Annotated in this window: 60 protein-coding genes (2 of these 60 only partly in view); 55 read left to right on the top strand and 5 right to left on the bottom strand. The window is 35.8% G+C overall.

The window, feature by feature from the left end; all coding sequences use genetic code 11:
- The 8 genes from mltG to mtnN all read left to right on the top strand — a co-directional run.
- Positions 1-926: the 3' portion of an endolytic transglycosylase MltG gene (gene mltG, locus ACQCPR_RS11430; protein ID WP_090563910.1), read on the top strand. Its footprint begins 193 nt before the window's first position; 926 of the gene's 1,119 nt are visible here — the last part of the coding sequence; its start codon lies beyond the left edge, outside the window; the stop codon is at positions 924-926.
- A gap of 115 nt (positions 927-1,041) precedes the next feature.
- The gene (locus tag ACQCPR_RS11425) at positions 1,042-1,677 is read left to right on the top strand and encodes an O-methyltransferase (RefSeq protein WP_427137076.1); all 636 of its coding nucleotides are present in this window, start codon (positions 1,042-1,044) and stop codon (positions 1,675-1,677) included.
- Between the two features lie 5 nt (positions 1,678-1,682).
- Positions 1,683-2,612, top strand: coding sequence for a peptidase U32 family protein (locus tag ACQCPR_RS11420; RefSeq protein ID WP_427137075.1), 930 nt, complete (start codon positions 1,683-1,685; stop codon positions 2,610-2,612).
- 223 nt (positions 2,613-2,835) lie between these two features.
- Positions 2,836-4,110 (top strand): peptidase U32 family protein, encoded by a 1,275-nt coding sequence (locus ACQCPR_RS11415; RefSeq protein ID WP_427137074.1) that lies wholly within the window; start codon positions 2,836-2,838, stop codon positions 4,108-4,110.
- A complete protein-coding gene (gene udk / locus ACQCPR_RS11410) occupies positions 4,110-4,748 on the top strand; it encodes a uridine kinase (RefSeq protein ID WP_090563900.1) in 639 nt (212 codons plus the stop codon). Before ACQCPR_RS11415 ends, udk begins: the two co-directional genes overlap by 1 nt.
- A 111-nt stretch (positions 4,749-4,859) precedes the next feature.
- Complete coding sequence (gene greA / locus ACQCPR_RS11405) at positions 4,860-5,333, top strand: transcription elongation factor GreA (protein ID WP_093496139.1); 474 nt, start codon at positions 4,860-4,862, stop codon at positions 5,331-5,333.
- A gap of 393 nt (positions 5,334-5,726) precedes the next feature.
- Complete coding sequence (locus ACQCPR_RS11400; protein WP_427137073.1) at positions 5,727-6,413, top strand: YrrS family protein; 687 nt, start codon at positions 5,727-5,729, stop codon at positions 6,411-6,413.
- A 94-nt stretch (positions 6,414-6,507) separates the two neighbouring features.
- Positions 6,508-7,200, top strand: coding sequence for a 5'-methylthioadenosine/S-adenosylhomocysteine nucleosidase (mtnN, locus tag ACQCPR_RS11395; RefSeq protein ID WP_093496137.1), 693 nt, complete (start codon positions 6,508-6,510; stop codon positions 7,198-7,200).
- 195 nt (positions 7,201-7,395) lie between these two features.
- Here the strand turns inward: mtnN and sigK are convergent, their stop codons facing one another.
- Positions 7,396-8,124 (bottom strand): RNA polymerase sporulation sigma factor SigK, encoded by a 729-nt coding sequence (gene sigK, locus ACQCPR_RS11390; RefSeq protein ID WP_090564485.1) that lies wholly within the window; start codon positions 8,122-8,124, stop codon positions 7,396-7,398.
- Positions 8,125-8,468: 344 nt separating this feature from the next.
- A complete protein-coding gene (pssA, locus tag ACQCPR_RS11385) occupies positions 8,469-9,008 on the bottom strand; it encodes a CDP-diacylglycerol--serine O-phosphatidyltransferase (protein WP_090563892.1) in 540 nt (179 codons plus the stop codon).
- A gap of 91 nt (positions 9,009-9,099) precedes the next feature.
- Between pssA and ACQCPR_RS11380 the strand changes: the two genes are divergently transcribed.
- The 12 genes from ACQCPR_RS11380 to ACQCPR_RS11325 all read left to right on the top strand — a co-directional run bounded on the left by ACQCPR_RS11380 (position 9,100) and on the right by ACQCPR_RS11325 (position 18,671).
- Positions 9,100-9,882 carry a phosphatidylserine decarboxylase gene (locus tag ACQCPR_RS11380; RefSeq protein ID WP_427137072.1) on the top strand — a complete coding sequence of 261 codons (783 nt, stop codon included), beginning with the start codon at positions 9,100-9,102 and terminating at the stop codon, positions 9,880-9,882.
- 38 nt (positions 9,883-9,920) lie between these two features.
- Complete coding sequence (locus ACQCPR_RS11375; RefSeq protein ID WP_427137071.1) at positions 9,921-10,442, top strand: YqeG family HAD IIIA-type phosphatase; 522 nt, start codon at positions 9,921-9,923, stop codon at positions 10,440-10,442.
- A complete protein-coding gene (yqeH, locus tag ACQCPR_RS11370) occupies positions 10,439-11,542 on the top strand; it encodes a ribosome biogenesis GTPase YqeH (RefSeq protein ID WP_269922999.1) in 1,104 nt (367 codons plus the stop codon). The genes ACQCPR_RS11375 and yqeH overlap by 4 nt, the downstream gene beginning before the upstream one ends.
- Before the next feature lie 10 nt (positions 11,543-11,552).
- The gene (gene aroE, locus ACQCPR_RS11365; protein WP_427137070.1) at positions 11,553-12,383 is read left to right on the top strand and encodes a shikimate dehydrogenase; all 831 of its coding nucleotides are present in this window, start codon (positions 11,553-11,555) and stop codon (positions 12,381-12,383) included.
- On the top strand, positions 12,370-12,675 hold the full coding sequence (gene yhbY / locus ACQCPR_RS11360) for a ribosome assembly RNA-binding protein YhbY (protein WP_090563882.1): 306 nt from the start codon (positions 12,370-12,372) through the stop codon (positions 12,673-12,675). The genes aroE and yhbY overlap by 14 nt, the downstream gene beginning before the upstream one ends.
- On the top strand, positions 12,672-13,244 hold the full coding sequence (locus tag ACQCPR_RS11355; protein WP_427137069.1) for a nicotinate-nucleotide adenylyltransferase: 573 nt from the start codon (positions 12,672-12,674) through the stop codon (positions 13,242-13,244). Before yhbY ends, ACQCPR_RS11355 begins: the two co-directional genes overlap by 4 nt.
- Positions 13,234-13,809, top strand: coding sequence for a bis(5'-nucleosyl)-tetraphosphatase (symmetrical) YqeK (gene yqeK, locus ACQCPR_RS11350; protein WP_093496132.1), 576 nt, complete (start codon positions 13,234-13,236; stop codon positions 13,807-13,809). Before ACQCPR_RS11355 ends, yqeK begins: the two co-directional genes overlap by 11 nt.
- Positions 13,806-14,159, top strand: a complete 354-nt coding sequence (gene rsfS, locus ACQCPR_RS11345; RefSeq protein WP_090563876.1) for a ribosome silencing factor — start codon at positions 13,806-13,808, stop codon at positions 14,157-14,159. Before yqeK ends, rsfS begins: the two co-directional genes overlap by 4 nt.
- The gene (locus tag ACQCPR_RS11340) at positions 14,159-14,893 is read left to right on the top strand and encodes a class I SAM-dependent DNA methyltransferase (RefSeq protein ID WP_427137068.1); all 735 of its coding nucleotides are present in this window, start codon (positions 14,159-14,161) and stop codon (positions 14,891-14,893) included. The genes rsfS and ACQCPR_RS11340 overlap by 1 nt, the downstream gene beginning before the upstream one ends.
- A 247-nt stretch (positions 14,894-15,140) precedes the next feature.
- Positions 15,141-15,755 (top strand): helix-hairpin-helix domain-containing protein, encoded by a 615-nt coding sequence (locus ACQCPR_RS11335; protein WP_427137067.1) that lies wholly within the window; start codon positions 15,141-15,143, stop codon positions 15,753-15,755.
- 70 nt (positions 15,756-15,825) lie between these two features.
- On the top strand, positions 15,826-16,407 hold the full coding sequence (locus tag ACQCPR_RS11330; protein WP_427137066.1) for a ComE operon protein 2: 582 nt from the start codon (positions 15,826-15,828) through the stop codon (positions 16,405-16,407).
- Between the two features lie 173 nt (positions 16,408-16,580).
- The gene (locus ACQCPR_RS11325) at positions 16,581-18,671 is read left to right on the top strand and encodes a DNA internalization-related competence protein ComEC/Rec2 (protein WP_427137065.1); all 2,091 of its coding nucleotides are present in this window, start codon (positions 16,581-16,583) and stop codon (positions 18,669-18,671) included.
- Positions 18,672-18,911: 240 nt separating this feature from the next.
- Here ACQCPR_RS11325 and ACQCPR_RS11320 read toward each other — a convergent pair whose 3' ends face one another.
- Positions 18,912-19,046 carry a YqzM family protein gene (locus ACQCPR_RS11320; RefSeq protein ID WP_090563866.1) on the bottom strand — a complete coding sequence of 45 codons (135 nt, stop codon included), beginning with the start codon at positions 19,044-19,046 and terminating at the stop codon, positions 18,912-18,914.
- Positions 19,047-19,201: 155 nt separating this feature from the next.
- Here ACQCPR_RS11320 and holA point away from each other — a divergent pair, with 155 nt between their 5' ends.
- Positions 19,202-20,206, top strand: a complete 1,005-nt coding sequence (holA, locus tag ACQCPR_RS11315) for a DNA polymerase III subunit delta (RefSeq protein ID WP_427137064.1) — start codon at positions 19,202-19,204, stop codon at positions 20,204-20,206.
- Positions 20,207-20,625: 419 nt separating this feature from the next.
- Here holA and rpsT read toward each other — a convergent pair whose 3' ends face one another.
- Positions 20,626-20,874 carry a 30S ribosomal protein S20 gene (gene rpsT, locus ACQCPR_RS11310; RefSeq protein WP_090563860.1) on the bottom strand — a complete coding sequence of 83 codons (249 nt, stop codon included), beginning with the start codon at positions 20,872-20,874 and terminating at the stop codon, positions 20,626-20,628.
- A gap of 148 nt (positions 20,875-21,022) precedes the next feature.
- Between rpsT and gpr the strand changes: the two genes are divergently transcribed.
- The 25 genes from gpr to recO all read left to right on the top strand — a co-directional run bounded on the left by gpr (position 21,023) and on the right by recO (position 46,840).
- Positions 21,023-22,039 carry a GPR endopeptidase gene (gene gpr / locus ACQCPR_RS11305; RefSeq protein ID WP_090563858.1) on the top strand — a complete coding sequence of 339 codons (1,017 nt, stop codon included), beginning with the start codon at positions 21,023-21,025 and terminating at the stop codon, positions 22,037-22,039.
- 54 nt (positions 22,040-22,093) lie between these two features.
- Entirely contained in the window at positions 22,094-22,912 is an 819-nt protein-coding gene (gene spoIIP / locus ACQCPR_RS11300) for a stage II sporulation protein P (RefSeq protein ID WP_427137063.1), read from the top strand.
- Positions 22,913-23,220: 308 nt separating this feature from the next.
- A complete protein-coding gene (lepA, locus tag ACQCPR_RS11295) occupies positions 23,221-25,050 on the top strand; it encodes a translation elongation factor 4 (RefSeq protein ID WP_090563854.1) in 1,830 nt (609 codons plus the stop codon).
- A 62-nt stretch (positions 25,051-25,112) separates the two neighbouring features.
- Positions 25,113-26,246 (top strand): radical SAM family heme chaperone HemW, encoded by a 1,134-nt coding sequence (hemW, locus tag ACQCPR_RS11290; protein ID WP_427137062.1) that lies wholly within the window; start codon positions 25,113-25,115, stop codon positions 26,244-26,246.
- Positions 26,247-26,341: 95 nt separating this feature from the next.
- On the top strand, positions 26,342-27,379 hold the full coding sequence (gene hrcA, locus ACQCPR_RS11285) for a heat-inducible transcriptional repressor HrcA (protein WP_090563850.1): 1,038 nt from the start codon (positions 26,342-26,344) through the stop codon (positions 27,377-27,379).
- A 15-nt stretch (positions 27,380-27,394) separates the two neighbouring features.
- Positions 27,395-27,934, top strand: a complete 540-nt coding sequence (grpE, locus tag ACQCPR_RS11280; RefSeq protein WP_418939823.1) for a nucleotide exchange factor GrpE — start codon at positions 27,395-27,397, stop codon at positions 27,932-27,934.
- A gap of 41 nt (positions 27,935-27,975) precedes the next feature.
- Positions 27,976-29,802, top strand: a complete 1,827-nt coding sequence (gene dnaK, locus ACQCPR_RS11275) for a molecular chaperone DnaK (RefSeq protein ID WP_427137061.1) — start codon at positions 27,976-27,978, stop codon at positions 29,800-29,802.
- Between the two features lie 229 nt (positions 29,803-30,031).
- On the top strand, positions 30,032-31,153 hold the full coding sequence (dnaJ, locus tag ACQCPR_RS11270; RefSeq protein ID WP_090563844.1) for a molecular chaperone DnaJ: 1,122 nt from the start codon (positions 30,032-30,034) through the stop codon (positions 31,151-31,153).
- A 14-nt stretch (positions 31,154-31,167) separates the two neighbouring features.
- A complete protein-coding gene (prmA, locus tag ACQCPR_RS11265; protein WP_090563842.1) occupies positions 31,168-32,112 on the top strand; it encodes a 50S ribosomal protein L11 methyltransferase in 945 nt (314 codons plus the stop codon).
- 11 nt (positions 32,113-32,123) lie between these two features.
- Positions 32,124-32,864 carry a 16S rRNA (uracil(1498)-N(3))-methyltransferase gene (locus ACQCPR_RS11260; protein ID WP_427137060.1) on the top strand — a complete coding sequence of 247 codons (741 nt, stop codon included), beginning with the start codon at positions 32,124-32,126 and terminating at the stop codon, positions 32,862-32,864.
- Positions 32,865-32,879: 15 nt separating this feature from the next.
- Entirely contained in the window at positions 32,880-34,220 is a 1,341-nt protein-coding gene (gene mtaB / locus ACQCPR_RS11255; protein ID WP_427137059.1) for a tRNA (N(6)-L-threonylcarbamoyladenosine(37)-C(2))-methylthiotransferase MtaB, read from the top strand.
- A gap of 697 nt (positions 34,221-34,917) precedes the next feature.
- Entirely contained in the window at positions 34,918-35,589 is a 672-nt protein-coding gene (deoC, locus tag ACQCPR_RS11250) for a deoxyribose-phosphate aldolase (protein WP_427137058.1), read from the top strand.
- Positions 35,590-35,887: 298 nt separating this feature from the next.
- On the top strand, positions 35,888-36,061 hold the full coding sequence (gene rpsU / locus ACQCPR_RS11245; RefSeq protein ID WP_016426884.1) for a 30S ribosomal protein S21: 174 nt from the start codon (positions 35,888-35,890) through the stop codon (positions 36,059-36,061).
- Positions 36,062-36,375: 314 nt separating this feature from the next.
- Positions 36,376-37,650: an NfeD family protein gene (locus tag ACQCPR_RS11240; RefSeq protein ID WP_427138940.1), complete on the top strand. Its 1,275-nt coding sequence runs from the start codon at positions 36,376-36,378 to the stop codon at positions 37,648-37,650.
- On the top strand, positions 37,647-38,645 hold the full coding sequence (gene floA, locus ACQCPR_RS11235; protein WP_090563835.1) for a flotillin-like protein FloA: 999 nt from the start codon (positions 37,647-37,649) through the stop codon (positions 38,643-38,645). The genes ACQCPR_RS11240 and floA overlap by 4 nt, the downstream gene beginning before the upstream one ends.
- A gap of 22 nt (positions 38,646-38,667) precedes the next feature.
- Entirely contained in the window at positions 38,668-39,096 is a 429-nt protein-coding gene (locus ACQCPR_RS11230) for a hypothetical protein (protein WP_427137057.1), read from the top strand.
- A 51-nt stretch (positions 39,097-39,147) separates the two neighbouring features.
- Positions 39,148-39,390 carry a hypothetical protein gene (locus tag ACQCPR_RS11225; protein WP_090563831.1) on the top strand — a complete coding sequence of 81 codons (243 nt, stop codon included), beginning with the start codon at positions 39,148-39,150 and terminating at the stop codon, positions 39,388-39,390.
- On the top strand, positions 39,387-40,493 hold the full coding sequence (locus ACQCPR_RS11220) for a sporulation protein YqfD (RefSeq protein ID WP_427137056.1): 1,107 nt from the start codon (positions 39,387-39,389) through the stop codon (positions 40,491-40,493). Before ACQCPR_RS11225 ends, ACQCPR_RS11220 begins: the two co-directional genes overlap by 4 nt.
- Complete coding sequence (locus tag ACQCPR_RS11215; protein ID WP_090563828.1) at positions 40,490-41,443, top strand: PhoH family protein; 954 nt, start codon at positions 40,490-40,492, stop codon at positions 41,441-41,443. The genes ACQCPR_RS11220 and ACQCPR_RS11215 overlap by 4 nt, the downstream gene beginning before the upstream one ends.
- 303 nt (positions 41,444-41,746) lie before the next feature.
- The gene (locus ACQCPR_RS11210) at positions 41,747-43,849 is read left to right on the top strand and encodes an HD family phosphohydrolase (protein ID WP_090563826.1); all 2,103 of its coding nucleotides are present in this window, start codon (positions 41,747-41,749) and stop codon (positions 43,847-43,849) included.
- A 20-nt stretch (positions 43,850-43,869) separates the two neighbouring features.
- Positions 43,870-44,355 (top strand): rRNA maturation RNase YbeY, encoded by a 486-nt coding sequence (ybeY, locus tag ACQCPR_RS11205; protein WP_090563824.1) that lies wholly within the window; start codon positions 43,870-43,872, stop codon positions 44,353-44,355.
- Positions 44,342-44,707, top strand: a complete 366-nt coding sequence (locus ACQCPR_RS11200; RefSeq protein WP_090563822.1) for a diacylglycerol kinase family protein — start codon at positions 44,342-44,344, stop codon at positions 44,705-44,707. Before ybeY ends, ACQCPR_RS11200 begins: the two co-directional genes overlap by 14 nt.
- A 23-nt stretch (positions 44,708-44,730) precedes the next feature.
- On the top strand, positions 44,731-45,129 hold the full coding sequence (locus tag ACQCPR_RS11195; RefSeq protein ID WP_416235970.1) for a cytidine deaminase: 399 nt from the start codon (positions 44,731-44,733) through the stop codon (positions 45,127-45,129).
- Positions 45,113-46,033, top strand: coding sequence for a GTPase Era (era, locus tag ACQCPR_RS11190; RefSeq protein WP_090563818.1), 921 nt, complete (start codon positions 45,113-45,115; stop codon positions 46,031-46,033). Before ACQCPR_RS11195 ends, era begins: the two co-directional genes overlap by 17 nt.
- 18 nt (positions 46,034-46,051) lie before the next feature.
- Entirely contained in the window at positions 46,052-46,840 is a 789-nt protein-coding gene (recO, locus tag ACQCPR_RS11185; protein WP_090563815.1) for a DNA repair protein RecO, read from the top strand.
- Between the two features lie 1,054 nt (positions 46,841-47,894).
- Here recO and ACQCPR_RS11180 read toward each other — a convergent pair.
- Positions 47,895-49,277, bottom strand: coding sequence for a glycine--tRNA ligase (locus tag ACQCPR_RS11180; RefSeq protein WP_427137055.1), 1,383 nt, complete (start codon positions 49,275-49,277; stop codon positions 47,895-47,897).
- A 325-nt stretch (positions 49,278-49,602) separates the two neighbouring features.
- On the opposite strand from ACQCPR_RS11180, the gene ACQCPR_RS11175 reads away from it, so the two are divergent.
- From ACQCPR_RS11175 to ACQCPR_RS11135, 9 genes are all read left to right on the top strand, one after another.
- A complete protein-coding gene (locus ACQCPR_RS11175) occupies positions 49,603-50,241 on the top strand; it encodes a helix-turn-helix transcriptional regulator (protein ID WP_427137054.1) in 639 nt (212 codons plus the stop codon).
- An 11-nt stretch (positions 50,242-50,252) separates the two neighbouring features.
- Entirely contained in the window at positions 50,253-51,062 is an 810-nt protein-coding gene (locus ACQCPR_RS11170; RefSeq protein ID WP_093496110.1) for a pyruvate, water dikinase regulatory protein, read from the top strand.
- A 215-nt stretch (positions 51,063-51,277) separates the two neighbouring features.
- Complete coding sequence (dnaG, locus tag ACQCPR_RS11165; protein WP_427137053.1) at positions 51,278-53,107, top strand: DNA primase; 1,830 nt, start codon at positions 51,278-51,280, stop codon at positions 53,105-53,107.
- A 28-nt stretch (positions 53,108-53,135) separates the two neighbouring features.
- Positions 53,136-54,260: an RNA polymerase sigma factor RpoD gene (gene rpoD / locus ACQCPR_RS11160; protein WP_090563807.1), complete on the top strand. Its 1,125-nt coding sequence runs from the start codon at positions 53,136-53,138 to the stop codon at positions 54,258-54,260.
- Between the two features lie 86 nt (positions 54,261-54,346).
- Entirely contained in the window at positions 54,347-54,904 is a 558-nt protein-coding gene (locus ACQCPR_RS11155; RefSeq protein ID WP_090563805.1) for a hypothetical protein, read from the top strand.
- A gap of 299 nt (positions 54,905-55,203) precedes the next feature.
- Complete coding sequence (locus ACQCPR_RS11150; RefSeq protein ID WP_090563803.1) at positions 55,204-56,343, top strand: acyl-CoA dehydrogenase family protein; 1,140 nt, start codon at positions 55,204-55,206, stop codon at positions 56,341-56,343.
- Between the two features lie 151 nt (positions 56,344-56,494).
- Positions 56,495-56,869: a cytochrome c550 gene (gene cccA, locus ACQCPR_RS11145; protein WP_093496106.1), complete on the top strand. Its 375-nt coding sequence runs from the start codon at positions 56,495-56,497 to the stop codon at positions 56,867-56,869.
- Between the two features lie 89 nt (positions 56,870-56,958).
- A complete protein-coding gene (locus ACQCPR_RS11140; RefSeq protein WP_090563799.1) occupies positions 56,959-57,648 on the top strand; it encodes a tRNA (adenine(22)-N(1))-methyltransferase in 690 nt (229 codons plus the stop codon).
- 3 nt (positions 57,649-57,651) lie between these two features.
- A protein-coding gene (locus ACQCPR_RS11135; RefSeq protein WP_427137052.1) for a Nif3-like dinuclear metal center hexameric protein crosses the window boundary here: on the top strand, positions 57,652-57,671 show its 5' end (the start). It continues 1,099 nt past the right edge of the window; 20 of the gene's 1,119 nt are visible here — the first part of the coding sequence; its start codon is at positions 57,652-57,654; its stop codon lies off the right edge, out of view.

The following is a 57,671-nucleotide window of genomic DNA, read 5'->3' as shown; positions in this document are numbered from 1 at the left end:
TTACAGTGGACATCCCAATTGGATCAGGATTAGATTCTATATCCAGTGAGTTGGAAAAAAGCGGAATTATTAAAAACGCTAAAATCTTCAAGTATTATGCAAAGTTCAACAATGAATCTCAATTTCAGGCTGGGGAGTATAGTTTGACAAAGGCAATGACGTTAGATGAAATTATTGAAAGCTTAAAATCTGGCAAGATTTACAGAGAACCAGTTTTCTCGTTGACTATTCCTGAAGGATTAACAATCGAGCAAATTGGACAAGTAGTTGAAAAAAACACGAAGCATTCTGCAGATGATTTCTTTAAGCTCGTAACGAGCGAGGAGTTTGTAGATAGAATGATGATTAAATATCCAAATGTTTTAGGAGCAGAGATTAAAGGGGAAAATGTGCGCTATGCATTAGAAGGATACCTTTTCCCAGCCACCTATCCATTTTTTGAGGAAAATCCTTCAATCGAGTCAATCGTAGATACAATGCTTGCTAATACTGATAAAGTTGTAACGTCATACGTAGATCTGTTACAAGCAGAAGAGAAATCAGTTCATTGGTTGCTAACTTTTGCATCTTTGTTAGAGGAAGAAGCTACAGCCCAAACAGATCGAGCAACGATAGCAAGTGTCTTTTATAATCGTATAGAAGAAGGTATGCCTTTACAAACAGATCCAACTGTCCTTTATGCAAAAGGTACTCATAAAGATCGTGTTTTGTTTGAAGATTTAGAGTTTGATAATCCGTACAATACGTATCAAAATACAGGGTTACCACCTGGACCTATTGCAAATGCAGGTAAATCATCTATTGAGGCAGCACTTGATCCAAGTGATACAGATTATTTTTATTTCTTAGCAGATAAAGAGGGTACTAATCACTTTTCTGTAACATATGATGAACATCTTCAAAAAATAGACGAATTTTTAAAATAATTAGGCTGCAGGAGAGGGAGTGATGTCGCATTCCTTCTCCTGCTATGTTATTATAAGAGTTGTTTTTTTACATAATAGGGAGTACTATTTTAATGACCTAAAGGGGTTAGTTTAGATGAATATAAGCGATGATTTTTTGAAGGATCTGATTAAGCCTAGATCCGCTATTTTTTTGGAAATGGAACAATATGCAAAAGATAATCATGTACCTATTATGCAACTAATGGGGATGGAATCGTTATTGCAACTTCTTTCCTTACAAAAGCCCAAGTCTGTTTTAGAACTAGGAACTGCTATTGGATACTCTTCCATGCGCATGGCAACTAAACTAGGGAAAACATCCATTGTGACCATCGAGCGCGATGAAACAAAGGCTGAGCTTGCTAAAACATATATAGAACGTGCGAATTTACAACATCGAATTCGAGTAATTGTTGGAGACGCTTTAGAAATTTCAGCAAAAGACCTTGGAGAACTCCAATTTGATGCTATTTTTATTGATGCAGCTAAAGGTCAATACAAAAATTTCTTCGAAAAATATGCCCCATTTTTGAATGATGGTGGCGTTATTTATTGTGATAATTTATTGTTAAACGGATTGTCCGAGTTACCGATGAGTGAAGTGCCAAGAAGAAAAAGAACAATGGTCCGAAACCAACATCAATTTATGGAGTGGTTGATGAATCATCCGGATTATGACACGGCATTCTTACCAGTTGGAGATGGAATGTTAGTAAGTATTAAGAGGTGAAAGATATGAACAAAACTGAGCTATTAGTAACACCTGCAAGTATTAGTCACTTAGAAGATTTAATCGTGGCTGGTGCTGATGCATTTTTAGTCGGTGAACAATTTTTTGGTCTAAGACTTCCTGGAGAATTTACGTTAGAAGAAATTACAATAGCAAGAAACATCACTTCCAAACAAAACAAAAAATTATATATTGCGATGAATGCACTTTTCCATAACGATAAACTGGAAGCACTTGCACCTTATATGAAAAAGCTTCAAGAAATTGGTGTTGATGGAATTGTTTTCGGTGATCCAGCAGTCATTATTGCTAGACGTGAAGCTGAAGTAATTATTCCCTTACACTGGAACACGGAACAAACAGCAACCAATTATTTCACAGCCAATTATTGGGGGAAACGTGGTTCAACTAGAGCTGTCCTAGCAAGAGAACTAAGCCTAGACGAAGTAGTGGAAATTAAAGGAAATGCTGAAGTTCAAATTGAAGTGCAAGTCCACGGAATGACATGTATTTTTCAGTCGAAACGCTCACTTTTAGGTAATTACTTCTTGTTCCAAGACAAAGCAATGGAAGTAGAGAATCGTTCTAAAAATAAAAATATGTTTTTACATGACAAAGAGCGTTCCAATAAATATCCGATTTATGAAGATGGTAACGGAACACATATTTTTAGTCCAAATGATATGTGTATGATAGATGAACTTGATGAGTTATTAGATGCTGAAATTGATAGTTTGAAAATAGATGGAATCCTTCAAGATCCATCTTATATTACTTCTATAACGAGCTACTACCGTAAAGCTATCGATGCTTATTTTGAATCGAAAGAAGCTTATAAAGCTTGTAAAAAAGATCTCTTTAACAAAATTGAAGAAATCCAACCAGCATTAAGACCATTAGATACTGGCTTTTTCTTTAAGGAAACTGTGTATTAAAGGAATATATGAGTCAATTTCATAATTACTGTTTTAATAAAAGAAAGTTTACGGCAGATCACTCTTTTATTAAAGGTTTATTGCGTAATTGGTGTGGAAAGCGTCCGTGTGGAACGGAAATCAACTTTGTTCGAATTCACTATTTAGTATGCTTTTTATGAAATTAATTACATATAACTGATAGTTTAAATGGTATTAATCAGTTAGGAAAGGGTAGGTTTATTTGCTTAATACTAAAATAGATAAAATAAGTGAGCTAATTGATGGTAAACGAGTTATTTCGAAAAAACCTGAGTTATTAGCGCCTGCTGGAAGTTTAGAAAAGTTAAAAATTGCTGTGCATTATGGAGCAGATGCCGTTTTTATAGGTGGAAGAGAATTTGGCCTTCGATCAAATGCGGGAAACTTTTCAATAGATGAAATGCGGGAAGGAGTAGAATTTGCAAAACGATACGGAGCTAAAGTGTATGTGACTACTAATATATTCGCCCATAATGAAAATATGGATGGATTAGAAGAGTACCTACAAGCAGTTGAAGCAGCTGGCGTAACTGGTATTATTGTTGCAGATCCATTAATAATTGAGACATGTCGAACTGTAGCACCCAAATTAGAGCTTCACTTGAGCACACAACAATCCTTATCCAATTGGAAAGCTGTACAATATTGGAAAGAAGAAGGGCTTGATCGTGTTGTACTTGCTCGAGAAACTAGTGGTGACGAGATTCAACTGATGAAAGAGAAAGTTGATATTGAAATTGAAACTTTTATCCATGGGGCAATGTGTATAGCTTACAGTGGAAGATGTACACTATCCAATCATATGACTGCTCGTGACTCGAATAGAGGAGGATGCTGTCAGTCTTGTCGCTGGGATTATGATTTGTATGAGCAAAATGATGGACAAGAACAGGCGCTATTCACAGATAATGATGTTCCATTTGCCATGAGTCCAAAAGATTTAAAATTATTGGAATCAATACCGCGTTTGATAGAACTAGGAATCGACTCTTTAAAAGTGGAAGGACGTATGAAGTCAATACACTATATAGCTACAGTTGTAAGTGTTTACCGAAAAGTGATTGATGCATATTGTGCAGATCCTGAAAACTTTCAAATGCAGCTTAGCTGGATAGAAGAACTGGAAAAATGTGCAAATCGTGAAACGGACACAGCATTTTTTGAGGATGAACCGAGCTTTGAACAACAAATGTACGGAGTCCATGATAAAAAATTAGGGTACGATTTTGTGGGACTTGTGTTAGAGTATAACGAAGAAACACAGATAGTTACACTACAACAACGAAATTATTTTAAGCCAGGAGACATAGTAGAGTTTTTTGGCCCAGAAATAGAAAACGTTGAAGTAGTTATAAAAGAAATTTTAGACGAAAAAGGACAAGTGTTGGATGCGGCGAGACATCCATTACAAGTTGTCCAATTTAAATGTCAGGAAAAATTATATCCAAATAATATGATGAGAAAAGGGATGAAATAATGACGAAGAAAACTCCTCTTATCATTGGGATCACAGGTGGATCAGGATCAGGTAAAACGAGTGTAACGAACGCAATAAGTGAAGTATTTAAGGACCATTCAGTAGTAGTAATACAACAAGATTTTTATTATAAAGATCAAAGTCATTTGAAGTTTGAGGAAAGACTTAATACAAATTATGATCATCCACTAGCTTTTGATAATGACTTATTACTTGAACATATTCACAATTTATTAGACAATAAGGCAATTGAAAAGCCTGTATACGATTATGCAAAACATACTCGCTCTTCTGAAACGATTAAGATAGAGCCTAAAGATGTTATTATTTTAGAGGGTATTCTTGTATTAGAAGATGAGCGTCTTCGAAATATGATGAATATCAAATTATTCGTGGATACAGATGCAGATTTACGTATTATTCGTCGTATATTACGTGATATTAACGAAAGAGGACGTACAGTAGACTCAGTTGTGGATCAATACCTTAATGTAGTTCGTCCAATGCACAATCAATTCATTGAGCCAACTAAAAGATATGCAGATGTAATCATTCCAGAAGGTGGCCAAAATGAAGTAGCTATCGATTTAATGGTAACAAAAATAAAAACTATTCTTGAAACGGATGTTATTGTATAATATGATGATTGAGATTGACAATAATTTCATGATATTCATAACATTGTGATTAGATGCATATGAATAATCCATGATAGAGTTTTAAGTGTGTATTTAAAGGAGTGTATGGGAGTGTCAACAGAGAAACAATATCCAATGACCGTTGCTGGTAAACAAAAGTTACAAGATGAATTAACGCATTTAATAACGGTAAAACGTAAAGAGGTAGTAGAGCGTATTAAAATTGCAAGAAGTTTTGGTGATTTATCAGAGAACTCTGAGTATGATTCAGCTAAAGAAGACCAAGCGTTTGTAGAAGGTAGAATCTCAACCTTAGAGTCAATGATTCGCAATGCAGTAATCATCGAAGGAGAAGGAAATAACGACACTGTTACACTTGGTAAAACTGTAACATTTGTAGAAATTCCAGATGGTGATGAAGAAACTTACACAATCGTAGGTTCTGCAGAAGCAGATCCAATAGAAGGTCTTATCTCGAATGATTCTCCAATTGCTAAAGGATTGATCGGCAAATCTACAGGAGATCGAGTGAAAATCCTAACTCCAGGTGGAGAGATGGACGTAGAAATAAAAACTATATCTTAAAGCGAAGAGGTAAACGAAACCGTTTACCTCTTTTTTTGAAATGAAATATATAATATTGTTCCGTATACATTGTGTTTAAGGTAAAAGAACGAATAAATAACACTACTGATTTACGTTTCAAGTGGACGCTTTCCATGGGGGGGGGCGAGGGAAGCAGCTGAAGCCGTTTCCACGGAAAGCGTCCGCTCGGAGTGGAAATTAACGGTATGTTCCTTAATAGAAAAGAATGAATAGAATCATATACCTAAAACACTGGTCAAGCATTTGTGTAAAAATGGTCTACCGAGATTTGATGATGACTATCAATCGAACTATTTTTGAGATTGTTGAAACAAAACCCTATCATTGTCGTCTATTTGTAGTATATTCTCTTATATTGAAGGAGGAATTTACATGCCAGAAAAGAATACGAAATTTGACACGCGTTTGGATCAACGAAATCATAAGAGAAAAAAGAACAACATTTTAAATATACTTATAGGAATAGTAATTCTCCTTATCATCGTAGTGACTGTAAATCTTGTTACAGGTGATAACGAGAAAGAAAGTGCTACAACTAACACAAAAACTGAACAAGAAGAAAATACTGAGAATGAATCGAAAGAGCAAGAGAAAGACAAAGAATCTGAAGTAGTAGTAGGGAATAGTACTGGCTCCACTGATTCTACTTCGTCAAGTGAAGAAACAACAACAGAGACAGAAGAGAATGAAAGCACTGAAACGGAAGAAAATCAAGGTGGTACTGTAACTACGGAGCCATCAGACGAAACCAATGTCGATTCTGTTGTAATAGATTCAGGATGGCAGCCTGTAGGGACAGAGCAATCAGGAAATCATGTTTCTAGTTACGACAATTCATCTGTTGACTGGGATGAAAAAGTTAAGGCATTAGCGTATGCTGCTAATTTAGATACATCCAATATGTATGTAAAGTTTATCGGTAATGGTGGAAGCCCGCAAAAATCCATTGGAACTGTCACTTCTAAGGATGGAAGTGAAATTTATCGTATCTCCCTAGAATGGGTCGATGGTGAAGGCTGGAAACCAACTAAAAAAGAAATACTTAAAACATTAGAATAGAGCTCTGAATATATGTAAAAAGAAAAGCTTCTTGACTTAAGAAGCTTTTTTCCTTATTTTTAAAGAAGTGCATTTTAGAGAGGGGCAATAAACAATGAAAATAGCAGTTATTGGTGCAATGGAAGAAGAAGTAGAGCTTCTGAGAAACGAAATAGAAAATCCTGAAACAAAGACAATCGCAAACAGTGAATTTACAAGTGGGACATACAAGAATCATGAAATTGTTTTATTGAGAAGTGGAATAGGGAAAGTGAATGCCGCAATGACCACTTCCATATTATTAAGTGAATACAAACCTGATTATGTCATTAACACTGGTTCGGCAGGTGGCTATGATCCAAATCTAGAAGTAGGAGCCATCGTAATTTCACATGAAGTAAGATACCATGATGTGGATGTAACCGCTTTTGGCTATGAAATTGGTCAAGTACCACAGCTTCCAGCATCATTTAAAGCAGACGAGCAATTAATGAAATTAGCAGAGGATGCTGTACATGAAATTGGCGAACACCAAGCTGCAACTGGTTTAATCGCTACGGGTGATATCTTTATGCATGATCCTGCAAAAGTAGAACAGGTACGTATTCATTTTCCACAAATGAAAGCTTGTGAAATGGAAGCAGCTGCAGTTGCACAAGTTTGCCATCAATTTGAGGTTCCTTTTGTTGTAATCCGTGCACTTTCTGATATTGCTGGAAAAGAGTCTTCTATCAGTTTCGATGAGTTTTTGCCAATTGCTGCAAAACATTCAACACAAGTAGTCTTAAATGTAATTGAAAAACTATAGGTTGTCATTAAATTGCCATACTGAGTAGTTTGACACATATTAATAATTCTCCTATTATGTGCTATGATAAAGTCATCAAGCGCTTTCAATGTTAGAGGGGGAGATCCAATGTTATTTATAATGGCGATGTCAGTTTTAGTTACAGCGGTTTTAGCATTTATCATGATCGCAGAGACAAGTGAAGATTGATCCTACCTAAGCTCTTTTGGTGTTTGATACATCAAAAGAGTTTTTTTCATGTATATAGGATTGATACAGTTTTACTAATGCGCGTTTTTCAATCCGAGAAACGTAACTTCTAGATATTTTTAGTTGCTTAGAAATATCTTTTTGAGTCATTGGTTCATGACCAAGTAATCCATATCTTCGGATGATAATTTCGAGTTCTCTGCTTTCAAGTTGTGACAAATGTCTATATAAGTTATTTGTATCCTCTTCTTCTACTAGCTGTTCATCTGTGCTTTTATCGATACCTGGAAGCAGGTCTGTAATCTCTAAAGAGTGACCATCCTTATCCATACCAATTGGCTCATGTAGGGAAACATCTTTTTGTACCTTCTTTAATGATCGTAAATACATTAATATTTCATTTTCAATACATCTGGCAGCATAAGTGGCTAGTTTAGTTTTCTTCGTCGGGGTATAGCTGTTGACAGCCTTCATCAGACCAATTGTACCGATAGAGATATAATCATCTAATAGTTCATGTTTTGGGTGGAATTTCTTTACAACATGAGCAACCAATCGCATATTTCGTTCAATTAGTTCGTCGCGAGCAGATAAATCGCCTCCTAAAAAACGATCTATCATGACTTTTTCTTCTTCCGGACTGAAGGGTTGATGAAATGCCTGGCCTTTCAAATAACCAAGCACGAGAGGGAATTCTACAAAGATGCTTATAAAGGCAGTCATTATACCTGTAATGAGGTTCACCTCCATCTAGTTGTTAGTCTAATGTATGTCGAAAGCTGGCGAAATATGAAAAAAGCGACCGCAAATTCGCAGCCGCTTTTCTTTAAATTTAACAGGTATATACTTTTTAAGTCATTTGCTGTCTAGCTCCAGCGCCTAGCCCTTCGAGTCTCTTCAGAATTTCGGGGCCGCACGATGCGGGTCAGTCAGTCGCTGTGACACGATGTCACGAATTTAGACTGACTTCCTTTGCAAAAGACGCCTTTACGTGAAATTCTTCCATCGCTTGCTCCTGTGCAAAGCTCGTTACAGAAGAACGTTGTCAGGGCTAACATAGGCGCCTAAGCATTTCGTCATTAAACTTTTCTTAGTGTAAATGTACTGATCATTAGTAATGCGAGAATTATGAACAAAAACATGTACGAAACAGATGGTATATATTCTATCGCAAAATAAGACAGGGTTAAAATCACACCAGCAACAGTAATTGGTAGACCTGTAAAAAAACCATTCGGTTCAGATATATTAAATCGTGCAAGCCTGAAAGCACCACATGCTATATAGATGACTGTTATAATCATTCCAGTAACACTAAACTCTTGTAGTACCAATGAATACATCAGTAATGCAGGAGCTATCCCGAATGAAATAATATCGCTCATGGAATCTAGTTGTTTGCCTAATTCGGATTCAAGGTGAAATTTTCTTGCTACAATTCCATCAAATCTGTCTAAAAGGCCAGCTATAAATATAAATAATACACTGAACGTGTAATTTTCATTCATCGTTGCCATGATGGCTGCACCACCAAATGCAAGGTTGCCTATGGTGACCATATTCGCCGCATGTGATTTCAATTTTTTTACTGTTTGATACATCGCATTTAGTAAAAACATTGCAAATCACTCCTTTACAAATAACATATTTGTTCATTATACTTCGATTAAGTAAAAATAGTAAGTTTAATTTTTTCTAGGGAGCTAAAAAATGAGAGAAAGATTATATCAAACCATGATTGAATTAACCAATGGAAAATGGTCTTCGTCACTAATCCGAAGCTTTACACAGTCCAAAATAAGCAAACATATGATTCCCTCTTATATTAAATATTTTAATATATCAACTCAAGATATGATACAAAAAAGCAATGATTTTACTACTTTACATGACTTTTTTATTCGAAAGGTTAAAGAGGATAGCCGTCCGATTGATAAGGGAACTACTAGCATTATAAGCCCTGTCGATGCTACAATAGAAACTTTTGGGGATATTACAGAGGATGGACTCTTTTATGTAAAACAGAAAACCTACACTTTACAGGATATGCTAGGTTCAGAAAAAATAGCTTCATCCTTTCAAAATGGAAAATATATTGTTTTATATTTAAGTCCAGCAGAATATCATCGAATCCATTCTCCAGTTGATGGGAAAATACTACGACAATATATTCTTGGTGAAAAATCGTATCCAGTCAATAAATGGGGTCTTCAATTTGGAAAACAAACAATAAGTGGTAACTACCGAATGCTTACGGAACTCGAAATGCCAAATGAAAAAAAATGTATACATATAAAAGTAGGAGCAATGTTTGTAAATTCGATTGAGCTTACGAATAATTCTACTGTATGGAATAAAGGAGAAGAGGTCGGGTATTTCTCCTTTGGATCGACTGTCGTCATGCTATTCGAAGCGGATAGTGTGGAGTTCTCAAGTAAAGTTCACCCTGGTAAATTTGTCCGAATGGGTGAGAATGTAGCAAATATGCTATAATCATAAATAGAAAATGCCTCGAATTGGAGTGTTCGTCTTTGTATTCAAATTTTATACCTAGTGAATTTGTAAGAAGTGTCCATCATATAACACCTGAATTGCTAAAAGATAAAGGGATTAAGGCAATTATTACAGATTTGGATAACACATTAGTTGAATGGGATCGACCAGAAGCTACCCCTAAATTAATCGAGTGGTTCGCAAGTATTAAAGCTGCTGGGATCCAAGTAACCATTGTTTCTAATAACAATGAACTTCGAGTTAAATCCTTTGCAGACCCTCTTGGAATTCCATTTATATTTAAAGCGCGTAAACCACTTGGAAAAGCATTTCTCCAAGCTTTAAGCATTATGTCGGTAAAACGAGAAGAAGTAGTAGTGATTGGTGATCAGCTACTAACCGATGTATTTGGCGGTAACAGATTAAAACTTCATACGATTTTAGTCATTCCAGTTGCAAAGTCAGATGGATTTGTGACCAAATTTAATCGTATGGTGGAACGAAGAATTTTTAGTTACTTAGACAAAAAAGGACAAGTTACATGGGAGGAAGAAGCGTGACAGAAGCACCAAAATGTATCGGTTGTGGTACAACAATTCAAACAGAAAAAGTTGGAGAGCCAGGTTATGCGCCAGTTTCCTCTTTAGAAAAAGAAGATATTATATGTCAGCGTTGTTTCCGCTTGAAGAATTACAATGAATTACAACCAGTTTCATTGACAGATGATGATTTTCTACGAATTTTAAATAGCTTAGGCACGCAAAAAGGGTTAATAGTTAAAATAGTTGATATCTTTGATTTTAATGGTAGTTGGTTACCTGGTTTGCATCGTTTTGTCGGCAACAACCCTATTTTGTTGATTGCTAATAAAGCAGACTTACTACCGAAATCAGTGAAAAAAAATAAAGTCATTAATTGGATGAAGCAAGAAGCTAAAAAACTTGGTTTGTCTCCAATAGACGTATTATTTGTTAGTGCACATAAAGGGACAGGTATGCCAGAAGCGATGGAAGCAATTGAGCATTATAGAAAAGGCGAAAATGTTTATGTGGTTGGTTGTACAAATGTTGGAAAGTCTACATTTATTAACCGTATTATTAAACAAGCAACTGGAGAAGATGCGATTATTACTACTTCACATTTCCCTGGTACTACATTAGATATGATTGAAATTCCATTAGACGATAAAAAATCATTATTTGACACTCCTGGAATTATTAATCACCATCAAATGGCGCATTATTTAGATCCAACGGAATTGAAATATATAACACCAAAAAAAGAAATTAAACCGAAAGTATTTCAGTTAAATAGTGAACAAACATTATATCTTGGTGGTTTATCTCGTTTTGACTTTATTAAAGGTGAACGTGCAGCTTTTACTTGTCATATAGCAAATGATATTCCAATTCACCGCACAAAATTAGAGAATGCGGATAATTTATATAAAGAACATAAAGGTAAATTATTATCTCCACCTAGCGAAGAGTTTGCGGATCTATTACCACCTTTAGTTCGTCATGAATTTAAAATTAAAGATGATAAAACAGATATCGTATTTTCTGGATTAGGGTGGATCACTGTACAGCGTGGAGGAGTAATTGTAGCAGCACATGCTCCAGCGGGTGTAGAAATTTCTATTCGTCCATCGTTAATATAGGAGGGATATATTGAAAAAATGGTTTGCTGTGATAGGAAATCCAATATCCCATTCCTTATCACCTGAAATGCACGAGACATGGTTAAAACAAATGAATGTTGATGCAACTTATATCCCTATACATGTTGAACTAGATCATCTTGAGCAAGCAGTAGAATCGTTAAAGCTTCTAGGATGTAGTGGCTGGAATGTGACTGTTCCATTTAAAGAAGCGATTATTCCTTATCTTGATGAAGTGGACGATTCTGCAAAAGGAATTGGAGCAGTAAATACAGTTGTGAAAACATTGGACAACAAATATGTTGGGTATAATACCGATGGATTGGGTTTTATCAACTCCCTTGGCGGTATTTTACCTGAATACAACATATTGATAATTGGAGCAGGAGGAGCTGCACGTGGTATAGCTCATGCTCTCAAAAAACAAGGTTTTACACATCTGACAATAGCGAATAGAACGGTAGAAAAGGCAAGAATATTAGTGGAGGAACTAAAGGTAGGACAGGCAGTTACTCTTGAGGTAGCTGAAAATACATTGATCAAGTTTGATGTCATCGTCCAAACAACGCCATTAGGTATGAAAAATAGCGATGCATCATTGCCAATTCAGTTACATCAGTTAAAAGAGAATGCAATTGTTGCAGATATCGTATATAATCCTTTAGTCACCCCTTTAATAGAGGAAGCGAAGAAATACAATGTTCGAACAATTAATGGTCTAGGGATGCTTGTACATCAAGGCGCACTAGCCTTTTCATATTGGAATGGAGTTAATCCTGATACTGATGGGATGATCCAACAATTGATAGATCAATTAGGAGGAAATTATGTTAACAGGTAAACAAAAAAGATTTTTACGTAGTCAAGCACACAATCTATCTCCGATTTTCCAAGTCGGTAAAGGTGGAGTAAATGATGCGATGATTAAACAAATCGGAGAAGCACTTGAAGTTCGAGAATTAATCAAAATTAGTATTTTACAAAATTGTGAAGACGATAAGCATGAAGTTGCAGAGGCTCTTGCAAAAGGTACGAGATCAGAGTTAGTGCAACTAATCGGTTTAACAGTAGTACTGTACAAACCGTCTAAAAATAATAAACGAATCGAGCTTCCAAAAGCGAGTCGTGCATGAGAAAAAAAGTAGGGATTTTAGGTGGGACTTTTAACCCGCCGCATATTGGTCATTTGATAATTGCAAATGAAGTACTACATGCGTTGAAATTAGACGAAGTGCGTTTAATGCCAAATGCTAACCCTCCTCATAAAGAAATAAAAAATAGAGTTACAGCAGCACAACGACTGACTATGGTGGAATTATCTATAAGAGAGATTCCCATGTTGAAAATAGAAACGATTGAAATTGAGCAGGGAGGAACTTCATACACTTTTGATACGATGGAGCTACTTAGAAAACGTGAACCGCTAACTGATTTTTACTTTATTATCGGTGGAGATCAGGTAGAAGATCTACCTAAGTGGTATAGAATCGAAGAACTTATACAAAATGTGCATTTAGTAGGAGTTTCTAGACCAAATAAATTGCTCAAAACTGCATATCCTATAGTAACTTTAGATATACCTCAAATCGATTTATCTTCTACTACCATTCGAAATCGAATAACAAACGGAGAAACTACTCAGTTTCTTATTAGTGATGATGTTCGTGACTTTATCCGAAAGGAGAAGCTATATGAAACATGAACATTTACTTGCGCAGATGAAAAATCGGATGCCCGAAAAGCGATTTATACATACAAAAGGTGTAGCTGAAACAGCTATTACACTGGCTAAAATGTATGGAGAAGATTTTGAAAAAGCAGAGATTGCGGGAATTTTGCATGATAGTGTAAAGTATGCCAATCAAGAATGGCTAAGATCCATAATTGTTTCAGAAAAAATGAATCCATTATTATTGAATTTTAATCATGAATTATGGCATGCTCCTGTTGGTAGTTATGTAGCGAGAACAGAATTTCAAATCTCGGATCAGGATATTTTGCAAGCTATCGAGTTTCATACAACGGGTCGAGCTGGCATGTCGAAACTTGAAAAGATCATTTATGTTTCTGATATGATAGAGCCTAGTCGGAAATTTTCAGGAGTCGAACTTTTACGTGAAAAAGCAAAGGTCGATTTAGAAGATGCTATGACAAGTTGTATAAGGCATAGTATTTCATTTTTAATAGAAAAAAAACAACCGGTATTTCCGGATTCATTTCATTGTTACAATGATATGATACAACAGAGAGGAACAGTGAAAGAATGACATCTTCAAATTCATTAGTAGAAATCGCTTATAAAGCAGCGGACGATAAAAGAGCAGAGGATATTGTAGTATTAAATATGCAGGGGGTTTCATTACTTGCTGATTACTTTTTAATCTGCCATGCAAACTCGGATCGCCAGGTTCAAGCAATAGCAAAAGAACTGGAGGACCAAGCCTTCAAAGCAGGTTTTAATGTGAAAAGATTAGAAGGTTTCGATGAAGCAAGATGGATTTTAGTTGATATGGGTGACGTCGTAGCACATGTATTTCACAAGGATGAGCGTGCTTATTATAATTTAGAGAGACTTTGGGGAGACGCACCAATGATTCAAGTTGGGCTAGATGCTTAATGTCCACGTATGAACAATTTGCATATATTTATGATTCATTAATGTCAGACATACCATATAACAAATATGCGGAATGGGTACAACAGTATGCACCTGTCACTAGATCAAAAAAACTAGTCGATATTGGCTGTGGTACAGGAGTTCTCAGCAACCATTTTGCAAAAGCGGGGTATGAGGTAACAGGTGTAGATTTATCCGATTCTATGCTTACAGTAGCTCAAAATCGAAGCTTTGAAAATGGAACGAATATTTCTTTTATATGTCAATCAATGGCAGATCTTGAAGGTGTAAATGAGGTAGATGTAGCGGTTATTGCTATAGATTCTATAAACTATCTAGAGACGTTAGAAGAAGTTGAGCAGACATTCAAACGCTTGTTTGAAGCTTTAAATCCAAGTGGACAGTTATTTTTTGATGTCCATTCTCTTTATAAGATGGATGTTATATACCCAAGTGGACCTTTTACGTATGAAGATGAGGAAGTAGCTTATATTTGGCATACAGAATCAGGGGAAGAAAATCATTCAATTTACCACGATATAACTTTTTTTGTACGTGATGAATCAGGTTATTATGAACGATTTGAAGAATCCCATTACCAACGTACGTATTCTGTGGAAACATTCAAGACTCTTCTAGAAACAGTAGGCTTTTCTTCCGTGAATGTCCGTGATGATATTTTTGGAAAGCCTATAGGAGAAGTGGATAGATGGTTTATCCATGCTGTAAAATAAGGAATACTGGGTGAAAGACGTATCAGTCATCTAGGGTCCAAACCTGTTTCTATCGTTTAGAAGATGTTTGGACATACATTTTGCTATATTTATATCGAGTGAATTTTTAGGGATGCTTGTTAGTGTGACGACAGTCACAACCAACAAGCATCTTTTTTAGTCGTCTTAAAATAACCCTTTTCATCTACACGTAAATTTAGTATAGTTTTTATAACTCCATATAATTTACCTCTTATGAAAGAGGCTGATGATTCTGATTCAACAGTTCGTCCAGAAATATAAGAAAAAGCTATTACTCCCAGTAGTAGTAATAGGAATAATACTGTTCATCAGTATTCAATCCTTTCTAAAATCGGCTACCCCCAAAGCTGATTCAATCCCAACTATCCCACTAAAAGAAAATTTTCCAGAAGAAATAATTGAATATGTAGAAACTCCCCTTGTTTTTGTGGAAGTAAAAGGTGCTGTAATGAAACCGGGTGTTTATGAACTTTTGGAAGGAGATCGTGTATTAAATGCGATTGAAATGGCTGGTGGCTATTTAGAGTCTAGTAACTCAAAACATATTAATCATGCAGAGCGTGTGAAAGATGAGATGGTAATCTATGTTCCTGAAGAGGGCGAAGAAGTAGAAGAAGTGCTGTTACCTACTAGCAGTTCACAATCGTCGTTAGTAAATATAAATAATGCTGATTCTACAGTTTTGTCTACTTTACCAGGCATTGGAGCAGCTAAAGCCGAGGCAATTATTTCTCATCGCGAGCAATCTGGAGCCTTCAAAGAAAAACAAGATTTAATGAAAGTAACTGGTATTGGACAAAAAACATATGAGAAACTGGAACCATTAATATCCGTAAAATAACAAACGAATTATTGAAGTTTCTTACACAAACTACTACACTTAGATAAACGTATATTTTGGAGGTAATTATATGGAGAGAATAACATGGGATCAATTTTTCTTGGCTCAGAGCCATTTACTTGCACTTAGAAGCACATGTACACGTCTTGCAGTTGGCGCTACGATTGTGCGTGATCGCCGAATTATGGCAGGAGGATATAATGGGTCTATCTCAGGTGGTGACCATTGTATTGATCATGGATGTTATGTCGTAGATAACCATTGTGTGAGAACTATACATGCAGAGATGAATGCTCTTTTACAATGTGCTAAATACGGGATTACAGTGAGTGGTGCTGACCTGTATGTAACTCATTTCCCATGCTTACCGTGTACGAAATCAATCATTCAAGCTGGGATTAGTCGTCTGTACTATGCTCAAGACTATAAAAACAACTCTTATGCTATTGAATTGTTAAATAAGGCGGGAGTCGAAGTAATGCATGTGCCTTTCGATGAACGAAAGATAGATTTCTTGAGTGATGAAAAAGTTGCGTTGTACACAGAACTAATATCAAAGCTGAGAGAAAAAGGAGCAAGTGTTGAAGAATTAGCACCATATGAAATGAAGGTGGCAGAACTATTTGGATTAACAACATCCGCGGAAATTTAATATATATCGCTATAGCAGTTATAGTAGGTGTAATAGCAGCTTACGAATCTACCATTATCCTGTTCTTCTTGTTTGTAATTCTTTTTTTGCTTTTATATAAACAGTTTTCAGTGTCATTTATAGTAATTACTTTATGTTTAGGGATTAGTTGCTATTTTTATACTTTGCAGAGAATGCCAATTCCTTCACTAGCTCAAAATGTCACCCAAATTACTTGGACAGACACATATCGTATTAATGGAAGCACTCTACGTGGTTTTGCTATATCAGAGAACAAGGATAAGTGGTATGTTCAATTAAAACTGGAAAGTGAACAACATATGGAAGCGTTCAAAGAACATTCCCTTGCAGGAATAACTATGAATATACGCTTGGAAGAAACTTCTAATGGACCAAAATCACATATGTATGCATTTAATATGGAAAATTATTTAAAAAGTAATGGCTCTGTCGGACAACTTCAAGTTACTCAGTATGAGCTCATTGGAAAAAATACAGATTTTATAACTTTTATGGCAGGGCAGCGTTTTAAGGTGAAACAGCATATACGGGATCACTTTCCATTATCGCTCCAAGCGGAGGCAGAAGCACTTTTAATAGGTAGTAGGGAGCAAATGCCTTCCGATATGCAAAGTGCCTACCAGACACTCGGTATAACGCATCTATTTGCTATTTCTGGTCTACATGTTGCGCTCGTCGTTTGGTTAATTTATGAAATAATGATTCGTTTAGGTGTAAGAAGGGAAACCGCAAACTGGTTGTTAATAATTGCACTACCTTTATATGCTTTGCTTGCTGGAGGGGCACCTTCCGTATGGAGATCTGTTTCTGTAACAGAGATTGTTTTAATCTCAACACTTTTTCAAAGAAAAATACCAATAGCAGACGCTTTTTCATTAAGTATTATGGGATTTGTCTTTCTAACACCTTGGATTATATTCCAAATTGGTTTTCAACTCTCCTATTTAGCTGCATTTTCACTTATTTATTCCTCGATTTTATTAAAATCAACTCATTCCTATTTATTACAATCGTTTATTCTAACTGCAGTTTGTCAAGTTATTGTTTATCCTATTCTTCTCTATCACTTTTATGAAATTTCTATTTCTTCTTTCCTCGCAAATTTAATATTTGTTCCCTTATTTACGTTTTTCGTTTTACCTCTTAATCTTTTGTTTCTGTTGCTAACATTTGTAGTGCCTTCTATCTCTGAAGCTTTGTTTCTCGTGTATGAACCTATTCGAGGTCTAATTGATATTCTCATACTAAAGTTAGGTACATTACCATACCAGATGTGGAATCCTATGAGGCCGGAGAACTGGATGATACTTCTTGCCTACACTAGCGTGATTACAATATTTATCTCCATAGAGAGAAAAAAGAAGGTATTTGGATGTACCCTTTATTTCTTAATCACTCTGTTAGTTATTCAATTAGCTCCTCTTACGGATTCTTCAACCCGAATTACCTTTGTAAATGTTGGACAAGGTGATTGTATACTAATTGAAATGCCTTACCGCAAACAAGTAATAATGATAGATACAGGTGGATTGCTAAGGTTCGATCAAGAAACTTGGAAACAAATAAATGAGCCTTACGAAATTGGTAGACAGGTTGTTTTACCTTTGTTAAAAGGAAAGGGTATAAAAGCAATCGATATACTTATCATTACCCATGCAGATGCTGATCATATGGAAGGTGCAGAAGAAGTTCTAAGAGGAGTAAAAGTAAAGGAAATTCATATTACTCCTGGCTCTTGGGAGAAAGAAGTAATGGATGATTTAAGGGTGGAGATTGATAAGCAACGAATCCCAGTTTATGAAAAGATTGCTGGGGACATTATCTTATCAGGTTACTATCATTTTCAATACTTATATCCAATGGATGAAATATATGAGGGGAATAATGATTCTCTTGTATTATCTATGAGAAATAAAAATTTTCATGGATTATTCATTGGAGATTTAGAGGAACGAGGTGAGTTAGATCTAGTGGAGTATTATTCACGAGCAATACAACAAATTGATGTGTTGAAAGTAGGTCATCATGGCAGTAAAACCTCTAGCACTGAGCAGTTTTTGAATTTGGTTCAGCCTAGTGTAGCGATAATACAAGCAGGCTTTGAAAATCGCTATGGTCATCCACATCCAGAGGTGGTCGAGCGTCTAGAAGAATTGCGAATTCCTTATTTACAGACAGGGACGGATGGTACTATTGAAGTCGAGATTAATAAAAGTGGGGATATGACTGTTACAATTCCATAAGTATTTAAAGGACAAAGGCTTAGTAAGCCATATTGTGTGGTCACGTCTTCGTGACTAACATCCTGTGGACAAAGGAGAATGAAGCTGTGCCTCGGATGTATAGAATGTTTCCGCTTGCAAATTATATTAGCTTCGAAATATGAAAGTGCAGTGAAAAAAGGGTTTTACCTCCACGAGGCAAAACCCTTTTAGTTTTCAATCAGTACGATTGAAGAATATCTCACTAATTGAATTTTCATTTTATCGAGCTACGAACTCAATAACGGTTGCAATGACAAACATTATTGCAAAAAAACCAAAGGAGACTACAAAACCTACACCAGAGTCGATCGCGTCGTTACGTTTCGACTGGACATTTTGTTCAAACTCATTCATTGTTACCCCTCCTATTTCCACCTAATTATAAAGGATTGCCTATAAAAAATCTATATACAAACTTTTCTTTTTCTAGTAAGGCATATAATGTCACAATTTATACACGTATTTACGATATAATGAAATATAACTATACATAGCAAGGAGCACTTAACATGATTTCAGAAAAGTGGATGCAGATATCTAATAATAACATTTCTTCTGTGTATTTATTATATGGAAATGAAGCATATTTTATCGAAGAAACATTAAAAAGAATTAAAAGACAATTAAATGATCAAGGGGAATTAGAAGTTATCACCTTCGATATGGAGGAAAGTAAAGTAGACGAGGTTATGTATGAGGCAGATACTATTCCTTTTTTTTCAGATAAGAAACTGGTTATAGCAAAAAATGCATTCTTTTTAAAAGCGACTGAAAAGGGAAAAGAAAAAATAATCCATGATACGGTTAGTCTAGAAGAGTGGTTGAAATCTCCTTCACCATCAGCAATCACTGTTTTTATAGCACCTTATGAAAAACTAGACGAACGTAAGAAAATTACAAAAGCTATGAAACAGACAGCCAATGTTATTGAGTCAGTTAGCTTACAGGTCCATGATTTAAAGGGATGGATTTTACATGAACTTTCTACACATGGGAAAACGATGTCTGATGAGTCTATAGATTGCCTTATTGAACTTGGTGGAACGGATCTTGTTCATCTGCAGACAGAGTTAGCGAAAATAGCAACTTTCGTTGGCGAAGAGCAAGAAATCGATAGTGACACAATAAAGAAGTTGCTTGTACGTACACTAGAGCAGGATGTTTTTACATTAGGAAATGCTTATCTTTCGGGGCATAAAAGTGAAGCGATTGAAATTTATCACGATTTATTGAAGAGAAAAGAGGATCCATTAAAGCTAAATGCTTTAATAGCAACACAAGTTAGATTAATGGTCCAGGTAAGCCACTTAAAGAAAAAAGGCTATCATGCTCAGCAAATTGCCAATCAGCTTAAGGTCCATCCATATCGAGTAAAGTTATTAATAGATCACCCTATGCTTCACAATGAACAAAAACTGCTGCAAACATTGAATGATCTTGCGACAGTCGATTTACAGTTAAAAACACTAAATATAAATCGAGATAGAATTTTAGAGATGTTTTTGCTGAAGTAAGGGGCTTAATCGTTATTAAGTTCACTCTATATTATTTGGATTTAAGTAATGTCTATCCACCAATAAATAAGTGATTAAATAGATTGTTTTTCCAAGTTATTGTCTGTTAAGCAGAAATTTCTAGTCACTTCATTTTGTGATTGCGTTTTTACGGGCATTTATGTTAATAACAGGATTCCAAGATATGTTCATGATTCTTTCTTTAAATCCTACTCTTTATAGCCGATCTGATATTCTGTGTTACAACCTAAAAGTAATAAATCAACGGGAAACCATTTTGTACAAAAGTTTTTTAAAAAATGGTTTCTTTTTTGTGAAGTAAAAAATGCTTTTACCGAATTTCCACCATGCCCTTAAGAGGAAAACTATTTTTTGAAAAAAATAAAGACTATCCGAAATAATCGGATAGTCTTTTTTTATTACGCTTTTTTCATTAATTGAGACTTCTTACGAGAAGCTGCGTTTTTATGAATTAATCCTTTTGAAGCTGCTTTTTCAAGTTGTTGAATAGCAGTTTTAATAAGATCTTTTGCGTTTTCGTCGTTATTAAGAGCAGCAGTATCAGCTTTTTTCACAGCAGTACGCATTGCTGATTTTGCTTTTGCGTTTTGAGTGTTTAATCTCTCATTTGTCTTAACACGTTTAATAGCAGATTTAATGTTTGGCATACCTTTCACCTCCTAATAAGGTCTGAGATGATACATTTCTTTCTAATACAACAAGCATTATTTTAACAAACACAAAAACAAATTGCAATATATAAATGCAAAGAATATTTACTTGACACATCGACCACACTAAATAAGAGGTGATATTATGTGGGGAAGAACTGATTTATTAGATGAATCAGATGAAATGGTAAAGCATCGTACAGGCGAGGAGAAAAATAAACTTAAAAACTCCGAAGGAATTACATTCGAAGAAAATCGTGAAGGTGCAGTACTTGTGACATCAATTGAAGTCAATGAAGAAGGAGAAAAGAAATTAGGAAAGAAAAAAGGTAAATATATTACTTTAACGGATTTGACGGTGAGTCCGGACCAAGAGGATAGTTTCAAACCCTTAGAAAAAATATTTATCGAAAAACTAAGAGAGATGCATCATGATTTAAATCTATCGAAAGACTCAAAAATATTAATCATTGGATTAGGTAATGCAACTATAACTCCTGATGCCATTGGTCCAAAGGCGATTGAATATTTACAAAGTTCTTCATTGACTGAAAGTGCTGAACGGGTAAAAGTGGTGATGTATGCACCAGGGGTAACTGGACAAACAGGTTTTGAGACAAGTGATTTTGTAGAAGCAATTAGTAAAGCATATAAACCAGATCTAATTATTGTGTTAGATGCTTTAGCAGCTAGAAATAGCGAACGCCTATGTAAAACTATTCAGCTGACAAATACAGGAATACATCCAGGATCAGGTGTAGGAAATCAACGAAAAGAAATATCGGAAGAAGTATATGGAGTGCCAGTAACAGCTATTGGTATTCCGATGGTTGTGGATGGACCAGTTTTATATGCTGATGCAATGGAGCAAGTCATTCATTATATTGCTTCTAAGGTGGAGGAAAAAGGGCGACCTTCCTCTGCATTAGCGGTAACACCGATGGTTTCTAATAAAAAACCGAACATCGACAAATCTGTACTTCAACCAATTTTTGGAGAATGGGTTACGTGGTCTACGGAAGAAAAAAGAAAGTTGTTTGAAGAAGTATTTGTCGGTAAAAACCCATCCCTATTTGTAACCCCTAAAGAAACGGATGCTTGGGTTGAACACTATGCATATATATTGTCTAATGGGATAGAAAGTTGGATTACAACTAGATAAAGTGTTCTAAAAATGCCGCTCTCTTCATACGATTGTGTGAGGAGAGTGGAAATTATGGCTAAGTCCTTAAAGAATGTAGTTAGCATTTTATTACTTTTATTTTTAGCACCAATTATTATTGCAACCGTCCAAACGCCTCTTTTCCCGCAACAAAAGGAACAAACCGCAACAAAAGAAGTAACACCAAAAGAGGAGAGTACCACTGCAGTCGTCTACGCCGCGCAATTAGAAACAAAAACTGCTGCTCCCGAAATTTTAGAACCTAAAAAAGCATTTGTTTATTTTACCCATTCTCAAGAAGCCTATAAGCCTATACTAGCTGCTAAGGGTGAGAAAATTGCAACGTACCATTCAGAAAACAATATTACGTCCTTCCAAGAGCAGATAACTGCTCAATTTGCAGTTCATCAATTAGAAACCGATATTTTGGGGCCAGAGAGTACAGGAGATGCGAAACAATATGATTCAATAAGACCTTTTGTTCAACAAGCAATTGGGCAGAAAGAATATGATATTATTTTAGATATTCATAGAGATTCCGCAAAAGCAAATGTGACGACGCTTATAAATGGAGAAGAACGCTATGCTAAATTTATATTTGTTATTGGCCGAGAGCACCCGAATTATAAATGGAATGAACAACTCGCACAAAATCTCTCTGATCAACTAAATAAATTAGTTCCTGGAATTTCACGAGGAATTCTACCACGAGAAGGAAAGGGAGTAGACGGTGTTTACAATCAAGACCTTTCCAAAATTTTACTCAATGTAGAATTGGGTGGCATCGATAATAATGAACAGGAATTAAATCGTTCTATTGCAGTTTTAGCAAAAGCGATATCTAATATGTTAAATGAAGATTTACCAATATAAGTAAACAATAAGAGATGAAGCAATTATGCCTCATCTCTTTTCATAAGGAATATATACTCGTAGATTGTGTTATTAAGAGGTTTTTGATAAGATTAAAGTCTGGCGAAAAATTATTTATTTTAAAATACATAAAAGTATATTAAATAGTGAAACCCGAACAACGTTGATATCCACTCAGCACGACATCAATTAATTATGGGTTCAACTCAATTTAAACAATCTAGATGTACATACAATGATACAGTAATATTTTTTAAACAATCCTTTATCTGTTATAATGCAAGTAGTTTAATTAGGAGTGAACAAGTATGAATAATGATGAGAGACTGGCACGACAGAAGAAAATACGTAATTTTTCGATTATTGCCCATATTGATCATGGGAAATCGACACTTGCGGATCGTATCTTAGAAAAAACGCAAACGGTAACATCTCGAGAAATGCAGAGCCAATTACTCGATTCAATGGATCTTGAACGTGAACGTGGTATTACTATAAAATTGAATGCTGTTCAATTGACTTATAATGCAAAAGACGGTGAAGAGTACATCTTCCATCTTATTGATACTCCAGGTCATGTCGATTTCACCTATGAGGTGTCTCGTAGCTTAGCTGCCTGTGAAGGCGCTATTCTAGTTGTAGATGCAGCACAGGGAATTGAAGCACAGACACTTGCAAATGTTTATTTGGCTTTAGATAATGATCTTGAAATACTTCCAGTTATCAATAAAATAGATCTTCCAGCTGCAGATCCAGAGCGTGTAAGAGCAGAGGTTGAAGACGTTATTGGTTTGGATGCTTCAGAAGCTGTTTTAGCATCTGCAAAAGCTGGTATTGGTATCGAAGAAATCCTAGAACAAATTGTAGAAAAAGTACCTGCACCATCTGGAGATCCAAATGCACCTTTAAAGGCGTTGATATTTGACTCATTATTTGATCCTTATCGTGGGGTAATCGTTTATATTCGTATTGTGGAAGGTACAGTTAAACCAGGCGATACGATTAAAATGATGTCTTCTGGCAAGGAATTCGAAGTAGTAGAGACGGGGGTATTTACTCCTAGAACGACTCAGCGTTCTGAATTGACTGTTGGTGACGTTGGATTTTTAACAGCTTCCATGAAAAACGTAGGTGACTCAAGTGTCGGTGATACGATTACTTTAGCTAACAATCCTGCTTTGGAACCTTTAGCTGGATATAAAAAAATGAATCCAATGGTTTTCTGTGGGTTATATCCAATTGACAATACGAAATACGTTGATTTACGTGAGGCTCTAGAAAAACTTCAACTGAATGATTCAGCATTAGAGTTCGAACCGGAAACTTCCCAAGCATTAGGTTTTGGATATCGTTGTGGTTTCCTTGGATTATTACATATGGAGATAATTCAGGAGCGTATTGAACGTGAATTTAAAATTGATTTAATTACTACGGCACCTAGTGTTATATATGATGTAAAGCTTACAAACGGAGATACTCTAAAAGTGGACAACCCATCAATGATGCCGGACGTCCAAAAAGTAGATACAATCGAAGAACCATATGTAAAAGCATCTATTATGGTTCCAGAAGATTATGTAGGTTCAGTTATGGAACTTTGTCAACGTAAACGTGGGAACTTTATCACTATGGATTTCTTATCGAAATCACGTGTTAATATTATTTATGAAATTCCTTTATCAGAAGTTGTTTATGACTTCTTTGATGCTTTAAAGTCGAGTACAAAAGGCTATGCTTCTTTTGATTACGACTTAATTGGATATAAGGAATCTAAGTTAGTGAAAATGGATATTTTACTTAACAGTGAGAAAGTGGATGCTCTTAGCTTTATTGTTCACCGTGATTTCGCGTACGAACGTGGGAAGGTAATAGTAGAAAAGCTGAAAGCTCTAATTCCTAGACAACAATTTGAAGTTCCAGTACAAGCTGCTATTGGACAAAAAATTGTCGCTAGGTCTACTATTAAGTCTATTGGTAAAAATGTCTTGGCGAAATGTTACGGTGGAGATATATCTCGTAAACGCAAACTTCTTGATAAACAAAAAGAAGGAAAAAAACGCATGAAGCAAGTAGGTTCTGTAGAAGTTCCTCAGGAGGCATTCATGGCAGTTCTAAAGATGGACGAGCCAAATAAATAAAAGTAAAAGAGGGGGCACTAGTAGCCTCCTTTTTCCTTTATGGAAAGAAAGTAGGGATAGTTATGGTACGAGGCGTATATATACATATTCCTTTTTGTCATCAAATATGTAATTACTGCGATTTCAATAAATTTTTCTTTCAAAATCAACCTGTAGATGTATATATTGAGTCTCTTGGAAAAGAAATGTCGTTATGGCAAAACGATGCAGAACCAGCTAAAATTGATACAATATTTATTGGTGGTGGAACTCCGACTTCTTTAACGGTAGAGCAATTAGATCGATTACTATCATTAATTCATAAACATATACCAATGGAACATGTAACGGAGTTTACGTCTGAGGCAAATCCGGATGAATTAACACTTGAAAAAATGCAGTTAATGCGTAAATATGGCGTAAATCGTTTAAGTATGGGTGTTCAAACCTTTGATCAAGATCTATTAAAAGTATTAGGAAGAACTCATTCTAATGATCATGTTTATGAAGTTATAGAATATGCCAAACAAACTGAATTCCCATCAATTAGTATTGATTTGATGTATGGTCTTCCCAACCAAACGATGGAACAATGGAAAGCATCCTTACATGAAGCGTTCCGCTTAAAAATACCCCATATATCTGCCTATTCACTTTTAGTAGAACCAAAAACGATTTTTTATAATTTATTATCCAAAGGTAAGCTATCTCTTCCTGGTGAAGACTTAGAGGCAGAAATGTATAGTTATTTGTTAGAGGAAATGAAAAATCATGGTTATACTCAATATGAAATTAGTAACTTTGCATATGAGGGGAAAGAATCGAAGCATAATTTACTGTATTGGAACAATGATGAATATATAGGTTTAGGTGCTGGTGCTCATGGATATGTGAACGGTGTAAGATATTCAAATCATGGACCGTTAAAAAAGTATATGCATACAATCGATTTAGGGGAAAAACCTCTTATGATGCAAAAGGAAGTAACAAAAGTGGAAAAAATGGAAGAAGAAATGTTTCTTGGTTTAAGAAAGAATGAGGGAGTATCACTAGAAAAGTTTGAGGGAAGATATGGTATCGCACTTCATGATATTTACGGAAAAGAACTTGATGAATTACTTCAAAAGGAATTAATAATCATTCAAGATAATTTTGTGAGGCTTACTACACGGGGAAGATTTATTGGAAATGAAGTGTTTCAATATTTCCTGAAATAATTAAAGCTAAATCGTTGACAGTTTTCTGTAGATTTGATAAGTTTTATATGAGTATTAGCACTCTCTTTGAGTGAGTGCTAACAGAGGTGATAATCATGCTAACAAACAGGCAATTATTAATATTGCAAGTAACGGTAGATGATTTTATCGAAACCGCTCAACCAGTTGGATCTCGTCAGCTTTCGAAAAAGGAGGAAGTACCATTTAGTCCTGCTACTATTCGAAACGAAATGGCAGATTTAGAAGAAATGGGCTTTTTAGAAAAAACGCATACTTCGTCTGGTCGCGTGCCTTCACAAAAAGGCTACCGTTATTATGTCGATAATATGTTAACTCCACAAAGAATTTCGCAAAATGAGATAAAACAAATTCGTTCTATTTTTGAAGAACGAAAGGTGGAGACGGAGCAAATAATTCGTAAATCCGCTGAAATAATATCGGAACTAACGAATTATACCTCTATTATGTTAGGTTTAGATGTGAGGAAACATCGTGTTAAACGTTTTTCCATTGTACCACTATCAAGCGATTCTGCAGTAGCTATAATTGTTACTGACAGTGGTCATGTAGAAAATCGTATATTTTCTATTCCTGAAAATTTTCATGCATCAGATATCGAACGTATGATCAATTTGATCAACGAACGGTTGGTTGGCGTATATTTGCATGAGCTACCTGCAATGCTTGAGACAGTCACTACGACAGTTTTGCATCAAAACAACGGTCGTCTAAATCATCTTTTTGGATCGCTTAACCAAGCATTGACTATTGAGCATGAAGACAAAGTGTATTATGGTGGTAAGCTGCAAATATTAAACCAACCAGAATTCAATGATGTAGAAAAAGCACGAAGTATTATGAATTGGATGGATCATGTAAACCAAATTCCAGGTATTTTTCATTTGGATAAAAAAGGCATTCAAATTAGGATTGGCTCAGAAAATAATGATCTTGCCATGGAAGGTTGTAGTGTTATTACTGCATCATATGGCATCGGAAAAGAACAGATGGGTTCGATTGCAATTATTGGTCCAACCCGGATGGACTATCGGAGAGTCGTATCATTGCTAGATATTATGAGTGGTGATTTATCTAGAGAATTATCTAGGATATTACATGGACATCATGGATAAGGAGAGTTGCATACCGTGTCGGAAATCAAAGATGAAAAATTAGAAGAGCAAGAAGTAGAAAATACCTCTGAAGAGCCTGAACAGGTTGAAGAAGTAGTTGAAGAAGTAGACGAACTAACACTAGCTAAACAGCAAGTAGAAGAAGAACAAGATAAACTAATTCGATTAAGAGCAGACTTCGAGAATTATAAACGTCGAGTACAGTTAGATAAAGCATCTGACCACAAATATCGAGCACAATCTGTTTTAATGGATATATTACCAGTGCTTGATAACTTTGAAAGAGCTCTTGCAGTTGAAACAACTTCAGAGGAAGCAACTTCATTAGTTAAAGGAGTGGATATGGTTTACCGCACTTTACTAGAGGCTGTTAAAAAAGAAGGTTTGGAACAAATTGAAGCAGAAGGTGTTGCATTTGACCCGAACTTCCACCAAGCAGTTATGCAAGAACAAGATGACTCAAAAGAATCAGGAATTGTGCTTCAAGAGTTGCAAAAAGGGTACAAGTTAAAAGATCGAGTATTAAGACCTTCAATGGTCAAAGTAAATGAATAAATGATATAAATATTCCAGTTATTTATTAGGAGGAAAACTAAATGTCTAAAATTATTGGTATTGACTTAGGAACAACAAACTCATGTGTATCTGTATTAGAAGGTGGAGAACCAAAAGTAATTCCGAATCCAGAAGGTAATCGTACTACTCCATCAGTAGTTGCCTTTAAAAATGGCGAAAAACAAGTAGGGGAAGTTGCAAAACGTCAATCTATTACAAATGCTAATACAATTGCATCTGTTAAGCGTTTAATGGGTACAAACGAAAAAGTTTCAGCTGAAGGAAAAGAATATACACCACAAGAAGTTTCAGCAATGATTCTTCAATACTTAAAAGGTTTTGCAGAAGAATACTTAGGTGAAAAAGTAACGAAAGCAGTAATTACAGTTCCTGCTTACTTTAATGATGCAGAACGTCAAGCTACTAAAGATGCTGGTCGTATCGCTGGTCTTGAAGTAGAACGTATTATCAACGAACCAACTGCTGCTGCACTTGCTTATGGTTTAGATAAAATGGATCACGATGAAAAAATTCTAGTTTATGATCTTGGTGGTGGTACATTTGACGTATCTATCCTTGAACTAGGAGATGGCGTATTTGAAGTACTAGCAACTGCTGGTGATAATCGTCTTGGTGGAGATGACTTTGACCAAGTATTAATGGATTATTTAGTACAAGAATTCAAAAAAGAAAATGGTATCGACTTGTCTAAAGATAAGATGGCAGTTCAACGTCTAAAAGATGCTGCTGAAAAAGCGAAAAAAGATTTGTCAGGTGTAACATCAACTCAAATCTCACTTCCGTTCATCACTGCAGGAGAAGCTGGACCACTTCACTTAGAAGTTACAATGACTCGTGCAAAATTTGACGATTTAACTGCTTCATTAGTTGAACGTACAATGGTACCTACTCGTCAAGCGATGAAAGATGCTGGATTATCTGCTTCTCAAATCGATAAAGTAATCCTTGTTGGTGGTTCTACTCGTATCCCAGCAGTACAAGATGCTATTAAAAAAGAAACTGGTAAAGAACCACATAAAGGTGTAAACCCAGATGAAGTAGTAGCTATGGGAGCTGCTGTGCAAGGTGGAGTATTAACTGGAGATGTAAAAGACGTTGTACTTCTTGACGTAACACCACTTTCTTTAGGTATTGAAACAATGGGTGGCGTATTTACTAAACTAATTGAACGTAATACAACAATCCCTACTTCAAAATCACAAACATTCTCAACTGCGGCAGATAACCAGCCTGCAGTAGATATTCATGTACTTCAAGGTGAACGTCCTATGTCTGCGGACAATAAAACACTTGGACGCTTCCAGCTAGCGGATATTCCACCAGCACCACGTGGTGTTCCACAAATTGAAGTAACATTTGATATCGATAAAAATGGTATAGTAAATGTTAAAGCAAAAGATCTAGGGACACAAAAAGAACAAAATATCACAATCCAATCTAACTCTTCACTTTCTGACGAAGAAATCGAGCGTATGGTAAAAGAAGCAGAAGCTAATGCAGAAGCGGATAAAGTACGTAAAGAAGAAGCAGAAGTAAAAAATGAAGCGGATCAATTAGTATTCATGACTGAAAAAACATTAAAAGATCTAGAAGATAAAGTATCAGAAGAAGAGAAAAAATCTGCTGAAGGTGCAAAAGAAGAGTTAAAAGCTGCTTTAGAAGCTGGAAACTTAGAAGATATCAAAACGAAAAAAGATAAACTAAATGAAATTGTTCAACAGCTTACAATGAAATTGTATGAACAAGCGCAAGCGGATGCTGCAGCTAATGCAGAACAAGCTGGTCCTTCTGATGACGGTGTAGTAGATGCAGAATTTGAAGAAGTAAACGACGATAAAGACAAGTAAGATTGTTTAAGTGTCGGTAAGCAAAAAGTCAAAGACCGGTTCCGGCTTTGGCTTTTCTTACTGTATAGGAAAAATGAATGCTGCGCTAACTTCGAAAAATGAAAGTGCGTTGAAGTAGAAATAAACATAAATTAATTTGAATGATTAAATTTTCAAAGTTTTGCTATTAGGAATTTGAACATGGTACAATTATTTCTATGTGCAAGTTAACAGAGCAGGAGAGTGAAAGATGAATAAACGTGATTATTATGAGGTTCTTGGTATTTCTAAGAGCGCAACTCAAGACGAGATAAAAAAAGCATATCGTAAGCTTTCTAAACAATTTCACCCAGACATTAACAAAGAAGCTGGTGCAGAGGATAAGTTTAAAGAAATTTCCGAAGCATATGAAGTACTAAGTGATGAGCAAAAACGTTCATCTTATGATCAGTTTGGTCATGCCGGTCCTAACCAAGGGTTTGGCGGCTTTGGTGGAAGTGCTGATGGATTTGGATTTGAAGATATCTTTAGTTCATTCTTTGGTGGTGGAGGTTCTAGACGACGTGACCCTAACGCTCCAAGAAAAGGGAATGATCTTCAGTATTCGATGACTATTGAGTTTGAAGAAGCAGTGTTTGGAAAAGAAAAAGAAATTGAAGTTTCTAAAGAAGAAAATTGTGAAACATGTTCTGGATCAGGTGCAAAACCTGGTACAAAACCAGAAAAATGTTCACATTGTAACGGACTTGGTCAAGTGAATGTTACCCAAGATACCCCATTTGGTCGTGTACAAACAAAACGGGCATGTAATCACTGTCAAGGAACAGGTAACATTATTAAAGATAAATGTGCTACTTGTCACGGTAAAGGAACAGTTAATAAACGCAAAAAAATTAAAGTTACAATTCCAGCTGGTGTTGATGATGGTCAACAGCTACGTGTAAGCGGCCAAGGTGAACCTGGAGTAAACGGTGGACCAGCAGGTGATTTATATATCGTCTTCCGTGTAAAAGCAGATCCACGTTTTGAACGTGACGGCGACGATATTTATTACGAGTTACCTTTAACATACGCCCAAGCAGCTCTAGGTGATGAAATTGAAGTTCCAACAGTACAAGGCAAAGTAAAACTTAAGATCCCAGCTGGAACTCAATCGCAAGCGAATTTCCGTTTAAAAGGAAAAGGTATAAAAAATGTTCATGGCTATGGTGTTGGAGATCAGCATGTAATTGTGAAAGTGGTTACTCCGAAAAAGTTAACAGAAAAACAAAAGCAATTATTACGTGAATTTGCTGAAATCAGTGGAGATATTCCAGAAGAGCAAGGCAGTTCATTATTTGATAAGATCAAAAAGACATTAAAAGGCGAATAAAGGAGTTGGCGCAAGTGAAATGGTCTGAATTATCCATCCATACTACAAATGAAGCGGTTGAAGCGGTAAGTAATATTTTGCATGAAGCTGGTGCAAGTGGTGTAGTTATCGAAGACTCGGAAGAATTAGGAAGAGAACGAGAAGATGTATTTGGTGAAATTTACAGCTTAAACCCAAATGATTTTCCGGTAGATGGCGTACGCGTAAAAGCTTATTTAGCTGAAACGAGTTTTTTATTAGAAACAATGGAAGAGATCAAACTTGCTATCAACAATTTAACAAAATTCAATATAGATCTAGGTCATAACGTTATAACAGTTCAAGAAGTCGATGAAGAGGATTGGGCTACTGCTTGGAAAAAGTATTATCATCCTGTGAAAATTTCTAATCGATTTACTATTGTGCCAACTTGGGAAGATTATGAACGGGTGACCACTGACGAATTGATTATCGAACTTGATCCTGGAATGGCGTTTGGAACAGGAACTCATCCAACAACAGTTATGTGTCTTCAAGCATTAGAGAAAACTGTCCAGACAGCATCAAGTGTTATCGACGTAGGAACAGGCTCTGGAGTCCTTTCTATTGGTGCTGCGAAACTAGGAGCATCTAAGATTCATGCTCTAGATTTAGATGAAGTGGCTGTTAGATCTGCTATTGAAAATATTGCCTTAAACAAAGTAGACGATATTGTTCAAGTAACACATGGCAATCTTTTAGATAATGTGAATGAACAAGCGGACATAGTAGTGGCAAATATATTAGCAGAAATCATCATGACATTTACCGATGATGCATTTACGATTGTAAAAGAAGGTGGATTATTTATTACTTCCGGAATTATTGCGACGAAAAAGGAAGATGTAAAAGATTCTTTACAACAAGCGGGATTTGAAATCGAGGAAGTTATGATGATGGAAGACTGGGTTACAATCATTTCTAGAAAACCTGTTAACTAAAGGAGATTGTCATGCAACGTTATTTTACAAATGAACCTATAAGTGAGAATAATACGGTGACAATTACCGGAGATGACGCGCATCATATGATTCAGGTGATGCGCATGTCACCGGGTGATCAAGTTTTTGTTGTTACAAATAACCAAACGTATACGATGGAAATCATAGAAGGCACTTCAAAATCTGTCCATCTAACAGTAAAAGAAATGTTAGCCAATACCAATGAAATGCCAAAGAAAGTGTCACTTGTTTGCGGTCTTCCGAAAGGAGACAAGCTAGAATTGATTACTCAAAAGGCAACGGAACTGGGTATGTATGAATTATTTCCATATGAAGCAAAAAGATCTATCGTAAAATGGGATAAGTCCAAAAACGAGAAAAAGGTAGCGAGATTACAAAAAATTGCTAAGGAAGCAGCTGAGCAATCTCATCGTTCTACTATTCCACAAATACATAATCCAATCTCTTTAAAAGAGTTACTGGAAATATCTATAACATTCGATGTAAAATTTGTAGCGGATGAAGAAGATGCAAAAATTCAGGAACGACAAAAGTTTGCTGAACAATTAAAAAAAGTGTATGATAAACAATCGATACTTATCGTATTTGGTCCGGAAGGTGGACTAGATCGAGCTGAGATAAAGCTATTATTAGAAAATGATTTTCAGACAATTGCGCTAGGACCTAGGATTCTTCGAACTGAAACTGCACCGTTATATGCGCTGTCAGCAATTTCTTATGAATTTGAATGAAAGAGGTGTGAGAACTTGTCATCCGTTGCATTCCATACGTTAGGTTGTAAAGTAAATCACTATGAAACTGAAGCTATTTGGCAATTATTTAAAGAAAATGGGTATAGTCGTACTGAATTTGAAAAACAATCAGATGTCTATGTTATAAATACCTGTACTGTAACGAATACTGGAGACAAAAAAAGTCGTCAAGTGATTCGTCGTGCCGTTCGCCAAAACCCAGATGCAGTTATTTGTGTAACTGGTTGTTATGCACAAACCTCTCCTGCAGAAATTATGGCAATACCAGGAGTAGATATCGTCGTGGGAACACAGGAACGCACCAAAATGTTAGATTATATTGAACAGTATAAAACTGAACGTAAACCGATCAATGCTGTAGGAAATATTATGAAAAATCGAGTTTATGAAGAATTAGATGTACCAACTTTCACAGATAGAACTCGTGCATCCTTAAAAATACAAGAAGGCTGTAATAATTTCTGTACTTTTTGTATTATCCCTTGGGCTCGTGGTCTTATGCGTTCAAGAGATCCAGAAGAAGTAGTTAGACAGGCACAACAATTAGTTGATGCAGGTTATTTGGAAATAGTTCTAACTGGTATCCATACTGGTGGATACGGTGAAGATTTAAAGGATTATAATCTAGCTCAACTATTAAGAGATATTGAAAACAACGTCAAAGGTTTAAAAAGACTTCGCATTAGTTCGATTGAAGCAAGCCAATTATCTGACGAAGTAATCGATGTCTTAAGAGATTCTAAAATTGTAGTAAGACATTTGCATATTCCTATTCAATCTGGTTCAGATACCGTGTTGAAAAGAATGCGTAGAAAATATACTATGGAGTTTTTTGCCAATCGATTAGATCGTTTAAGAGAGGCGTTGCCAGATCTTGCTATTACTTCGGATGTTATTGTTGGCTTCCCAGGTGAAACAGAGGAAGAATTTATAGAGACGTTTAACTTTATTCGTGACCAAAAATTCTCCGAGCTGCATGTATTTCCATACTCTAAACGTACTGGAACACCAGCAGCAAGAATGGATAACCAAGTAGATGAGGACGTAAAGAATGAACGTGTCCATCGTTTAATCACTTTAAATGATCAATTAGCTGTAGAGTATGCTTCTAAATTTGAAGACGAAGTACTTGAAATTATTCCTGAAGAATCTTATAAGCTAGATTCAGCATCTAATATGGTAGAAGGTTATTCAGACAATTACTTAAAGGTTGTTATCCCAGGTTCTGAGGATTTAATCGGAAAGTTAGTACGCGTGAAAATCACAAAAGCTGGTTATCCATACAATGAAGGACAATTCGTAAGGATACTAGATGAAGTAGCAGAATTAGTATAAAGCTGAAACCGGTGAAATTATTTCACCGGTTTTTTTTTGAAAAAAAAGAAGAAAAAGTATTAATAATTGTCACCCGATTACTGGTTTCTTGATGATTAAATTAATCATACCGCTGTGATTTCCGCTTCAGGCGGACGCTTTCCGCGGGCTTGGCTTCAGCCTCCTCGTCGCTTCGAAAACATATGCTCCTGCGGGGTCTTCAACTCAAGCTATTCCGGCTGGAGTCGCCGCTTTGCGCTTCAATCAATTAAGTGAGTAGTTATTAACTATAAGATTGGGCATAATTAGTATTCTAAACATGATGAAATAAAATAGGTAAATAATGCGAGATGTCATTATCATAATCATTTACCTGCAGAAAGGAAACTTATTACAAATATGCATTTAGGCCAAAATGCAAATGATCCGTAATTTTAGAAAGATATACTTTTTCGAATCAGCAGTCACTAGGATGTGCACCTTCCAAGCCGCAAGAGCGCGAAGAATGAGACTTCAAAAAGGAAGAAGAGCGATAGCGACACTTCCTAGAAGGCTCATGCGTAGCGTGCGGCAAGCGCACATCCGTCTAGAGAATACCATTATTGATAACTACTTTATCTTGAATCATTTCTTGCTTAAAAAATGTAATCTACTTGCGCTTTTCATCTTATTAAGAGTATTATTAAGAGGTACGTACATCTTGAAAGGGGAATAACAAATGACTGAAAATATTGCAGCATTAATAGATCATACTTTACTTAAACAAGACGCAACTAAAAACCAAATCGAAAAATTATGTGAGGAAGCTAAAACGTATAATTTTGCATCGGTATGTGTTAACCCTACTTGGGTAAATTTAAGTGCATCGCTACTAAAAGAAAGTCCAGTAAAGGTTTGTACTGTTATCGGATTCCCTTTAGGTGCAAGTACATCAGCAGTTAAAGCGTTTGAAACTACTAATGCTATTGAAAATGGTGCAGATGAAATTGATATGGTATTAAATGTTGGTGCATTGAAAGACCAAGATTATAACTTAGTACAAAAAGATATCGAAGCAGTAGTAACTGCAGCAAAAGACAAGGCAATTGTTAAAGTTATTTTAGAAACTTGTTTATTAACAAATGAAGAAATTATTAAAGCTAGTGAATTATCTAAAGCTGCAGGTGCAGACTTTGTGAAAACATCAACCGGTTTTTCAACTGGAGGAGCAACGATAGAAGCGGTTAAACTAATGCGCGAAACTGTTGGGCCAAACTTAGGAGTGAAAGCTTCTGGTGGTGTTCGAAATCTAGCTGATGTTGAGGCGATGGTTAAAATGGGAGCGACAAGAATTGGTGCAAGTTCTGGAGTAGAAATTGTAAAAGGATTAGAAAGTAAATCTGATTATTAATTAACTCCTGCTGTATTGCTTGAAGATTTCTAATTGAGCTTTAACCAGAGTTATGAGGGTCTGATAGCTGTTGGCGGATAAGATACCATACCATCAACCTAGGGCAAACATCTTTAGTTATAAAACCTTTTAGATTTGCTGAAGGATTTAATTGAATGAGTTGGAAGTTTTAACATTCAGCTAAATTAAGTTAAATTTATATCAAAGTATTGACCAAGTCTCTACAATACGGTATAATTTTTTAGTACATAACACTTGGTTATGTACTTGACGTGTGTTCGGAGGGAGGGAAAAAGAGATGTCAAAAACTGTCGTTCGTAAAAACGAATCGCTTGAAGATGCTCTTCGCCGCTTCAAACGTACTGTATCTAAAAGTGGTACAATTCAAGAGGTAAGAAAGCGCGAGTTTTATGAAAAACCAAGCGTAAAGCGTAAAAAGAAATCTGAAGCTGCCCGTAAACGTAAATTCTAATAAATTTAAATTTACAAAGCTTCGAAGCTATGGTTTCTAAAACCTGAGCGGAAACGTAAAAAGAAATCAGAAGCTGCACGTTAACGTAAGTGGTATATTATCCCAACCATCCCTACGTTCAAAACACGTACTTTATGATTAAAATTTACAATTATGTAAACCGAGAAAATTTATTTTCTCGGTTTATTTTTATTTTATGAAACTTTTTGATAACTCCATCGTAAATAGGAGTATACATATAGAAGAAAGGAGGTTAAGTGGTGAAATTTTCTCGTTATGCCATTTCTCTTTGTTTGTTAATCCTATCATTTGGAATGATGATCCCTACTTTTACTGCAAATTCTACAGAAGTTTATAAAATACCTGTGTACAAAGAAGTAGAAAAAGGATTATATGCATTTCTGAAACGTTCTATCCATGATGCAGAAGAGGCTGGAGCAGAAGCAATTATTTTAGAAATCAATACCCCTGGTGGCTTTGTAGATTCTGCAGAAGATATTGCTAATTTATTGGACTCGACATCCATTCGTACAATTTCATATATTAATTCAGAAGCATTATCTGCAGGAGCATATTTAGCGCTTCATACGGATGAAATTTATATGTCGCCGAGTGGAACAATCGGTGCAGCTGCAGTTATTGACAGTAGTGGAAACACTGCTGATGAAAAGGCGAACAGTGCGTGGAAGGCTAAAATGAAAAATGCTGCTGAGTTAGCAGGAAAAAATCCTTTATTTGCTCAAGCAATGGCAGACGATTCAATTGACTTACCTGAATACAGAGCACCTATTGGCAAATTATTGACTCTTACTTCAGCAGAGGCTTTAGAAGTAGAATATTCTAAAGGAACAGTTAGTTCATTTGATGAACTACTTCAAGCAACTAACCTTGCTGGAGCAAAAGTGATAGAAACAGAAGAGACCTTTATGGAATCCCTTGCTCGTTTTATAACAAATCCAATTGTAGTACCAATTTTATTGTCTATAGCAAGTTTGGGTTTAATCGTCGAGCTTTATTCACCTGGGTTTGGTGTTGCAGGTACTATGGGACTTATCTCGTTAGTTCTTTTCTTTTTTGGACATTTAGTTGCAGGTCTGGCTGGGTATGAAACAATAATTATTTTTGTTATTGGAGTCTTACTTATTATTGGAGAGTTCTTCCTGCCCGGAGGAATTAGTGGTATATTAGGGGCGGCAGCTATTATTGCTAGTATAATATTAGCTGGTGGCGATATTGAGCAAATGATTATCGCTGTTATTATTGCTTTATCAGTAGCTATAGTGGGAATGGTGATTATTATGAAGTTCTTTGGTAAGGAATTAAAAGTGTTGAATAAAGTGATTTTGTCGGATGCGACTACAACAGAAAAAGGATATGTTTCCAATAAAAATCGAGTGGAACTAGTCGGAAAAGTTGCTGTAACTATGACACCACTTAGACCTGCTGGAACTATACGTATCGATAATGAAAGAATTGATGCAGTTTCAGATGGAAGTTTTATAGGAAAAGACAAACATGTTAAAATTATTAAAGTAGAAGGCTCTCGTATAGTTGTACGAGAAGCAGTAGAAGGGGAGGCAACAGAATGATTACAGGTTCAACAATTACTTTAATCGTCGTTATCGTACTTGCATTTATAGTACTTTCAGTATTTTTCACATTTTTCCCAATTACGCTATGGATTTCCGCACTAGCAGCAGGGGTAAAAATTAGTATATTTACATTAGTAGGGATGAGGTTACGTCGAGTTATTCCTTCTCGTATCGTTAATCCGTTGATCAAAGCACATAAAGCAGGACTTGAAGTTGCTATTAACCAATTGGAAAGTCATTACTTGGCTGGTGGTAATGTAGACCGTGTTGTTAACGCATTAATTGCTGCACACCGTGCTAATATCGAACTAACATTTGAAAGAGCAGCAGCAATCGATCTTGCTGGTCGTGACGTTTTAGAAGCGGTTCAGATGTCCGTAAATCCTAAAGTTATTGAAACACCATTCATTGCAGGTGTTGCGATGAATGGGATTGAAGTTAAAGCTAAAGCACGTATTACAGTTCGTGCTAATATTGACCGATTAGTCGGTGGTGCTGGTGAAGAAACAATTGTAGCCCGAGTAGGGGAAGGGATCATTTCAACAATTGGTTCTAGTGTAAGTCATGAACGAGTATTAGAAAATCCAGATTTAATTTCTCAAACAGTTTTAGGGAAAGGATTAGATTCCGGAACTGCATTTGAAATTCTATCGATTGATATTGCGGATGTTGATATCGGTAAAAACATCGGAGCAGAATTACAAACAGAGCAAGCAGAGGCAGATAAGAAAATTGCCCAGGCAAAAGCAGAAGAACGTCGTGCAATGGCTGTAGCATCTGAACAAGAGATGAAAGCAAAAGTTGTAGAGATGCGTTCGAAAGTTGTAGAAGCGGAAGCGGCTGTTCCATTAGCAATGGCTGAAGCACTTCGTGATGGTAATATCGGTGTTATGGATTACATGAATTATAATAATATCAAAGCAGATACTGGTATGAGAGATTCTATTAGTAAGGTCGGCGGAGATAAACCTTCAACCGACGAGCTAAAATAATAGCGGAAAGGAGCCGATCTCCTTGGAAGCTTTCATTCCTATAATCATCGCAGCGATTTTTAGTCTTTTTTTCAAAAATAATAAAGAATCCGACAAAAAATCTGTTGAAAAACCAGTAAATAGCACCCCAATGCGTAAAACTGTTTCAGAAAATCCATTTAAAGAATTAGGTGATTTTGCTAAACAGTTTACGAGTGAAAGACAGCAGGAGATGAAAACTAAGCCTCCTATAGTAAAAGAAGTACCTGTAAAAGTAGAAAAAATGGAGCGAGAAGTTAAACGTGATCAAGGAGTAGCTAGGAGCTCAGGTAGATTAAGTACACACCAGAAAAATGTATCTGTAACTATACCTACTCCAGTAGTTGACAGTTTAATACCTAGTAGTCAGGACGACTTAATCAAAGGAATAATTTTTTCTGAAATACTTGCCCCACCAAAATCCAAAAGATAACTCATGAACACCCCTTTACATGCATAAATTCATGTAAAGGGGTGTTTTTTTGTGAAGCAATTATTTCCACTCCACGCGAGTATTATGGTAGATAGCTTTGATGATATTATATTGGATTATGAATTTTCATTAGTTCGTTTAAAAGAAAACAGTATAGTCTGTACGTATGACCACTTTCTTTTAGAAATTCATGCCGAAAGCTTGCACATAAAATCCATGTCTAGCGATAGGCTGCATCTTCATGTGCACAATCTTCAGTTTTTTAATCTAACTAGGAAGGAAAAAACAGTATGAGGCGACTTATTAAAATACAAGCACCAATTACTACAGACCAATTTACTCTCTATAAAAGTTTAAAGGAACAAAATATCGAAGTGTACCAGCTTCATACAAACGAGAATCATGTAAACTTTTCTATTCAAGCAAAAGATTTGAAAGCATTTCGGAAAGTAAGAAAAAAACTAAAGCTCTCGATAAATCTAGAAAATGAACTAAAAGAGAGTACTATCTCTATTTACTCAGCATCTGTAATAGGGGTCTTCTTTTTTTTAATAATCCCAGTATTATTAGCTCAATTTATCTGGTCTATTCAAATTGATTCAGATTCTCCTGAAAGTAATATTTTGTTGACTGAACAATTAAAAGAAATGGGCATTAAAACAAGAATGATTGCATCTAAACTGCCAGAGGAGCAAGAAATACGTCAAAATATATTACTAGAACATAAAGAGTATTCTTGGGTTCATTTTTCAAAATCTGGTTCTACCTTTACAGTGTCTCCGATGCTAGCACCTCCGCAAACAGAAAAAGAGCTTAAGGATGCACCGGCTGTCAATCTAATAGCAAAGAGAAGTGGAGTAATAACAGATTTTACACTAACAAAAGGTGTGAGAGCAGTTGAAAAAAACATTGCTGTGAAAAAAGGAGATGTCCTCGTAAATGGGTTTGTAACCCAAGGGAACAAAAGGATTATTACGAGTGCAGAAGGAAAAGTGTATGCCAACTATTGGATAGAGTTATCATTTGAACTTCCAACACAGGTTGCTGTCATTAATCCAAACTCAACAGAATTGGTAATACAAAAAAAAGTGAGCGATAAACAGATGTTTTGGAAGGAAATACAGCTACCTGCTTTTATCCAAAAATACGTTCAGGCAGGCTATGTACAAAAGAAACATCAAATAACCTATTCCCTGACTGAGGAATCCATTGAACATCTCATACGGCCGCTCCTATTTCAAAAAATTATTAAAGAATTACCAACAGGAACACAATTATTAGAGGATAAAGTTTTACAGGTATCAATACAAGATGATAAAGTAAAAGGGAAGATACTTTTACTAATAAATGAAAATATTGCAATACCACATGTTATACCCCAAGGAGACGAAGCATGAGCGAAACTAAACAATTAGATATTAATTTGCAAGATCCAGCCGAAGCGGTAATGCTGCTTGGCATTTCGGATAAAAATGTAAAACTTATTGAAGCGGAGCTAAAAGTTCAACTCATTACAAGAGGTGAACAAATTCAGATTATTGGTGAAGAAAAAAATGTAGAAGACGCTAGACAGCTAATGATACAACTATTAGCAGTAATTCGAAAAGGTATTAATATTAACCTGCGTGATGTTTCTTCTGCAATTGAGATGAGCTTGAATGGTACAATTGAATATTTTTCTAGCTTATACGATGAGGAAATTGCACGAAATACAAAAGGTAAAGCTATTCGAGCTAAAACTATAGGGCAACGAGAGTATATCCAAGGAATAAGACACACTGATCTTACTTTTGGTATTGGTCCTGCTGGTACTGGAAAAACGTACTTAGCGGTAGTGATGGCAACACAGGCACTTAAAAATGCACATGTGAAAAAAATCATTTTAACACGTCCAGCAGTCGAGGCGGGAGAAAGCTTAGGTTTTCTACCTGGTGACTTAAAAGAAAAGGTAGACCCATATTTAAGACCGTTATACGATGCGCTACATGATGTGTTGGGTACAGAACAGACAGATCGTCTTATGGAACGAGGGACGATTGAAATTGCACCTTTAGCCTATATGCGTGGTCGTACATTAGATGATGCTTTTGTTATTTTAGATGAAGCTCAAAATACAACAAAAGCTCAAATGAAAATGTTCTTAACGCGATTAGGATTTGGTTCTAAAATGGTAATCACTGGTGACAAAACTCAAATTGACTTACCAAAGGGTGCGGAATCAGGTTTAATCGTTACGGAAAAAATATTAAAAAATGTTGCCGGAATTCATTTTCAATATTTAGAGCAAGGAGATGTAGTCCGTCATCCACTAGTTGCAAAAATTATACAAGCATATGAAGAACAATAATAACCTAAACCCAAAAGAAGCAACGGTCTATGTTTAGACAGTTGCTTCTTTGTTGCATTAGGAAATTATAAAATCTTTGGCAAGAGGATAACTTTTTACAAGTAATTCCCTGTCAAGACTCCAGCGACTAACCCCTCGAATCGCTCTTATGAATAAAGGTTAAAAACGCCTTTATTGCAATTCCTCCAACGATTGTCAGGGCTGAGATAGGCGCTTTCGCTTTTGTTTATTAGGGAAACATTAGTGAATTGTGAAAAAAATAAGGTATAATGGAATAACTAGTTGGTGGGGGGATGAGAATAAATGAAAAATATCCTAATAAAGTGGAGAGAATGGAGAAATCATAAGTATCTCCCTTTCATCGTCATTATTATTACAGCCATATGCCTGTTTTTTTTGTTAATCGGCAATGTAAAGGAAAGTAAGTATGATTTTGAGTTGTTCCAGCTTTCACCTGATACGATAAGAGCAGTTAAAACCATGGAAGACTCCGTTAAAACAGAAGAAGAACGCAAAAAAACGGAGCAGGAAGTTCCAGCTGTTTACCAATTCCAAGACGAGACCGCTGCTAACCAAGCGGCAATAACAGAGTCTATTTTTGATAGTGTCTTGCATGTAAAAGAAAATGCAAATGCAGAAGATACAACTGCTACTTTAGTAGACAAGCTAAAAAAAGATATGGAAGAATTGGCAGAGAACGCAAGCTATGTACCACTTAATGACGATATGTTAGTCATACTTTTAAATCAAAATAATATTATTTTGGACGATTCAAAAACGAAGTTATCCGAGCTAGTGGAGACAACATTAAGTGAACCAATTCGAATGGAAAATGTATCTATTTCAAGAGAGAAAATTGGTCAGCAAATAAATAACAATTTTGTTTATTCCCAGGATTATAAAAATGTACTCTCTAGTATTGCAAAAACCTCAATTGTCGCAACAGAGGTGGTAAATGAGAGTTTAACCGAGGAACGAATAGAACAGGCGAAAGCAAGCGTAGAGCCCACTCGCATACTTCAAGGGCAAATACTCGTTCAAAAGGGTGAAATTATTGATAGAGAAGTCTATCGACAACTTGAGTTGCTGGGTATGTTGACGAATAAAGCATCCTATAGACCATATCTGGGAGTAGTTTTATTTGTAGGACTTACGATGTGGGTCTTATTTGGACAAACAATTATTAGGAAAGAGCAAACTATAAACAACTCGAAGAATTTGATTGTTGTAGCTTTCAGTGTCATTTTATCTGTATTAATGATGAAGGTGATACAGTCTGTCGCATATAATTTTGATGTAATTATAGCATTTTTATTTCCTACAGCGATGGTTGCAATGCTTGTTTATTTATTGGTAAATGAACGTGCAGCTTATATTTCTAATTTTGTGTCTGCTGCATATGCAGGTATTATTTTTCAAGAAGGCTATACAAATGTATTTCAAATGGAAGCCTCGTTATACATATTATTTGGTGGAGTTGCAGGTATCTTTGCGATGCAAAGGATGCATACTAATTCACAAATATTGCGCTCCAGTTTAATTGTTTCTTCTATTAATATTGTGTTTATTTTATTTTATTTATTAATGACGAAGGCTTCCTATGAATTTACAGATATTTTATTTTATGTAGGAGCAGCTATGCTGTCTGGGGTACTATCTGGTGCTATGACAATTGGGATACTACCTTTCTTTGAATCTTTCTTTGGCATATTATCTACTATGAGACTCATTGAATTATCCAATCCTAACCATCCTTTGTTGAAGAAAATATTAACCGAGACACCCGGCACTTATCATCACAGTTTAATGGTGGCCAATTTAGCAGAAGCTGCTTGTGAAGCGATTGGAGCTAATGGATTGCTTGCACGAGTTGGTTGTTATTATCATGATATAGGTAAAACAAATCGACCTGGATTTTTTATCGAAAATCAAGTAAACGGTTATAATCCGCATGATAATTTGTCTCCAGAGGCAAGCAGAGATATTATTATTGCACATGCGGTGGATGGAGCGAAGATTTTGCGGAAACATAAATTACCGACAGAAATTGTAGATGTAGCGGCGCAACATCATGGTACAAGTTTGTTGAAATTCTTTTATTTTAAAGAAAAAGAAACAAATAGTAATGTGAAAGAAGAGGATTACCGTTATCCTGGTCCAAAACCTCAAACAAAAGAAATCGCAATTATTTCTGTAGCAGATAGTGTAGAAGCAGCTGTTCGGTCCATGAAAGAACCAGATGCTGATAAGATTCAAAAATTAATACAGTCTATTATTAAAGATAAATTATTAGATGGGCAATTCAATGAATGCGATCTGTCTTTAAAGGAAATAAAGAAAATGGAAGAGAGTTTTTGTACAACTATGAATGGAACATTCCATTCGCGGATTGAATATCCCAAATAATAATGCAAGGAGCTAATAATATGTTAGAACTAGATTTAATGGATGAGACAAACACAGTATCAGAGGAGACCTTAGCTCTTGTAGGAAAGGTATTGCAGTCAGCAGGTGAACAACTTTCTGTTAAAGAAGGCAGTGAGGTTAGTGTAACATTTGTAACGAATGATGCTATCCAAGAAATTAATAAAACTTATCGAAACAAAGATGTGGCAACCGATGTAATCTCCTTTGCAATGGAAGAAATGGGAGAAGGAGAAATAGAAATTATGAACGCAGATATTCCGACGATGTTAGGAGATATTATCATTTCAGTACAACGTGCAACGGAACAAGCGGAATCCTATATGCATTCTTTTGAGCGGGAGTTATGCTTCTTAGCAGTTCATGGTTTTCTACATTTATTAGGGTATGATCATGAAACGGAAGAACAAGAAAAAGAGATGTTTGGTTTACAAGAATCTATTCTACAAGCTTTTGGGTTGAAACGTGAAGGCCATGAACTTTCGTAAATTTTTTCGTTCCTTTATATATGCTGCAAATGGAATTTGCCATGTTTTAAAAAGTGAACAAAATTTTCGATTTCATGTATTTGCAGCAGTAGTTGTTACGATAGTTGGAATGTTGACAGGTTTATCGCAAATAGAATGGATAATCATTGTTCTATCGATTTTTGGTATGTTCATGATAGAATTAGTAAATGCGTCCATAGAACGTATCGTCGATTTGGTAACTCCGGAATTACACCCGTTAGCTAAACAGGCTAAAGATTTAGCAGCGGGAGCATGTTTAATATATGCTATTTGTACTGTAATTGTTGGTTTAATCATATTTATCCCGAAATGGTCGGGTATCATATTATAGAGGTGAGTCATTTGAATAAAGAAATGTTACTAGAAGCATCCATTACAGCAAGAGAGAAAGCGTATGTCCCATATTCGAAATTTCCAGTAGGGGCAGCACTTTTAACAAAAGACGGCGAAGTGATTCTTGGCTGCAATATTGAAAATGCATCATTTGGGTTAACGAATTGTGCAGAACGCACTGCAATTTTTAAGGCAGTGTCAGAAGGGAAAAAAGAGTTCACGGCAATTGCTGTTTCAGGCGATACAGAAGGACCTATTTCTCCTTGTGGTGCTTGTAGACAAGTATTAGTGGAGTTTTGTGATAAGGATATGCCTGTTTATTTAACAAACTTAAAGGGAAATGTATTAGAAACAACGGTTGCAGAATTATTGCCTGGGGCCTTTACAACGGAGGATATGGATTATGCTGCAAAACAATGAGAATTATAAATCAGGATTTATATCGATAATAGGTCGACCAAATGTAGGGAAGTCTACATTTTTAAATCGAGTAATAGGACAAAAAATTGCTATTATGAGCGATAAACCTCAAACTACTCGTAACAAAGTACAAGGTGTTCTAACTTTGGAAAATAGTCAAATGATTTTCATCGATACACCTGGGATTCATATACCCAAACATAAGCTTGGGGACTTTATGCTTAAAGTTGCTAAAAATACACTACGTGAAGTAGATGTAATTATGTTCATGGTAAACGCAGTGGAACCAAGAGGGAAGATTGATGAGTACATCATGGAAATGCTTGAAAAAAATGAAACACCGGTATTTCTAGTAATTAATAAAATTGACCAAGTTCATCCCGAAAAATTAGTCGATATTATTGAATCCTATACAAAGAAATATGACTTTGCAGAAATCCTTCCAATTTCTGCTTTACAAGGTAATAACGTTGATAAATTACTTGAAACAATTCAGTCGTATTTACCACAGGGACCACAGTACTATCCTGCCGATCAGGTAACGGATCACCCCGAAAGATTTATTATTTCTGAGCTAATTCGTGAAAAGGTTTTACATTTGACGAGGGAAGAAATTCCACATTCGATAGCAGTTGTAATAGATAAAATTAAAAAAGAAGAAGATACGGAAAAAGATATGATTCGTGTTTCTGCAACAATCGTAGTGGAAAGAGATTCCCAAAAAGGTATAGTCATCGGTAAAAAAGGTGCCTTACTTAAAGAGGTAGGGACAAGAGCACGTAAAGATATCGAAATGCTTTTAGGAACAAATGTATACTTAGAGCTATGGGTAAAGGTACAAAAGGATTGGCGAAATAAATCAGCTCATTTGAAAGATTATGGTTTTAGAGACGACGAGTATTAAAGAAAGAAGGTGAGGCAATTGCTACAAAAAGTAGAGGGTATTGTCTTACGAGCTTCTTCTTATGGAGAATCTAATAAAATCGTTACCATTTTTTCACGTGAATTGGGGAAGCGAGCAGCTATGGCTCGGGGGGCAAAAAAACCAACTAGCCGTTTAGCTTCTATATCTCAGCCTTTTACGTATGGCTATTTTTTGATACAGCAAGGAAGAGGAATGGGGACTTTGCAGCAAGGTGAAATTATTGACTCTATGAGATCTGTTCGAGAAGATATATTTGCTACTGCATACGCAAGTTTTATAATGGAATTAGTGGACAAATTAATTGATGATGAAGCACCTAAGCCTCAGTTATTTGAAATATTACAACAGGCATTACATGCTATATCAGAAGAATATGATCCAGAGGCAATTAGTTTGTTTGTGGAATGGAAGCTTCTTCCGACAGCAGGTATCTATCCAACCCTTCATCAATGTACCAATTGCGGAGCAACAGATGGAGAATTTGCTTTTTCTTTTTCACAAATAGGATTTCTTTGCCATCGATGTTTTTCGATTGACCCATATATTATCAGACTCTCTCCATCTCAAGTGAAGCTTATTCGGACCTTTTATACAGTTCCCATTGATCAAGTAGGTAAGCTGACACTCAAAAAAGAGACAAAAGGTTTTATTAAAAAAATTGTCCGAACGATTTATAGCGAACAAGTCGGAATACGATTAAAGTCGCAACACTTTTTAGATCAAATGGAGAAAACCCCAGAGTTTTTCACACCGCGTAAAGAAGATCCAAGTCCCGAAGAAGACTAATTCTTTGGACTTGGATTTTTTTGTTGTACTAAAAAAGCAATAGGTGTATCAGAGGAGAATTGACACTAAGATTTCCGTTTCACGCGGACGCTTTCCGCGGGCGAGACCGAGCCTCCTCGTTCGCTACGCTCCCTGTGGGGTCTCGACTTTCTCGCTGTTCCCGCTGGAGTCGCCGCGTTACACTTCAATCAATAGGCGAGTAAATTTAGACTTTAAGATTTATCGAGATAATTATTAAAGGGATGATGATTGCAGAAGGTATTTTTAAGTGATAGTAATACTGTGATTTCCGTTTCACGCGGACGCTTTCCGCGGGCGAGGCCGAGCCTCCTCGTTCGCTTCGCTCACTGCGGGATCTCGACTTTCTCACTGTTCCCGCTGGAGTCGCCGAGTTACACTTCAATCAATAGGCGAGTTAATCTTAACTTTAAGATTGAGCAAAGTAAGTGTTTTAAGTACGATGAAATAAATCAAAAGTTATGGAACACAAAATAGATTGAATAAATCATAGCTTAAGCAGAAGCAAACAGACGTGTAGAAGGCATCCCAATGGATCCATCTCTCTTGTTACTTGCTTTGAATCGGTGGATACTTGCGTTCATGTGGATTTTACTTGCGCTGCCCAACAGGTTACTTGCGATTATTAGTTAGTTAGTTAGTTAGTTAGTTAGTTAGTTAGTTAGTTAGTTGCGCTTAGAGATGATTTACTTGCGGAATGGAAAACTTGACCATTAATTTTAAAGGTTTTATATATTTCAAATGCATTATCGTGTCATTTTAGAAGCTGATTTCTGAATTACCACTGATAGCTAGGATGTGCGCCTTTCAAGCCGCAAGAGCGCGAAGTATGAGACTTCAAAAAGGATGAAGGAGTAATAGCGACCATCATTGAGGGCTCATGCGTAGTGTGCGGCAGCGCAGATCCGTGTAGAAGCATCTACATGGATTCATCACTCTTTTTTTTATTGGCAAAGCAAAACGCAAGAATATTGTTCAACTTGGCGAACAACATTCTTGCGTTTATTTTTAACAATCACTCAATAGTGATTTAATATCAAAATTGTAAGTGATTTTCGATGTATGCTTTTACATCTGCAATTGGCATTCTAGTTTGTTCCATCGAATCACGGTGACGTACAGTAACTTGGCCATCTGCTTCTGAATCGAAATCATATGTGATGCAGAAAGGAGTACCGATTTCATCTTGTCGACGGTAACGTTTACCAATAGATTGGGATTCATCATACTCCACCATGAAGTGCTTGCTTAAATCTGAGAACAAAGAAGTTGCTCCTTCAGACAATTTTTTAGAAAGTGGTAAAATTGCTGCTTTAACTGGTGCTAATGCAGGGTGGAAGCGTAATACAGTACGTACATCGCCACCTTCTAATTCTTCCTCATCAAATGCTTCACAAAGGAATGCTAATGTTACACGGTCAGCTCCTAGAGAAGGTTCGATACAATACGGTACATAACGTTCGTTTGTTACAGGGTCAATATAATTGAAATCTTCCCCTGAATGCTCCATATGCTGTTTTAAATCAAAATCAGTTCTATCTGCAATACCCCACAGCTCACCCCAACCGAATGGGAATTTATATTCGATATCTGTTGTTGCGTTAGAGTAATGAGAAAGTTCATCTTCTGAATGGTCACGTAAACGAATAGTATCCTCAGACACACCTAGGTTTAATAGCCATTCTTTACAATAATTACGCCAGAATTCAAACCATTCCATATCTTCACCAGGCTTGCAGAAGAATTCTAGTTCCATTTGTTCGAACTCTCTTGTACGGAATGTGAAATTTCCTGGTGTAATTTCGTTACGGAAACTTTTACCTACCTGTGCAATACCGAAAGGCATTTTTTTGCGCATAGAGCGTTGAACATTTTTATAATTTACGAAAATACCTTGTGCAGTCTCAGGACGTAAGAAGATTTCATTTGTAGAAGCTTCAGTTACACCTTGGAACGTTTTGAACATTAAGTTGAATTGGCGAATCTCTGTGTAATCAAAAGCACCACATGACGGACAAACAACATTGTGCTCTTTCATGATTTCTTCCATCTTCTCAAATGAAAGGCCGTCTATTACCATTTCAATACCTTTTTTGTCTAGTGCATCTTCAATGATTTTATCTACGCGATGACGAGATTTACATTTCTTACAGTCAATCATTGGATCATTAAAGTTACCTATATGACCAGATGCAACCCAAGTTTTAGGATTCATCAAAATAGCTGCATCTAAACCTACGTTATAAGGTGATTCTTGAACAAATTTTTTCCACCAAGCTTTTTTGACGTTATTTTTTAGTTCCACACCAAGGGGGCCATAATCCCATGTATTAGCTAAACCACCATAAATTTCAGATCCAGGAAATACAAAACCTCTTTGTTTTGCTAAACTAACTACGTTTTCCATTGTAATTGTCATTTGATAACCTCCATTAAATTTTGTCACTTTATCCCGGAACACAAAAAACTCGTCTCCGGGCAATAAGTGCCCGGGGACGAGTTATTAACCCGCGGTTCCACCCCGATTGATTGTTAAAAAACAATCCTCTTTAAAAGCATAAGCTCCAAGCTGCCGTTTTCCTACAATGTGGGCTTTCACTGACCCCACTCGCTTAGGATGTAGTACTTATAATGCTCTTCAACGCTTTATCATTTGTTGCTATTGTATCATGAGCAACTTTACTTCGCAATAACCTAGAAAGTAGTATATAATTATTTAGTATTAAGTATAACACTTTGAGGCGGTGAGTCCAATCGAACTCAACAAACGGCAAAATGAAATTTTGGACATAGTAAAAGGAAACGGTCCTATCACTGGCGAACAAATTGCGGAGAGACTGAAATTAACTAGATCCACGCTACGTCCAGATCTAGCTATATTAACGATGGCAGGCTTTTTAGATGCTCGTCCACGTGTGGGGTACTTTTATTCTGGCAAAAAAACAAGCCAAGCAATATCAGACAATATAGCACAAATGACAGTGAAAGATTTTCAATCAATTCCAGTAGTTGTTGATGAAAGTATGACGGTATATGATGCTATATGTCATATGTTTTTAGAAGATGTTGGGTCATTATTTGTTCTTGATAAAAATTCGTTACTTTCAGGAGTTCTTTCAAGAAAAGACTTTTTGCGAACAAGTATTGGCAACCAAGATTTAAACAAAATTCCAGTACATATGATTATGACAAGGATGCCTAACATAACGTATTGTTTGAAAGAGGATACACTTATTGAAGTGGCCAAAAAATTAATGAGTCGACAAATTGATTCCCTACCTGTTGTAAAAGAAGGGGAAAATGGGTTAGAAGTGATTGGTAGAATTACAAAGACTAATATTACTCGAGCCTTTTTATCATTAGCCGATGACCATGATCTATAAGGAGTGAAACGATGAAAATGCTAAACCTGTTTATAGTCTCGGATTCTATAGGAGAAACGGGCGAACTAGTAGCAAAAGCGGCAATAAGTCAATTTAGACCTGGTCTACAGCATACTAAATTTAAGAGATTTACTCATATTGATTCTTTAGACCATATTAAAGAAATTACAGAACTTGCTAAGGAGCAAGGTGCTATTATCTTGTATACACTTGTACAAACAAAAATGCGTCAAGCATTAATAGAATACTGTAACTTATATAATTTAGAGTCTGTCGATTTAATAGGACCGGTTATTAATCTATTTGAAAAAGAATTAGATGAAAAACCTTTTGAAGAACCTGGTCTAGTAAGAAAGTTAGATGAAGATTATTTTAAAAAAATTGAAGCAATAGAATTTGCGGTAAAATATGACGATGGAAGAGATCCAAGAGGGTTACTTCAAGCGGATATAGTACTTATAGGGGTATCTAGAACTTCTAAAACTCCATTATCACAGTATTTGGCGAACAAAAGATTCAAAGTAGCAAACGTTCCACTTGTACCAGAAGTAGACCCACCGGAGCAACTTTTCCAAGTTGATCCAGCAAAATGTGTAGGATTAGTCATTACTCCAGAAAAACTAAATTCTATTAGAAAAGAAAGATTGAAAGCAATTGGTTTAAATGATGATGCAAGTTATGCTAAAATAGAAAGAATCAATGAAGAAATTGATCACTTTGAGAAAATCGCTAAAAAAATTGGTTGTATTGTTATTGATGTGACGAACAGGGCGGTAGAAGAGACTGCTAATGTAGTAATCAATCACATCCAACAAAAATAATTTGGAAGATTTTAAACCGATTCACGATAGTGAAAAGGTTTTTTCTATTGTCTATCGAATAGATAATAATAGATTATTAGTTTAAAATGTTTTATAATAGTTATTTGTGGAAAATAATTATTATAAAATTATTTATATGATTTTTTTGTCGATTCTTGCAGGATTTTTCTTTCATTTAACGAATTATTAAAGTAGCAAGTAAAGATGGTGAAAAAGTGTCGGGTCGTATAGAAGAAGAGGTAATCGAACAAGTTAGAAATAACAATGATATTGTCGACGTCATAAGCGAATATGTTCAACTAACCAAAAGAGGTCGAAACTATTTTGGTTTATGTCCTTTTCATGGTGAACAGACACCATCTTTTTCAGTAACACATGAAAAGCAAATTTTTCATTGCTTTGGTTGTGGAGCTGGTGGAAATGTAATTACATTTTTAATGGATATTGAAAATCTTTCTTTTCAAGATGCTGTTAGTAAACTTGGTAGTCGAATTGGATTGGCTATTGAAGAAAGTTCTTCTGGGGATACAGAGTCGAAAGCACCTGTTTCCAAAGAGGTTTCCATGATGAGAAAAGCTCATGAGTTTGCTAGTGACTATTTCCATCATTTACTGCTTCATACCGAGGAAGGAGAAAATGCATTACATTACCTCGAAGAAAGAGGGTTTTCTAAGGAGATTATCGAAAAGTATAAGATAGGGTGGTCCCTTCCCAAATGGGATGCTTTAACTACGTTACTTGAACGTAAAGGTATGGATTTACAAGAAATTGAGAAAACTGGTCTCATTATCCGAAAAGAAAATGAATTAAAGTATTTCGATCGGTTTCGTGGAAGAATTATGTTTCCAGTTTTTGATGAAGCTGGGTATGTTATTGCCTTTTCTGGTAGAATACTGGAAAAGAACGAAAATGAGGCCAAGTACCTAAATAGTCCAGAATCTCCTATATTCCAAAAGAGCCATGTACTTTATAATTTAGACAAAGCAAGATTAGATATTCGAAAACAACGTAATGTAATTGTTTTTGAAGGTTTTCTCGATGTTATTGCTGCATCTAAGGCAGGTATTGGCAATGGAATTGCAACTATGGGTACAGCATTGACGTCAACTCATATAACCAAACTAAATAGACTCACTTCAAATGTCACGCTTTGTTTTGATGGTGATCGTGCAGGTATGGAAGCAGCTAAAAAGGCTTCTACTGCTTTACAAGCCCATCAAATACAAACGGAGATTGCAATTATTCCAGATGCTATGGATCCCGATGATTACATTAAAAATTATGGGGAAGAAGCATTTCGAACAAAGATTATTGAAAAGCCACATTCATATTTATCATTTATGATGATTGTTTCAAAGAGAGATAAAAATTTTAACAATGAAAATGATACTTTACAGTATATCCAAGAAATATTGGAAATACTGAGTGATAGAAGTTCATCAGTTGAACGTGATTTGTATATTCGTCAGCTTTCACAAGAAACTAATGTATCAGAAGAAGCTATTTACCAACATTTACGTAAAATTCAAGGAAAGCAAGCAAAACAATCTAAGCAGGAATCATCTATTCCTTTAACAATTAATCCGGAAATGACGAAGATAAAGAAAGCAATATCTGCAGACGAAAGAGCAGAGCGAATATTACTTTCCCATATGCTTCACAATCCTAGTGTAATTGATATTGCAAGAAGGAATTTGGACGATCAATGTTTTATCAGAGATGCTTATGAAGTGGTGTTTGTTCGATTAACTGGATTTTACGAAGAGTATCCAGATGGTGATTTTCAACGTTTTTTAGAAGTATTAAATGATGCACAGTTAAGAAAAATAGTAATGGAAGCAGCGCTCTCAGAACGTGATCCAGAGCATGAAACAGAGGAAGTCATGGACTGTTTGCGCCATATACGAAAATACCGGATTGAACTACGTATTTCACGTAAGTTACATGAAGCAAAAGAAGCAGAAAAAATGAGTGATATTTCCAAGGCATTGGAACTGGCCCAAGAAGCTATTCAGTTGAAAAAGTCTTTGGAAACTTTAGAGTAACTATCCGGTAGTAAAAGGAGGAATTCTTATGGCGGACAAGTCCGAACGTACAAAAGAAACAGATATTGAATTATCATTAGAAGAGGCAAAAAAACAATTAATCGAATTAGGTAAAAAAAATGGTGAGTTAACATATCATGATATTGCAGAAAAATTAGCTCATTTTGAACTTGAATCTGATCAAATCGAAGAGTTCATTGATAATCTTGAAGGTAGAAATATTGAGCTTAGTCGAAAAGATGGTGATGAAGAAGATTTGGATCGCTTAATGAAAGGTAAAGAAGAAACCTTTGATTTAAATGATTTAAGTGTTCCACCTGGCGTCAAGATCAATGACCCTGTTCGTATGTACTTAAAGGAAATAGGGAGAGTAGACTTACTAAAAGCTTCAGAAGAGGTTGCTCTAGCAGAACGTATTGAGCAAGGCGATGAAGAAGCTAGAAAACGTTTAGCTGAAGCAAACCTGCGATTAGTTGTAAGTATTGCAAAACGTTATGTTGGGCGTGGTATGCTATTTTTAGACCTTATTCAAGAAGGTAATATGGGGCTTATCAAAGCTGTAGAGAAATTTGATCATCGTAAAGGGTTCAAATTTAGTACTTACGCTACATGGTGGATACGTCAAGCAATAACACGTGCAATTGCTGACCAAGCTAGAACAATTCGTATTCCTGTGCATATGGTAGAAACTATAAATAAGTTAATTCGTGTTCAACGTCAATTATTGCAAGATTTAGGTCGTGAACCTTCTCCTGAAGAAATTGGGGAAGAAATGGACTTGCCTGCAGAAAAAGTACGTGAAATATTGAAAATTGCTCAAGAACCAGTTTCTTTAGAAACGCCTATTGGTGAAGAGGATGATTCTCATTTAGGTGATTTTATAGAAGATGCAGATGCACAGTCTCCTTCTGACCACGCTGCTTATGAGCTTCTTAAAGAACAATTGGAAGATGTCTTGGATACACTAACAGACAGAGAAGAAAATGTATTACGCTTGCGTTTCGGTCTGGATGATGGTCGTACGAGAACACTTGAAGAGGTTGGAAAAGTATTTGGAGTTACGCGTGAGCGTATTCGTCAGATAGAGGCAAAAGCATTACGAAAACTGCGTCACCCTTCTAGAAGTAAACGTCTTAAAGACTTTTTAGAATAGAATGGAAGACATCCACTATGGGTGTCTTTTTCTAAATTCTATGAATCTTACAATACTGGTATTACCAGATGAAAAGAGGACTAGATATGTCGCTGCAACGTAAGCAAATTATAATGAATGAAATCTCATTTTGGAAAAAAAACAAGCTATTACCCGAGCATTATTGTGATTTTCTTCTCGCTTTATACGCCCAAGGTGAAAATAATGGAGACGAACAAACGGAGAATTCCTCTAAGGCAGTATTAGCTAAAAAACAAAAAACTAAAGTAATATTGTATACTATAGTCGGTTTATTAACCGCAATATTATTAGCTTCCTTGTTTGTCGCAACAACCGCAATCTTTATACCCATTATTCTTGTTGCAATTGCTATTCTTTCTTTTTTATACATAGCTATTAAACTAGTAAAAAATAAATCAGTGATGGCACCGCTCCTGTTTGTATTTTCTGCTTTATTATTATTAGCATTATCTTTTAAAGTATGGGATATTTACTTTGGAGATAACCCATTATTATTAATTGGTTTAATATTTGGTAATTGTTTGTTATGGCTATTCTCTGGATTACTGATGAAGTTAGTATATTTTAGTATTTCTGGGATATTAGGGATTTTATTAATTATCGGTTATTTTATATTCAATTAATTACTATTACATATAACGATAAAATACCAACAACTATTCACTAAATGTGACTGATTGTTGGTATTTTTTACTAGGGAAAAAGTTTTCGTTTTGTGCCTTGAACTCAATGAGCTACGTATTTTGAAGAATAAAATATCTAATAGCACTACCAATTTCCATGGAGGAAGGCAATGCCAGTGATTAATTAGCTTTTGTCTTAAAGGTTGCTTGTGCATTTCTAATAATAAATCTTTGAATTTCTAATATTTTTAGTATAATAGTAATTGTAAGCGTTTTTATTTACAAAGGGGATGGAAGAAATGAATTTTGATTTAACTCAGGAACATAACATGATCCGTAAAACAATTCGTGAGTTTTCGGATGAGGTTGTTGCACCAGGAGCAATTGAGCGCGATAAAACGAAAGCGTTTCCAAAAGAAATCTTTAAACAGTTAGCCGACATGGGGATGATGGGCTTACCGTTTTCAGAAGAGTATGGTGGAGCAGGAGCAGATACAGTTAGTTTTGCAATAGTTACAGAAGAATTGAGTAGAGCATGTGCTTCCACAGGAATTACCTATTCTGCACATATATCTCTTGGCGGTGCTCCACTTAACCTATTTGGTACAGAAGAACAAAAACAAAAATACTTGGTTCCAGTATGTACAGGAGAATCATTCGGTGCCTTTGGTTTAACCGAGCCTAACGCAGGGTCAGATGCAGGTGGTACGCAGACAACTGCAAAAGTTGATGGCAATGATTTTGTTATTAATGGAAACAAAGCTTTTATAACGAATGCTAGCTATGCAAAACACTTAGCATTAACAGCAATTACTGATGTGAAGGATGGAAAAAAAGAAATTTCTGCGATTATTGTTCCTACAGATTCAGAAGGTTTCTCTATTATCGATAACTACGAGAAAATGGGTTTGAATGCATCTAACACAACTGAGCTAGTATTAGAAAATGTACGTGTGCCTCAGGAAAACTTGTTAGGTGAGAAAGGAAATGGATTCAAACAATTCCTTGTAACGCTTGACGGTGGTCGAATTGGTATAGGAGCAATGGCAGTAGGGATTGCACAAGCAGCTTTTGACAGAGCTCTCCGTTATTCTAAAGAGCGCAAGCAGTTTGGAAAGACACTTTCTGAGTTCCAGGTAACACAATTTAAATTGGCAGATATGGCGATGAAAATTGAGCTTGCACGCACAATGGTACACAAAGCAGCATGGTTGAAAGATCAGGGACGGGCATTTGGAAAAGAAGCGTCTATGTGTAAATTATATGCATCTGAAATTGCAATGGAAGTAGCAGATCAAGCTATTCAAATACATGGTGGTTATGGGTATATGAAAGAGTATGAAGTAGAAAGATATATGCGAGATGCTAAATTACTGGAAATTGGAGAAGGAACTTCCGAAGTACAGAGAATGGTAATAGCTCGACATATTGGTTGCTAAATGTAGAAAAAACACGAAAAATTATGTCCAAATTGTCACAATGTAAGAAAACTTATCCCATAAGACTTTTCGTTTTAACTAGAATGCAGTACAATGTAAATGTTGACTAATTCTATATTAGAAAAGATTGTATTAAAAGGGAGGGTTAACTATGCAAAGAAATCCAATAATTCCATTTATCTTAATTATGGCTTTTGGTATTGGTTTAATTTTCTTCTTGTCTATGGATGGCGTAGGTAACAAAGAAGAAATGGCTGCAACTGAAGAACATGGAGAAGGAACAGAAGGCGGAGAAGATGCGTCAGCTGGAGAATTCGATCCGGAAGCTCTTGCTCAAGGTAAATGTATCGGTTGTCACGGTAATAGTTATGAAGGACAAGGTGCTTTTCCTTCATTAGTTGATACTGAACTATCTGAAGACGAAATTAAAGATGTATTAGCAAATGGTAAAGGTGCAATGCCAGCTGGTTTAGTACCTGAAGAAAATCTAGACGCTATGGCGGCATGGATAACATCGTTAGAATAGTAACTCAATAAGAAGGCCTTCGATTTCGTAAAAGAATCGAGGTCTTTTTTCTTTTTTGCTATAATAGTTAATGAAGAGGTGTTGAAAAAATGAATGCAAAAAAATTATCGGAAAGACTGAAAACAGTTGCTTCCTTTGTCAAAGAAAATACTATTTTAGCGGATATCGGTAGTGATCACGCATACTTGCCATGTTTTTTAGTACATGAAGGTGTTATAACGAAAGCTATTGCTGGAGAGGTTGTAAAAGGTCCATTCGAATCTGCGAAAAAACAAGTAATAAGTGAAGGCTTACAAAATAATATTGATGTCCGTTTCGGTAACGGGTTAGAGGTATTCTCGGATGTAGACAATGTTCAGACAGTTACTATAGCTGGAATGGGTGGTCCACTTATAGCCTCAATTCTAGAATCAGGGAAAGACAAGCTTTCTAAGGTGGATACTCTAATATTACAACCAAATATACATGCCAAAGCAATACGAGAATGGGCTATTCAAGAACAATGGAAAATAGAACAGGAAGTAATTCTGGAAGAACACGATAAAATTTATGAGATTCTTGTGTTAAAAAAAGGAATCATGAAGTTATCAGAAAAGGAGTTGCTAGTTGGTCCAATTCTAAGTAAAGAAAAATCTCCTATCTATCAAAAGAAGTGGAACAATGAATTAAATGAATGGCTACGAATAGTAAATGAGTTAAACAAAATACCAGGAACTGAGGTACATCAAAAGAAAGAAGAACTAGAATACAAAATTGCCTTAGTGAAGGAGACTTTATAAACGATGAAGGAAACAAATGGACA

Source organism: Psychrobacillus psychrodurans (genome assembly GCF_050209195.1).
Classification (GTDB): domain Bacteria; phylum Bacillota; class Bacilli; order Bacillales_A; family Planococcaceae; genus Psychrobacillus; species Psychrobacillus psychrodurans.
The sequence above is the reverse complement of the archived record's forward strand: the minus strand, read 5'-3'. Positions and strand labels throughout refer to the sequence as shown.

Excerpts from the sequence above, each read along its gene's own strand:
- ACQCPR_RS11425 (WP_427137076.1), top strand. The coding sequence starts at position 1,042 with ATGAATATAAGCGATGATTTTTTGAAGGATCTGATTAAGCCTAGATCC.
- ACQCPR_RS11420 (WP_427137075.1), top strand. The coding sequence starts at position 1,683 with ATGAACAAAACTGAGCTATTAGTAACACCTGCAAGTATTAGTCACTTA.
- udk (WP_090563900.1), top strand. The coding sequence starts at position 4,110 with ATGACGAAGAAAACTCCTCTTATCATTGGGATCACAGGTGGATCAGGA.
- ACQCPR_RS11400 (WP_427137073.1), top strand. The coding sequence starts at position 5,727 with ATGCCAGAAAAGAATACGAAATTTGACACGCGTTTGGATCAACGAAAT.
- mtnN (WP_093496137.1), top strand. The coding sequence starts at position 6,508 with ATGAAAATAGCAGTTATTGGTGCAATGGAAGAAGAAGTAGAGCTTCTG.
- pssA (WP_090563892.1), bottom strand. The coding sequence starts at position 9,008 with ATGTTTTTACTAAATGCGATGTATCAAACAGTAAAAAAATTGAAATCA.
- ACQCPR_RS11380 (WP_427137072.1), top strand. The coding sequence starts at position 9,100 with ATGAGAGAAAGATTATATCAAACCATGATTGAATTAACCAATGGAAAA.
- yhbY (WP_090563882.1), top strand. The coding sequence starts at position 12,370 with ATGTTAACAGGTAAACAAAAAAGATTTTTACGTAGTCAAGCACACAAT.
- ACQCPR_RS11355 (WP_427137069.1), top strand. The coding sequence starts at position 12,672 with ATGAGAAAAAAAGTAGGGATTTTAGGTGGGACTTTTAACCCGCCGCAT.
- yqeK (WP_093496132.1), top strand. The coding sequence starts at position 13,234 with ATGAAACATGAACATTTACTTGCGCAGATGAAAAATCGGATGCCCGAA.
- rsfS (WP_090563876.1), top strand. The coding sequence starts at position 13,806 with ATGACATCTTCAAATTCATTAGTAGAAATCGCTTATAAAGCAGCGGAC.
- ACQCPR_RS11340 (WP_427137068.1), top strand. The coding sequence starts at position 14,159 with ATGTCCACGTATGAACAATTTGCATATATTTATGATTCATTAATGTCA.
- ACQCPR_RS11335 (WP_427137067.1), top strand. The coding sequence starts at position 15,141 with ATGATTCTGATTCAACAGTTCGTCCAGAAATATAAGAAAAAGCTATTA.
- ACQCPR_RS11330 (WP_427137066.1), top strand. The coding sequence starts at position 15,826 with ATGGAGAGAATAACATGGGATCAATTTTTCTTGGCTCAGAGCCATTTA.
- ACQCPR_RS11325 (WP_427137065.1), top strand. The coding sequence starts at position 16,581 with ATGCCAATTCCTTCACTAGCTCAAAATGTCACCCAAATTACTTGGACA.
- ACQCPR_RS11320 (WP_090563866.1), bottom strand. The coding sequence starts at position 19,046 with ATGAATGAGTTTGAACAAAATGTCCAGTCGAAACGTAACGACGCGATC.
- holA (WP_427137064.1), top strand. The coding sequence starts at position 19,202 with ATGATTTCAGAAAAGTGGATGCAGATATCTAATAATAACATTTCTTCT.
- rpsT (WP_090563860.1), bottom strand. The coding sequence starts at position 20,874 with ATGCCAAACATTAAATCTGCTATTAAACGTGTTAAGACAAATGAGAGA.
- gpr (WP_090563858.1), top strand. The coding sequence starts at position 21,023 with ATGTGGGGAAGAACTGATTTATTAGATGAATCAGATGAAATGGTAAAG.
- spoIIP (WP_427137063.1), top strand. The coding sequence starts at position 22,094 with ATGGCTAAGTCCTTAAAGAATGTAGTTAGCATTTTATTACTTTTATTT.
- lepA (WP_090563854.1), top strand. The coding sequence starts at position 23,221 with ATGAATAATGATGAGAGACTGGCACGACAGAAGAAAATACGTAATTTT.
- hemW (WP_427137062.1), top strand. The coding sequence starts at position 25,113 with ATGGTACGAGGCGTATATATACATATTCCTTTTTGTCATCAAATATGT.
- hrcA (WP_090563850.1), top strand. The coding sequence starts at position 26,342 with ATGCTAACAAACAGGCAATTATTAATATTGCAAGTAACGGTAGATGAT.
- dnaK (WP_427137061.1), top strand. The coding sequence starts at position 27,976 with ATGTCTAAAATTATTGGTATTGACTTAGGAACAACAAACTCATGTGTA.
- dnaJ (WP_090563844.1), top strand. The coding sequence starts at position 30,032 with ATGAATAAACGTGATTATTATGAGGTTCTTGGTATTTCTAAGAGCGCA.
- ACQCPR_RS11260 (WP_427137060.1), top strand. The coding sequence starts at position 32,124 with ATGCAACGTTATTTTACAAATGAACCTATAAGTGAGAATAATACGGTG.
- deoC (WP_427137058.1), top strand. The coding sequence starts at position 34,918 with ATGACTGAAAATATTGCAGCATTAATAGATCATACTTTACTTAAACAA.
- rpsU (WP_016426884.1), top strand. The coding sequence starts at position 35,888 with ATGTCAAAAACTGTCGTTCGTAAAAACGAATCGCTTGAAGATGCTCTT.
- ACQCPR_RS11240 (WP_427138940.1), top strand. The coding sequence starts at position 36,376 with ATGATGATCCCTACTTTTACTGCAAATTCTACAGAAGTTTATAAAATA.
- floA (WP_090563835.1), top strand. The coding sequence starts at position 37,647 with ATGATTACAGGTTCAACAATTACTTTAATCGTCGTTATCGTACTTGCA.
- ACQCPR_RS11220 (WP_427137056.1), top strand. The coding sequence starts at position 39,387 with ATGAGGCGACTTATTAAAATACAAGCACCAATTACTACAGACCAATTT.
- ACQCPR_RS11215 (WP_090563828.1), top strand. The coding sequence starts at position 40,490 with ATGAGCGAAACTAAACAATTAGATATTAATTTGCAAGATCCAGCCGAA.
- ACQCPR_RS11210 (WP_090563826.1), top strand. The coding sequence starts at position 41,747 with ATGAAAAATATCCTAATAAAGTGGAGAGAATGGAGAAATCATAAGTAT.
- ybeY (WP_090563824.1), top strand. The coding sequence starts at position 43,870 with ATGTTAGAACTAGATTTAATGGATGAGACAAACACAGTATCAGAGGAG.
- ACQCPR_RS11200 (WP_090563822.1), top strand. The coding sequence starts at position 44,342 with ATGAACTTTCGTAAATTTTTTCGTTCCTTTATATATGCTGCAAATGGA.
- ACQCPR_RS11195 (WP_416235970.1), top strand. The coding sequence starts at position 44,731 with ATGTTACTAGAAGCATCCATTACAGCAAGAGAGAAAGCGTATGTCCCA.
- era (WP_090563818.1), top strand. The coding sequence starts at position 45,113 with ATGCTGCAAAACAATGAGAATTATAAATCAGGATTTATATCGATAATA.
- ACQCPR_RS11180 (WP_427137055.1), bottom strand. The coding sequence starts at position 49,277 with ATGACAATTACAATGGAAAACGTAGTTAGTTTAGCAAAACAAAGAGGT.
- ACQCPR_RS11170 (WP_093496110.1), top strand. The coding sequence starts at position 50,253 with ATGAAAATGCTAAACCTGTTTATAGTCTCGGATTCTATAGGAGAAACG.
- rpoD (WP_090563807.1), top strand. The coding sequence starts at position 53,136 with ATGGCGGACAAGTCCGAACGTACAAAAGAAACAGATATTGAATTATCA.
- ACQCPR_RS11155 (WP_090563805.1), top strand. The coding sequence starts at position 54,347 with ATGTCGCTGCAACGTAAGCAAATTATAATGAATGAAATCTCATTTTGG.
- ACQCPR_RS11150 (WP_090563803.1), top strand. The coding sequence starts at position 55,204 with ATGAATTTTGATTTAACTCAGGAACATAACATGATCCGTAAAACAATT.
- cccA (WP_093496106.1), top strand. The coding sequence starts at position 56,495 with ATGCAAAGAAATCCAATAATTCCATTTATCTTAATTATGGCTTTTGGT.
- ACQCPR_RS11140 (WP_090563799.1), top strand. The coding sequence starts at position 56,959 with ATGAATGCAAAAAAATTATCGGAAAGACTGAAAACAGTTGCTTCCTTT.